54 protein-coding genes (2 of these 54 cut by a window edge) are annotated in these 56,558 nt (G+C 59.9%); 24 read left to right on the top strand and 30 right to left on the bottom strand.

Annotation, left to right across the window (positions count from 1 at the left end; translation table 11 throughout):
- The 3 genes in view from VM554_06375 to VM554_06365 are tightly spaced (at most 57 nt apart) and all read left to right on the top strand, a layout consistent with a single transcriptional unit that may run on beyond the window.
- Positions 1-543 carry the 3' portion of a hypothetical protein gene (locus tag VM554_06375; protein HVJ07990.1) on the top strand. It extends 42 nt beyond the left edge of the window, so only the last 543 of its 585 coding nucleotides appear in the window; its start codon lies off the left edge, out of view; the stop codon is at positions 541-543.
- Between the two features lie 17 nt (positions 544-560).
- A complete protein-coding gene (locus tag VM554_06370; protein ID HVJ07989.1) occupies positions 561-1,745 on the top strand; it encodes an acetyl-CoA C-acyltransferase in 1,185 nt (394 codons plus the stop codon).
- A gap of 57 nt (positions 1,746-1,802) precedes the next feature.
- On the top strand, positions 1,803-3,602 hold the full coding sequence (locus VM554_06365) for an acyl-CoA dehydrogenase family protein (GenBank protein HVJ07988.1): 1,800 nt from the start codon (positions 1,803-1,805) through the stop codon (positions 3,600-3,602).
- Between the two features lie 58 nt (positions 3,603-3,660).
- Here the strand turns inward: VM554_06365 and VM554_06360 are convergent, their stop codons facing one another.
- Complete coding sequence (locus tag VM554_06360; GenBank protein ID HVJ07987.1) at positions 3,661-4,758, bottom strand: BON domain-containing protein; 1,098 nt, start codon at positions 4,756-4,758, stop codon at positions 3,661-3,663.
- A 364-nt stretch (positions 4,759-5,122) separates the two neighbouring features.
- Here VM554_06360 and VM554_06355 point away from each other — a divergent pair, with 364 nt between their 5' ends.
- Positions 5,123-5,518, top strand: coding sequence for a YtxH domain-containing protein (locus VM554_06355; protein ID HVJ07986.1), 396 nt, complete (start codon positions 5,123-5,125; stop codon positions 5,516-5,518).
- Between the two features lie 75 nt (positions 5,519-5,593).
- Positions 5,594-6,097, top strand: coding sequence for a hypothetical protein (locus VM554_06350; GenBank protein HVJ07985.1), 504 nt, complete (start codon positions 5,594-5,596; stop codon positions 6,095-6,097).
- Positions 6,098-6,126: 29 nt separating this feature from the next.
- Here the strand turns inward: VM554_06350 and mnmA are convergent, their stop codons facing one another.
- Entirely contained in the window at positions 6,127-7,251 is a 1,125-nt protein-coding gene (gene mnmA / locus VM554_06345) for a tRNA 2-thiouridine(34) synthase MnmA (protein ID HVJ07984.1), read from the bottom strand.
- Complete coding sequence (locus VM554_06340) at positions 7,248-8,459, bottom strand: cysteine desulfurase family protein (GenBank protein HVJ07983.1); 1,212 nt, start codon at positions 8,457-8,459, stop codon at positions 7,248-7,250. Before VM554_06340 ends, mnmA begins: the two co-directional genes overlap by 4 nt.
- Before the next feature lie 137 nt (positions 8,460-8,596).
- Here VM554_06340 and VM554_06335 point away from each other — a divergent pair, with 137 nt between their 5' ends.
- Positions 8,597-9,166: a DinB family protein gene (locus VM554_06335; GenBank protein ID HVJ07982.1), complete on the top strand. Its 570-nt coding sequence runs from the start codon at positions 8,597-8,599 to the stop codon at positions 9,164-9,166.
- Between the two features lie 272 nt (positions 9,167-9,438).
- Here the strand turns inward: VM554_06335 and VM554_06330 are convergent, their stop codons facing one another.
- On the bottom strand, positions 9,439-10,575 hold the full coding sequence (locus VM554_06330; protein ID HVJ07981.1) for a citrate synthase: 1,137 nt from the start codon (positions 10,573-10,575) through the stop codon (positions 9,439-9,441).
- Between the two features lie 216 nt (positions 10,576-10,791).
- A complete protein-coding gene (gene thiO, locus VM554_06325; GenBank protein HVJ07980.1) occupies positions 10,792-11,880 on the bottom strand; it encodes a glycine oxidase ThiO in 1,089 nt (362 codons plus the stop codon).
- 147 nt (positions 11,881-12,027) lie between these two features.
- On the opposite strand from thiO, the gene VM554_06320 reads away from it, so the two are divergent.
- The gene (locus VM554_06320) at positions 12,028-12,843 is read left to right on the top strand and encodes a hypothetical protein (protein HVJ07979.1); all 816 of its coding nucleotides are present in this window, start codon (positions 12,028-12,030) and stop codon (positions 12,841-12,843) included.
- A gap of 85 nt (positions 12,844-12,928) precedes the next feature.
- On the opposite strand, the gene VM554_06315 is transcribed toward VM554_06320, so the two are convergent.
- The 4 genes from VM554_06315 to VM554_06300 all read right to left on the bottom strand — a co-directional run bounded on the left by VM554_06315 (position 12,929) and on the right by VM554_06300 (position 16,587).
- The gene (locus tag VM554_06315) at positions 12,929-13,534 is read right to left on the bottom strand and encodes a hypothetical protein (GenBank protein ID HVJ07978.1); all 606 of its coding nucleotides are present in this window, start codon (positions 13,532-13,534) and stop codon (positions 12,929-12,931) included.
- A gap of 67 nt (positions 13,535-13,601) precedes the next feature.
- Complete coding sequence (gene polX / locus VM554_06310; GenBank protein ID HVJ07977.1) at positions 13,602-15,329, bottom strand: DNA polymerase/3'-5' exonuclease PolX; 1,728 nt, start codon at positions 15,327-15,329, stop codon at positions 13,602-13,604.
- Between the two features lie 238 nt (positions 15,330-15,567).
- Positions 15,568-15,786 (bottom strand): cold shock domain-containing protein, encoded by a 219-nt coding sequence (locus VM554_06305; GenBank protein HVJ07976.1) that lies wholly within the window; start codon positions 15,784-15,786, stop codon positions 15,568-15,570.
- A 171-nt stretch (positions 15,787-15,957) separates the two neighbouring features.
- Positions 15,958-16,587, bottom strand: a complete 630-nt coding sequence (locus VM554_06300; protein ID HVJ07975.1) for an NUDIX hydrolase — start codon at positions 16,585-16,587, stop codon at positions 15,958-15,960.
- Positions 16,588-16,701: 114 nt separating this feature from the next.
- Between VM554_06300 and VM554_06295 the strand changes: the two genes are divergently transcribed.
- The 4 genes from VM554_06295 (at position 16,702) to VM554_06280 (ending at position 20,087) form a co-directional block, all read left to right on the top strand.
- Positions 16,702-17,559: a Rossmann-like and DUF2520 domain-containing protein gene (locus tag VM554_06295; GenBank protein HVJ07974.1), complete on the top strand. Its 858-nt coding sequence runs from the start codon at positions 16,702-16,704 to the stop codon at positions 17,557-17,559.
- Positions 17,560-17,659: 100 nt separating this feature from the next.
- Complete coding sequence (gene bshC / locus VM554_06290; GenBank protein ID HVJ07973.1) at positions 17,660-19,273, top strand: bacillithiol biosynthesis cysteine-adding enzyme BshC; 1,614 nt, start codon at positions 17,660-17,662, stop codon at positions 19,271-19,273.
- 63 nt (positions 19,274-19,336) lie between these two features.
- A complete protein-coding gene (locus VM554_06285) occupies positions 19,337-19,648 on the top strand; it encodes a hypothetical protein (GenBank protein ID HVJ07972.1) in 312 nt (103 codons plus the stop codon).
- 130 nt (positions 19,649-19,778) lie between these two features.
- Entirely contained in the window at positions 19,779-20,087 is a 309-nt protein-coding gene (locus tag VM554_06280) for a hypothetical protein (GenBank protein ID HVJ07971.1), read from the top strand.
- 76 nt (positions 20,088-20,163) lie between these two features.
- On the opposite strand, the gene VM554_06275 is transcribed toward VM554_06280, so the two are convergent.
- From VM554_06275 to VM554_06260, 4 genes are read right to left on the bottom strand one after another with little or no spacing between them, the layout of a single operon-like run.
- Positions 20,164-20,496: a metal-sulfur cluster assembly factor gene (locus tag VM554_06275; protein ID HVJ07970.1), complete on the bottom strand. Its 333-nt coding sequence runs from the start codon at positions 20,494-20,496 to the stop codon at positions 20,164-20,166.
- Between the two features lie 35 nt (positions 20,497-20,531).
- A complete protein-coding gene (locus VM554_06270; GenBank protein HVJ07969.1) occupies positions 20,532-21,440 on the bottom strand; it encodes a farnesyl diphosphate synthase in 909 nt (302 codons plus the stop codon).
- A 41-nt stretch (positions 21,441-21,481) separates the two neighbouring features.
- Positions 21,482-23,320 (bottom strand): 6-pyruvoyl-tetrahydropterin synthase-related protein, encoded by a 1,839-nt coding sequence (locus VM554_06265; protein ID HVJ07968.1) that lies wholly within the window; start codon positions 23,318-23,320, stop codon positions 21,482-21,484.
- The gene (locus VM554_06260; GenBank protein HVJ07967.1) at positions 23,320-25,719 is read right to left on the bottom strand and encodes a penicillin acylase family protein; all 2,400 of its coding nucleotides are present in this window, start codon (positions 25,717-25,719) and stop codon (positions 23,320-23,322) included. Before VM554_06260 ends, VM554_06265 begins: the two co-directional genes overlap by 1 nt.
- Positions 25,720-25,920: 201 nt before the next feature.
- Here VM554_06260 and VM554_06255 point away from each other — a divergent pair, with 201 nt between their 5' ends.
- Positions 25,921-26,928 (top strand): DHH family phosphoesterase, encoded by a 1,008-nt coding sequence (locus VM554_06255; protein HVJ07966.1) that lies wholly within the window; start codon positions 25,921-25,923, stop codon positions 26,926-26,928.
- Between the two features lie 133 nt (positions 26,929-27,061).
- On the opposite strand, the gene VM554_06250 is transcribed toward VM554_06255, so the two are convergent.
- The 5 genes from VM554_06250 to VM554_06230 form a co-directional block, all read right to left on the bottom strand.
- Complete coding sequence (locus VM554_06250; protein ID HVJ07965.1) at positions 27,062-27,853, bottom strand: enoyl-CoA hydratase-related protein; 792 nt, start codon at positions 27,851-27,853, stop codon at positions 27,062-27,064.
- Positions 27,854-27,934: 81 nt separating this feature from the next.
- Entirely contained in the window at positions 27,935-28,807 is an 873-nt protein-coding gene (locus VM554_06245) for a hypothetical protein (GenBank protein HVJ07964.1), read from the bottom strand.
- On the bottom strand, positions 28,804-29,664 hold the full coding sequence (locus VM554_06240) for a hypothetical protein (protein HVJ07963.1): 861 nt from the start codon (positions 29,662-29,664) through the stop codon (positions 28,804-28,806). Before VM554_06240 ends, VM554_06245 begins: the two co-directional genes overlap by 4 nt.
- Before the next feature lie 90 nt (positions 29,665-29,754).
- Positions 29,755-30,210, bottom strand: a complete 456-nt coding sequence (locus VM554_06235) for a hypothetical protein (protein HVJ07962.1) — start codon at positions 30,208-30,210, stop codon at positions 29,755-29,757.
- Between the two features lie 7 nt (positions 30,211-30,217).
- On the bottom strand, positions 30,218-31,957 hold the full coding sequence (locus VM554_06230) for an acyl-CoA carboxylase subunit beta (protein ID HVJ07961.1): 1,740 nt from the start codon (positions 31,955-31,957) through the stop codon (positions 30,218-30,220).
- Between the two features lie 98 nt (positions 31,958-32,055).
- Between VM554_06230 and VM554_06225 the strand changes: the two genes are divergently transcribed.
- Positions 32,056-32,289 carry a hypothetical protein gene (locus VM554_06225; GenBank protein HVJ07960.1) on the top strand — a complete coding sequence of 78 codons (234 nt, stop codon included), beginning with the start codon at positions 32,056-32,058 and terminating at the stop codon, positions 32,287-32,289.
- Positions 32,290-32,295: 6 nt separating this feature from the next.
- Here VM554_06225 and VM554_06220 read toward each other — a convergent pair whose 3' ends face one another.
- Complete coding sequence (locus VM554_06220; GenBank protein HVJ07959.1) at positions 32,296-33,576, bottom strand: glycosyltransferase family 87 protein; 1,281 nt, start codon at positions 33,574-33,576, stop codon at positions 32,296-32,298.
- Positions 33,577-34,019: 443 nt separating this feature from the next.
- On the opposite strand from VM554_06220, the gene VM554_06215 reads away from it, so the two are divergent.
- Entirely contained in the window at positions 34,020-34,397 is a 378-nt protein-coding gene (locus tag VM554_06215) for a helix-turn-helix transcriptional regulator (protein HVJ07958.1), read from the top strand.
- Between the two features lie 207 nt (positions 34,398-34,604).
- On the top strand, positions 34,605-35,396 hold the full coding sequence (locus VM554_06210) for an isoprenyl transferase (protein HVJ07957.1): 792 nt from the start codon (positions 34,605-34,607) through the stop codon (positions 35,394-35,396).
- Positions 35,397-35,398: 2 nt separating this feature from the next.
- Here the strand turns inward: VM554_06210 and VM554_06205 are convergent, their stop codons facing one another.
- Positions 35,399-36,355, bottom strand: coding sequence for a hypothetical protein (locus tag VM554_06205; GenBank protein ID HVJ07956.1), 957 nt, complete (start codon positions 36,353-36,355; stop codon positions 35,399-35,401).
- Positions 36,356-36,479: 124 nt separating this feature from the next.
- Here VM554_06205 and VM554_06200 point away from each other — a divergent pair, with 124 nt between their 5' ends.
- The 3 genes from VM554_06200 to rseP are packed head-to-tail and all read left to right on the top strand — an operon-like array spanning position 36,480 to position 39,905.
- Positions 36,480-37,304 carry a phosphatidate cytidylyltransferase gene (locus VM554_06200; GenBank protein ID HVJ07955.1) on the top strand — a complete coding sequence of 275 codons (825 nt, stop codon included), beginning with the start codon at positions 36,480-36,482 and terminating at the stop codon, positions 37,302-37,304.
- Positions 37,304-38,506: a 1-deoxy-D-xylulose-5-phosphate reductoisomerase gene (locus tag VM554_06195; protein HVJ07954.1), complete on the top strand. Its 1,203-nt coding sequence runs from the start codon at positions 37,304-37,306 to the stop codon at positions 38,504-38,506. Before VM554_06200 ends, VM554_06195 begins: the two co-directional genes overlap by 1 nt.
- A gap of 37 nt (positions 38,507-38,543) precedes the next feature.
- Complete coding sequence (gene rseP, locus VM554_06190; protein ID HVJ07953.1) at positions 38,544-39,905, top strand: RIP metalloprotease RseP; 1,362 nt, start codon at positions 38,544-38,546, stop codon at positions 39,903-39,905.
- Positions 39,906-40,166: 261 nt separating this feature from the next.
- Here the strand turns inward: rseP and VM554_06185 are convergent, their stop codons facing one another.
- Positions 40,167-40,598, bottom strand: a complete 432-nt coding sequence (locus tag VM554_06185) for a DUF2752 domain-containing protein (GenBank protein ID HVJ07952.1) — start codon at positions 40,596-40,598, stop codon at positions 40,167-40,169.
- A 157-nt stretch (positions 40,599-40,755) separates the two neighbouring features.
- On the opposite strand from VM554_06185, the gene VM554_06180 reads away from it, so the two are divergent.
- The gene (locus VM554_06180) at positions 40,756-41,181 is read left to right on the top strand and encodes a thioesterase family protein (protein HVJ07951.1); all 426 of its coding nucleotides are present in this window, start codon (positions 40,756-40,758) and stop codon (positions 41,179-41,181) included.
- A 71-nt stretch (positions 41,182-41,252) separates the two neighbouring features.
- Here the strand turns inward: VM554_06180 and VM554_06175 are convergent, their stop codons facing one another.
- From VM554_06175 to metG, 5 genes are all read right to left on the bottom strand, one after another.
- A complete protein-coding gene (locus VM554_06175) occupies positions 41,253-41,675 on the bottom strand; it encodes a cobalamin B12-binding domain-containing protein (GenBank protein ID HVJ07950.1) in 423 nt (140 codons plus the stop codon).
- An 89-nt stretch (positions 41,676-41,764) separates the two neighbouring features.
- Positions 41,765-42,754, bottom strand: a complete 990-nt coding sequence (locus tag VM554_06170) for a polyprenyl synthetase family protein (GenBank protein ID HVJ07949.1) — start codon at positions 42,752-42,754, stop codon at positions 41,765-41,767.
- An 88-nt stretch (positions 42,755-42,842) separates the two neighbouring features.
- On the bottom strand, positions 42,843-43,343 hold the full coding sequence (locus tag VM554_06165) for a YajQ family cyclic di-GMP-binding protein (GenBank protein HVJ07948.1): 501 nt from the start codon (positions 43,341-43,343) through the stop codon (positions 42,843-42,845).
- A 63-nt stretch (positions 43,344-43,406) separates the two neighbouring features.
- Entirely contained in the window at positions 43,407-44,231 is an 825-nt protein-coding gene (locus tag VM554_06160) for a TatD family hydrolase (protein ID HVJ07947.1), read from the bottom strand.
- A gap of 22 nt (positions 44,232-44,253) precedes the next feature.
- Complete coding sequence (metG, locus tag VM554_06155; GenBank protein HVJ07946.1) at positions 44,254-46,419, bottom strand: methionine--tRNA ligase; 2,166 nt, start codon at positions 46,417-46,419, stop codon at positions 44,254-44,256.
- Positions 46,420-46,597: 178 nt separating this feature from the next.
- Here metG and argS point away from each other — a divergent pair, with 178 nt between their 5' ends.
- Complete coding sequence (gene argS, locus VM554_06150; protein HVJ07945.1) at positions 46,598-48,622, top strand: arginine--tRNA ligase; 2,025 nt, start codon at positions 46,598-46,600, stop codon at positions 48,620-48,622.
- Positions 48,623-48,744: 122 nt separating this feature from the next.
- Here the strand turns inward: argS and VM554_06145 are convergent, their stop codons facing one another.
- Positions 48,745-50,256, bottom strand: a complete 1,512-nt coding sequence (locus tag VM554_06145) for a leucyl aminopeptidase (protein ID HVJ07944.1) — start codon at positions 50,254-50,256, stop codon at positions 48,745-48,747.
- 22 nt (positions 50,257-50,278) lie between these two features.
- Positions 50,279-50,815, bottom strand: coding sequence for an SsrA-binding protein SmpB (gene smpB, locus VM554_06140; protein ID HVJ07943.1), 537 nt, complete (start codon positions 50,813-50,815; stop codon positions 50,279-50,281).
- Positions 50,816-51,048: 233 nt separating this feature from the next.
- Here smpB and VM554_06135 point away from each other — a divergent pair, with 233 nt between their 5' ends.
- From VM554_06135 to VM554_06120, 4 genes are read left to right on the top strand one after another with little or no spacing between them, the layout of a single operon-like run.
- Positions 51,049-53,430, top strand: a complete 2,382-nt coding sequence (locus VM554_06135) for a cohesin domain-containing protein (protein ID HVJ07942.1) — start codon at positions 51,049-51,051, stop codon at positions 53,428-53,430.
- A gap of 19 nt (positions 53,431-53,449) precedes the next feature.
- The gene (locus tag VM554_06130) at positions 53,450-53,905 is read left to right on the top strand and encodes a type II secretion system protein (GenBank protein HVJ07941.1); all 456 of its coding nucleotides are present in this window, start codon (positions 53,450-53,452) and stop codon (positions 53,903-53,905) included.
- Positions 53,899-54,378, top strand: coding sequence for a prepilin-type N-terminal cleavage/methylation domain-containing protein (locus VM554_06125; GenBank protein HVJ07940.1), 480 nt, complete (start codon positions 53,899-53,901; stop codon positions 54,376-54,378). Before VM554_06130 ends, VM554_06125 begins: the two co-directional genes overlap by 7 nt.
- A gap of 17 nt (positions 54,379-54,395) precedes the next feature.
- On the top strand, positions 54,396-55,190 hold the full coding sequence (locus tag VM554_06120; protein ID HVJ07939.1) for a hypothetical protein: 795 nt from the start codon (positions 54,396-54,398) through the stop codon (positions 55,188-55,190).
- Between the two features lie 24 nt (positions 55,191-55,214).
- Here the strand turns inward: VM554_06120 and yihA are convergent, their stop codons facing one another.
- Together yihA and lon are read right to left on the bottom strand one after the other, a co-directional pair.
- On the bottom strand, positions 55,215-55,820 hold the full coding sequence (gene yihA, locus VM554_06115) for a ribosome biogenesis GTP-binding protein YihA/YsxC (GenBank protein HVJ07938.1): 606 nt from the start codon (positions 55,818-55,820) through the stop codon (positions 55,215-55,217).
- A 132-nt stretch (positions 55,821-55,952) separates the two neighbouring features.
- Positions 55,953-56,558: the 3' portion of an endopeptidase La gene (gene lon / locus VM554_06110; protein HVJ07937.1), read on the bottom strand. The gene runs 1,812 nt beyond the window's last position; the window shows 606 of its 2,418 coding nt (coding positions 1,813-2,418); its start codon lies off the right edge, out of view; it ends in the stop codon at positions 55,953-55,955.

The following is a 56,558-nucleotide window of genomic DNA, read 5'->3' as shown; positions in this document are numbered from 1 at the left end:
GTCCAGGGGATATCCGCCTGCGCCCAGGCAATGGAACAGGTAGAGGCAGGGCAGTTTGATTTCGCAGGCAAGACGCTGCCGTACAAGATTCGGCGGCTGCCGCTGTCGGCATTTCCTGAACTGCCCGCGCCGGTCCGTTATGCACTGGAAGAACGCCACTGCCTGGTGCCGCAAACCTTCCAGGCGCACCGTCCCGAGAATGTCATTCATGGGGACTTCTGGCAGCGGGGAAGTCTCGATTGGGCGGTTCTCTGTTCGCATGGAGGCACGAGTTCGCTGCTGGTTTTTCGCGGCAATGCGCTTGGACTGCCCATCGAACTTGAGAACGCGAAGGACGTGGATCGGCTGCAGGTAAGTTTGAAGGGAACACTGGGCTTTGCATGGGGACTGGATGTAGCCGAGCCGCAGCTTGTGCAGCGCGTGGCAGGCAGCCAGTCCGCTTCCTACGACCACGATGGAATCCAAGTCTCCATCGTCGATCGATACCTGGAGATTCGTTACAACCAGAACGGCACGTGGCTCCAGATTGAGGGAGCGGAGTAATACAAGGAGCAAGAGACATGGCAGATGCGGTAATTGTCAGCACCGTTCGCACCGCGGTTGGGCGCTCCGGCAAGGGAGCACTTGCTACGACGCGGCCGGACGATCTGGGAGCGGTTGCGATCCGTGGCGCGCTGGAGAATATCCCGCAGCTTGATGCGAAAGAGTTGGATGACGTGATTCTTGGCTGCGCCATGCCGGAGGCCGAGCAGGGAATGAACGTGGCCCGCATCGCGAGCCTGCGTGCAGGGCTGCCGGTCGATGTTTCTTCGATGACGGTGAATCGCTTCTGCGCGTCGGGCCTGCAATCGATTGCGATCGCCGCAGAGAGAATTCGCGGTGGCGGGGCGACGGTGATTCTTGCAGGCGGAACCGAGTCGATGAGCATGGTGCCGATGGGGGGCAACAAGATCAGCGCCAACCCCTGGCTGGTGGAGAACTACCCCGATTCGTATCTCAGCATGGGCCTGACCGCGGAGCGAGTGGCGCAGAAATATCACATCACCCGCGATCAGGCAGATGAATTTTCCCTAGGCAGTCACCGCAAGGCGCTCGACGCCATCCAATCTGGACGCTTTGCACAGGAGATTGTGCCTGTAACGGTGACAAATATCTCGCCAACCCAAAAGGCAACCAAGCCGGAGACGAAACAGACGGTCTTTCGCACCGATGAGGGCCCCCGCGCAGACACTTCAATGGAAGCCCTGGCAAAGTTGAAGCCCGCATTCCACGCCAATGGAGTGGTAACGGCGGGCAATTCCTCGCAGACCTCCGATGGAGCCGCTGCCTCCGTAGTGATGTCTGCGGATCGGGCGAAGCAGTTGGGGCTGCGGCCCATAGCTCGTTTTGTAGCCTTCGCAACCTGCGGCTGCCTGCCGGAGGAGATGGGGTTGGGGCCGGTTCATGCTGTTCCCAAGGCGCTGAAGCTCGCAGGGTTAACGCTCAACGATATCGACCTGATCGAATTGAACGAAGCCTTCGCCACCCAGGCTCTGGCTGTGACGCAACAACTGGGCGCCGATCCTGCGAAGGTCAACGTAAATGGAGGAGCAATCGCTCTGGGCCATCCTTTGGGCTGCACCGGAGCGAAGCTTACCGCAACCTTGCTGCACGAGATGAAGCGGCGTGGCTCGCACTATGGCATGGTGACCATGTGTGTGGGCGGAGGCATGGGCGCTGCCGGAATTTTTGAGAATCTGAGCTGAGCCGGCATTCGGCGCAGCTCCAACCAGGGTTAAGAATCGGAAGTTAGGAGCGGATCTATGGCCACCGTTGCATCTCCCATCGCCAAGCCCGTAGCAGGCGGAAGTTTCCTGATCGAAAACCGCACAGCAGAGGAGGTCTTTACTCCTGAAGACTTCAGCGAAGAGCAGCGCCAGATCGCCGATACCGCTGCACAGTTTGCGGTGAGCGAGGTGCTGCCGGCATCCGATCAGATCGAAGCCAAGAACTTCGAGGTCACCCGCAGCATCCTGAAAAAAGCAGGGGATCTCGGCCTGATGGCGGTCGATATACCGGAGGAGTATGGCGGCCTGGCAATGGATAAGACCACGTCCGCAATTGTTGCCGACCGTCTCTCTGTCTATGCGAGCTTTTCGGTTGCCTTCAGCGCACATGTTGGCATTGGAACGCTCCCGATTGTCTGGTACGGCACGGAGGATCAGAAGAAGAAGTATCTGCCGAAGCTGGCGACCGGCGAATGGATTGGAGCCTATGCGCTGTCCGAGGCGACCTCGGGCTCGGATGCAATGAATATCCGCACGCGCGCCGAACTCTCGGCGGATGGCAAACACTACATCCTGAACGGCGAGAAGATGTGGATCACGAATGCAGGATTTGCCGATGTGTTTACCGTCTTCGCCAAGATCGATGGAGAGAAGTTCTCCGCCTTCCTCATCGAGCGCGGAACGCCGGGGCTTTCGATTGGCGCGGAAGAGCACAAGCTGGGGATTCGAGGATCGTCTACCTGCCCGCTGATTCTTTCCGACTGCAAGGTGCCGGTGGAGAATCTTCTCGGCGAGGCAGGGAAGGGCCAATATATCGCGTTTAACATCCTGAACATTGGACGCTTCAAGCTGGCCGCAGCATGCCTGGGAGGGGCGCGCGGCTCTCTCGGCAACAGCATCCGCTATGCGAAGGAGCGCATGGCCTTTGGCAAGCCTATCGCGGAGTTTGGGATGGTGCAGGAGAAGATTGCTGCCTGCGCTATTGGGATCTTTGCCGGCGAAAGCATGGCATATCGCACGGTGGGCATGATCGATCAGGCGCTGGCGACCCTTGCCGCAGATGCCGCGCACTCCTCGCGCGAGATTCAGAAGCGCGTCGAAGAGTACGCCGTGGAGTGTTCCATCCTGAAGGTGTATGGGTCGGAGATGCTCGACATGGTCACGGATCACATGGTGCAGATTTACGCCGGTTACGGTTACGTGGAGGAGTATCCGGCGGAGCGCGCCTACCGCGACTCGCGCATCAACCGCATCTTCGAAGGCACCAACGAGATCAATCGCCTCATCATTACCGGCTGGCTGATGAAGCGCGCCATGACCGGCCAGCTTGCGCTCATGCCTGCAATCTCCAGGCTGATGGAAGAGGTGATGGCGCCGCCTTCGTTTGAAGATGCCGGGGAATCCAGCGACCCGCTCGCCGGCGAAGTTGCTCTGCTGGCCAGCGCAAAAAAAATAGCTCTCTTTGCCGCCGGCGCGGCTTCGCAGAAGTACATGGCTGCGTTAGTGGATCAGCAGGAGGTGATGGGGGAGCTTGCCGACATTCTGATTCAGGTCTATTCGCTGGAGTCGGCACTGCTGCGTGCGCAAAAGTTGCACCAGTCCGGTTCCACTTCCGCGGCTATCGCTCAGGCTATAACCAGGGTCCATGCGGAGAACTGCTTCTCGGTGATCGAGAACGCCGCCCGCCGCGTGCTGGCGGCTGTCGCAGAGGGAGATATGCTGCGGACGCAACTGGCCATCTTCCGGCGCCTGTCGAAGCATACGCCGGTGAACACCATTGAAGTCAGCCGTTCCGTGGCAAGAGCGATGATCGAGGCAGGGCGCTACTCGATCTAGTGTGTACAGAAACACGATGGGGGAGGCCTCGTGCCTCCCCCATCGTGTTTCGCAGCTTCTAGCGCTGCTGCAGCGTTGGATCGGGTTGGGATGTATCGCCACTGTCATAGGACTTGACCTGCTGTCCACCTGGGGTGGTTGTCGTCGTCACCGAGATGGGGTTCTGAAGGCGGAAGTTCACCATGCTTTCGGAGGGCAGCTTTACCTGCTCTCCTCGGGTGATGGTGTTGGCTCCGGCGCCCACGCCGCCGCCAGTCGCCGCGCCGATAGCCGCACCCTTGCCGCCACCTGCCAGCGCGCCAATCAGGGCACCGATGGCCGCTCCACCGCCCACTTTCTCAGCCGTGTTCTTGCCGCGTCCCTTGCCCTGCTGGGTGTAGGGGTCGGTGACGAGGTGGAAGGTTTGTCCGTTGGCGGTGATCTGCGTCAGTTCGAGGGTCAGCACGGAGTTGCCGGTGTAGTGAGTCGCGTCCTTCGCCTCGATTACGCGTCCCAGCACGCTTGCGCCGCGAGGGATCGCAGTTACGCCGTCAGCGATCAGGTCCCCGGCCAGAGAGGCGTGGAATACCGAGTTTGGCTGTGTTTTGCCGGTCTCCAGGGCCTCGGTCAGACGCACCGGTATGGTTGTGCCCGAGGGTACCGTAACGGTCCGCGTGACTGGCTTGGGAGGCGCAGGCGGGTTCACAACTTTGACTGGCTCCGGTGTCCGTTGGGCAGCGGTGTGCACGGGCGCTGGTGGTTCCGCTGCTGGTGCCGGCGCATAGGCGCGTGTACGCTCCCTGCGAGGTGCTGGCTCCTGCATCGCCGGAGCTTCCGACCGCGCCGGCCGCACCGTCAGGTTGTTGATGACCGTCTTGACTCCGTCTACGGAAGCTGCGTCGTTCGCAGCAAGGGAACGAGACGCTTCGTCGGTTACCGTGCCGCTCAGCGTGGCCCTGCCGTTATCCACAGCCACCTGGATAGGTTGGCCACTCAACGCGGATTCCGTGTTCAATCTGCTCGTTATATTCGAGGACATCTGCTGATCCGTCGGTGCCGCGGTCGTCGCCGTGGCGGCTTGGTCCGCCGCCTGTTTCTTGCACCCTGAAGCTGCTACAAGCAAGGACGCTGCCAGCATGATTTGCAGCAATTGTGCGAGTTTTCCTGAAGTGCGCATCGAATTATTTCTCCTGAAACCGCTGTTTGTGGAACAACAGATTTGCATCAAAATTAAACCGGTGGACTGAGGCTCGGCCTCCGCCGCTCCTAGTGTAAGACGCTTTGAGGGGGAGTGGGGATAGGCGTTTCCATCCGAAAACCCTTGCTTATTCTCCAATACAGTGATTCCATAGGCGACTTAAAGGTATGGAAGACAGTATGATGAGGCCACGCAATAGGTTCCGGTTCCTTTGCTGCCTCTTTTCATGGCAGCATATCTACTAACCGAGGCATCTACATCAGTTGTGCAGATTTGCCTGGAAACCTGTATTTGGCACTATCCGGGTGTTTTACCGTCGCTTAGGGCGACTAGGAGAATCAATATGTCAGAGGAAACTCAAAGCAGTGGTTTTAGCTGGTTTCTTGCAGGTCTTGGCCTGGGAGCCTTGATTGGGGTTCTTTATGCTCCGAAATCCGGGAAAGAGACCCGCGACGATATCGCGGCTCAGGCTCGGGAAAAATCGGAGTATCTGAAGCAGCGCTCCAAAGAGGCTGCCGAACAGGCCTCCGCTCTTGCCGAGCGTGCCAAGGCCCAGGCTGGTCAGTACGTCGATCGCGGCAAGGAGTATGTCGAGCGTGGGCGTGCCCAGTGGGAAGAGTTTGTCGACAAAAGCAAAGGGTTCGTCGGGGAGCAGACTGACAGAGTCGCCGCAGCCGTAGATGCCGGCAAGGAAGCATACAATCGCTCGGCAACGCCCTCTTCCCCAACGCAAAGCTAAACCGGCTGGAATTTCAGTCTTTCTATATAAGCACGATGCCAATCGAGGGGCCAGAACTACATGCACGAATGGACAATGCAAGACACTCTCATCGCGATCACAGCAATCACCTCGATTGGCATCTTCATTCAGGCCTGTGTCCTGATCGGTATATTCCTGGGTACACGGAAAGCAATAGCTGAGGTAACCCGGCTTCTGGATGAGCTGAAGGAGCACATCCTGCCGGCACTGGCGACCACCCGGCATCTCCTTGAGGATGTCTCTCCAAAGATCAAAGTAATGGCGACCAACTTCACAGAGGTGAGCCACACGGTACGCCATCAGACCGAACACGTGAACGCCGCCGTCGATGAGATGGTGGACCGCACTCGCCATCAGGCTGAGCGAATGGACAACATGGTCTCAGGAACGCTGGACGGCCTTCACCATGCGACGGTCAGCCTGCAGGAAGGGATTGCCATCCCGGTCCGCAAGGTGCAGGGGCTGTTTCAGGGCTTCCGCGCAGGTCTTGAGACTCTTCTGCAACGGGATCACGCTCCTGGCGATCACTCCAAAAACGGCGGAAACCCGGTTCTATAGCCGCTACCCTGCAAAAGGGGTGCGTTGAGTCATACGATCCAGCCACCGCCGACGACTTCATCTTCGGAATAGAAGACCGCGGCCTGGCCTGGGGTGACCGCACGCGCAGGCTCGTCGAACGTGGCGGTGACTTCATCCGCAGCGGTCTGGCGGATGGTGGCCCACGCCGGCTCAAACCGATGGCGAATCTTGATCTGCACCCGCATCTCGCCAGCTAATTCGGGGATCGCAATCCAGTTCAATTGCCGGGCGCGCAGCGTCTTGGTGGCCAGATCTGCTTCCGGCCCAACCGTGACACGATGCGAGGTGTTATCGATCTGCAGAACGTAGAGTGGCGAGGGGGAAGAGACACCCAGCCCCTTACGCTGCCCGACGGTGAAGTGGTGAATGCCTTCGTGACGGCCCAGGACCTCGCCAGCCGCAGATACCAGTTCCCCTGTGGAGTCCGGAACGACCTCTCCCTGCTCTTCGAGGTAGGCTTCCATGAAGCGCTTATAGTCGCCGCCGGGAATGAAGCAAATCTCCTGCGAATCCGGCTTCGAGGCCAGAGCGAGTCCGGCCTGGTGAGCGATCTCGCGAACTCGCGGCTTGGTGTAATTGCCGAGCGGGAAAAGCGTACGGGAGAGTTGCTCCTGGGTAAGTCCAAAGAGAAAGTAAGTCTGGTCCTTTGAGGTATCCGCGGGCCGCTTCAGGATCCAGCGTCCACGCTCGGCGTCAAACTCGTTGCGGGCATAGTGGCCGGTAGCGATCCGGTCCGCGCCAATCTGCCGCGCGGTGAGCAGCAGTTGATCGAACTTCAAATGGTTGTTGCAGAGCGAGCAGGGAATTGGCGTGCGTCCGGCGAGGTATTCGCGGACGAAAGGCTGCACCACATCGCGCTCGAAGCGCTCCTCCTGATTCACGACGTAGTATGGAATGCCCAGCTCCTCAGCCACGTGGCGGGCGTCGTATACGTCATCAATCGAGCAGCAACGGCCCTGCACCTGCTCCGGCATGCCCTCCTTGCCGGCAAGCCGCCGCTGATTCCAGAGCTGCAGAGTCAGGCCGATCAGGTTGTAGCCCTCCGCCTTCAGCATCGCTGCCACTGTCGAGGAATCCACACCTCCGGACATGGCTACGGCGATGGTCTGCGGATTCACGCTGCCCTCGGTCATGGAAGTCTCCGCTCCTCATAACTATTCATTGCAAATGCAGTCTTCGTGGCCGCGGACTTCTTCGCATACACAGGCGAGAGTTCTCTCAGGCGCGCAACCGCCTGCGGCACCAGCGATGCGGCGAAATCTACATCTTCCTCGGTGGTCGTCTTCATCAGGCTGAAGCGCACACTGGCGCGGGCACGTTCCTCTGAGAGTCCCATGGCCAGCAATACATGCGACGGCTCAGTAGCGCCCGACTGGCACGCCGAGCCGCCCGAAACCGCCAAACCCTTCAGGTCGAGCGCGATGACCAGCGCCTCCGCCTCTACGTGGTCGAACCAGAGGTTTGTCGTGTTGGCCACTCGCGGAGATTCGCCGCCGTTGATCCCGGCCTCGTCGATGCTCCCGAGAATCTGCGTCTCCAGGCGGTCGCGGAGCGCGGCCATCTTCAGGGGCACTCCCGCCTCCAGCCCAGCCATGGCAAGCTCGGCGGCCTTGCCCAGCCCGACGATGCCTGCGACGTTCTCGGTTCCCGCGCGGCGATGACGCTCGTGGAGGCCGCCGAAAAAGAGCGGCTCAATCTGCGTTCCCCGGCGAACGTACAGGACGCCCGTTCCTTGCGGCGCATGCATCTTGTGGCCTGAGATCGTCAGCAGATCGCAGCCGATCGACTTGACATCCAAAGGCAGCTTGGCCGCAGCCTGCACTGCGTCGGTATGGAAGTAAACATCTGCTTCCTGGGCAATCTGGCCGATCTCCGCAACGGGCTGGAGCACTCCGGTCTCATTGTTGGCCGTCATCACGCTGATCAGTTTTGTCTGCGGGCGAAGGGCGCGGCGCACATCCTCCGGATCGACGAGGCCGGAGCTGGACACCGGAAGAAATGTGACCTCGATCCCCCGATCGCGCAGGTGCTCGGCCGCATGCAGCACTGCGTGGTGCTCGATCGAGCTGGTAATCAGGTGATCTCCCGGCTGCAGCATGCCGAAGAGCGCCAGGTTGTCTCCCTCAGTACCGCCGCTCGTAAAAACGATCTCCGCCGGACGGCAGTCCAGCATCGTGGCAACCGTTTCTCGTGCGTGGTCGACCGCCGCGCGCGCACGCTGTCCGTGGAAATGGATCGACGATGCGTTGCCAAACTGCTCGTCGAACCAGGGACGCATCGCCGCCATCACCTCCGGCAGCAGAGGCGTGGTGGCGTTCGCGTCCATGTATACGCGGTGCATGCTGCGATTCCCCTGTTTCTATTCTACGGTGTGCCGGGCTGGAGCGCCTTCATCCCATCACAAGCTGAGCCCTGCATGCAGGTCGAGGATCTGGTAGGCTTTTCGTCGCAATGGATACGCCCTTCTGGAGGTGTTCTGTGAAGATCCCCTACCGTTTCCCGGCATTTGCCTTTTGTTGCCTGCTGCTTGCGCCCACGGCTGCGCTGTGTCAGGCCAAGCCTGAGATGCCCCCCGTCGGCACCAAAGTTTCGCCCTCTCAGGCTTACGGTAAGTTGCTTAGCGGATTTGAGAATGTGGTGGTTAGCGCTGCCGAAGCTATGCCGGAGGAGAAATACAACTTCGCTCCCACGCAGGGCGAGTTCAAGGGCGTCCGCACCTTCGCGCAGCAGGTAAAGCATATCGCCGAGGCGAACTATCATTACTGGGGATCCTTCTCCGGATCGTCAGAGGATGGGTCGTCGATCGAGAAGCTGACAACGAAGGCAGACATAGTGAAGGCGCTCAAGGATTCCTTCGTCGTCGCCCAGAAGGCGGTGGACACGATGACTCCGGAGAACGCCTTTGAGATGACCCCGAAAGGCACCCGCGCCGGGATGACCTCGTTCGGAATCGCTCACTTTATGGACCACTACGGTCAGATGGTGGAGTACATGCGGATGAATGGCATTGTGCCACCGGCAAGTCGCAGCCGCATGGAAGGGAAGTAGCAGGCGGCTCCCTCGCCGGATCCGCAGCGGGAGTTGGCGAGGAGCGGCTCCCGCTGAAGGACCAAGCGTCACCGCCTCATCCTGAGATCATGCTTGCGTCCAGAGCGAAGCGATTGTCATGCAGCAAAGCGCCTGTCAACCAGAGCGAAGGCTTGTCATCCAGAACGAAGCGACTGTCATGCGCGAAGCGATTGTCATGCAGCAAAGCGCTTGTCATCCTGAGCGAAGCGAAGGACCTGCTTCTCCCCCGCCACGGCATCCGCGCCTGCGAGTTAAGGCCTTTGATCCATCGGAACATAAGGCGCAGGATAGACTGGCCCGATGTACTCGGCACGCGGGCGAATCAGGCGATTGTCGTCCTGCTGCTCGATGACGTGAGCTGTCCAACCCGCAATCCGGCTCATCGCGAAGATGGGTGTGAAGAGATCGAGATCGATGCCCAGGGTGGTGTAGGTGGATGCGGAATAAAAGTCGACGTTGGCGTTGAGCTTCTTTTCCTTAAGGATGAACTCTTCGATCTTGCGCGACATCTCAAACCACTTGGAATTGCCGGAGGCGCGCCCGAGGCTCTCGGACATCTGTCGCAGATGGGTCGCGCGCGGATCTTCCGTGTGGTAGACGCGATGGCCAAAGCCCATGACCTTCTTCTTTTCGGCTAGGAGTTTTTTCACATACTCCACCGGATCCTCACCCTCCTTATCGATAAGGAAGAGGAGCCGCATCACGGCCTCATTCGCGCCACCGTGCAGCGGGCCCTTCAGGGCGCCGAGGGCTCCAGTGATCGCCGAATGAATGTCGGAGAGGGTCGCTGCAATCACACGCGCTGCGAAGGTAGAGGCATTCAATTCGTGATCTGCATGCAGAATCAGAGCAATATCGAGAGCGCGGGTTGCCGTCTCCGAGGGCTTCTTGCCGTTCAGCATCCATAGAAAATTGGCTGCGTGCGAAAGGGATGGGTCCGCTGGAATGATGGGCAGATTCTTACGCATTCGATCGTAGATAGCGACGATCATGGCGATCTGCGCTGTCAGATGGAAGCTCTTGCGAATGTTGGAGTTGTGGTCGTTTATCTTTTCATCTTCGTCGTAAAAGCTGAGGGCCGAGACGGCCGTGCGCAGCACTTCCATCGGGGTCGCATTGTGCGGAAAGGCGCGCAGCATGCTGATGATCCCAGGATCCAGCACGCGAGCGTTTGTCAGCTCTTTTGTGAACTCGGCCAATTCTTCGCGATTCGGCAGCCTGCCGTTCCACAGGAGATAGGCGGTCTCTTCAAATGTCGATTTTTCCGCAAGTTCATGGATATTTATGCCGCGGTAGGCAAGGACGCCCGCCTCTCCATCGATAAAACAAATTCCTGAGCTGGCTGCGACGATTCCTTCAAGACCCTTTACCGCGACCGAGGTGGACATAACTTCTCACTCTCCCTTGCAACTGACTTCGTTGATTAAAAAAACTTGTATTAAAAATGCCTGGCCGGAATGGGGGGAAGACAAAGAATCCCGATCCTGCATGTCGGCTGCCGTTAGATATTCTTGATTTATAGCGCAGCAATTCGACATTTGTCACTTTCGAGATTTGGCGGGCGTCTGCAGACAGGTCCGAAACGGGGCGTGCGTCACAGAAAATCAGCCTTTAGCCGCCGCGAATCTAGCCGGGGTGAAGCTTTGGACGGGGACTTCGGGAGGCTCCCCGGTCAGGAGCTGGCGCATAACCCTGGCTGTGGCGGGCGCCAGAAGAATCCCGTTCCGGAAGTGGCCCGTTGCCATCCACAGGCGGTCTTCTCCGCAGTTACCCAGCAGTGGTAGCCCATCGCCCGATCCTGGCCGAAGTCCTACCCAGGTATCCACCACCCTTGCCGCGGTCAGCGGCGGCCAGAGAGCGCAAGCTTCGTCGACCAGTGTCTGAACCACGTCGCTATCGACGGCCTTATCGAACCCGGCGCGTTCGAGCGTAGCGCCGATCACGATGCGCCCATCTCCGCGAGGGACGAGGTAGGTCTCTGGCGTGCGCACCACGTTGCGGAGACTGTCTGGATCCGGCATCTGCACCGTGACCAACTGGCCTTTGCGGGGCTCGATGCCGAGGCGATCCGGCGCAAAATCTCCCGTTGCGCCCGGTAGCCCGCCGGACCACGCTCCGCAGCAGTTCAGAAAATGTCCTGCATCGATCATCCCCTGGGTCGTTTCCACCGCAACGCGTTGTCCGCTGGCTTTGACGGAGAGGACCGTCGTCTCTTCCTGCAATTCCGCGCCGGCTGCGGCCACCGCGCGAGGCAGCGCCCGGCAGAGGTCGCGTGGGTCCAGACTGTCCTCGTCCAGAAGCAGGAACTGGCGGCCTTCGCTGTTCAGCCCGGGAACGGTGTCCCTGGCCTGTGCCGCATCGACCAGGCAGGGCGTTCCCGCGGCAAAGTGCTCTCCTGCGCGGGTGCCCTGAAGGGCTCTTCGCGTGCGCAGCGGGATGCTCTGTCCGGAAAGAGCTTGCACGCGCTCAAGAAATGCCGGGTAGAGCCGGATGCTCAATTCGGAGAGTGCTTCGAGAATCGGCGGATTCTCCGGATCGTGAGACGCAAGCATGCCCGCGGCAGCCCAGGACGCTTCGTTCATCGGGCGTCCCCGTTCGACAACAACGACGCGAAGGCCCTCGGCAACCAACTCCAATGCGGTCGAGAGTCCGATGATCCCGCCGCCGGCTATGACGATGTCTGCTCTTTTCACACTTCTATTCTAGGGGCTGGGGGCAGAATGAACTATCGTAAGGGGTTCCCCTGCGTCAAAAGGAAATCGGGAAACGTGAAATGGGAACGCCAGTCGAGGAGTTCCCTTCAACTTGTGTAGTTACCCTTGTACGGAAGAAAGGCCAATATGGACGACTTGTTGGAAACACCGGAACGGAATTACTCCTCACTCTTTATCGGTGGCCTGGTGCTGGCCATCGTAGCGTCGATTGGTGGATTGATATGGAGCTTCACCCTGTCCTCGCGTCTTGCAAAGTCTGAGGTGGCTCTCGCTGCCGCGACGCAGGAGAATGAGAAGCTGGCAAGCGCGCTGAAGGAGACGAACGCACGGCTGAGAGTCACCTCTGAAACCCTGGGCCAATCCGTCGGAATGACGCAGAAGCAGCTTGAGGCGAAGGCCACCGATCTGATGCGCCGCCAGCAGGCCGACGCTTCCCGCCTGGAGAAGCAACAGAGCGAGACTCAGAAACAGATTGGCGCAGTCTCCGGCGAAGTGGCAGGAGTCAAGACCGAGGTTGGCGGTGTGAAGACCGACGTTGCCAAGACGCAGAGCGACCTGGTGGCCACGCAAACGCAGTTGCAAAGCATGAAGGGCGATCTGGGAATCCAGAGCGGCCTGATCGCGCACAATCACGACGAACTCGAGATCCTGAAGCACAAGGGTGATCGCAACTACTACGAATTCACGCTGAATAAGGGCAGCAGGCCGATTCCGGTGGGGCTTGTGAGCCTGGAGCTGAAAAAGGCGGATACCAAGAGGAATCGCTTCACGCTGAATGTGATCTCAGATGACAAGAGGATTGAGAAGAAGGACAAGGGATTGAACGAGCCGGTGCAGTTTTATACAGGCAAGGATCCCATGCTTTACGAACTCGTGGTGAACAATATCAATAAGAACCAGGTTGTCGGCTACATCTCCGCTCCCAAGAGCGCCGGGAAATAACCGAAGAGCAAAGAAGCAGGAGACAGAACAGCCGGCCTCATCGAGGCCGGCTGTATTTTTGCCGTGAGTTGCCGGGGTGAGGCCGTTACTGCGGTGCCCTCAGCGCCAAAGTCTTCTGATGAAGGAAGATTACGTCGATATCGAGGGATTTCTTCTGCTCATACTGCTCGCGCGTCAGCGGGAAGGGAAAGAGCATCAGCCCCTCCACCGTTTGTCCCGGTTCGACTGTAATTTCGCGCACGATGGGAGTGCCCTTCAGCGGTGCCAGCTCCGGATAGGCGATAAAGGCCCGTTCAAAATCGGTCTTACTGACCGCCAGGCTTGTCCGCTCCAGGTCGTTGGGCAGATCCAGCACCGCCTCCATTTCATGAAGGAATAGCGGCCCCTTGGACTGGTTGTGGAAGCGCACCTGGGCCATGACCAGAACCTCATCGAAGGTCTCGCTCTGGCCCGGCATTCCAGCGGCGGCAGGAAGGTTTGATTCTTTATGAACCGGGATCGTAGTAACACGGATCACTTCACCGGTTGCCACCGGAGGCTTCTCGCCAAGGTAGACGTAGGCGGCAATGGCTGCGACCACGATCACGAGAGCTACCAGGACGACCTTGAGGGCATGGGAGCCGGGATCGGAGGACCGGCCCAGATCATCCGGGTCGTGCACGCTTGAGAGAGAGTTCAATGTGGCGCTCACAGTGGGGAAATTGTATCCCGAGTTGCGCAGCCTCGACGATAGGGAACACTCTTTTTCTCTCGATATTTCACGGACGAGGCCGCAGCGCAGCAAGAAAATTGCTGGCATCCCGGGTATTCAGCACATCTTCTTTCGTCAGCCAGGCTCGCCGCAGCTGCAGCAATCCATAGTGCATTTTCTCCATGTGGCTGATGTGGTGGGAATCGGTATTGACGACGATTGGGACGCCCAGCTCTTTCGCCAGTCTCATGTCGCGGTCACACAGGTCCAGGCGGTCGGGATAGGCGTTGTGCTCCATGGCGACGCCGAGTTCCGCCGCCCGTCGCAGCACTCTTGGCAAATCCAGCTTGTATGGCTCGCGGCGCAGCAGGAGCCTGCCTGTCGGATGCCCAAGGATTCGCAGATATGGGTTCTCCATCGCCCGCAGCATGCGCTCGGTCATCTGTTCTTCCGGCTGATTAAAGAGGGAGTGGACGCTGCCAATGACCACATCCATCTGTGCCAGAACCTCATCGGACAAATCGAGTTCGCCCTCGGCCAGGATATCGACTTCGATGCCGGGAAAGATGCGGATGCGGCCCTCCATCTCGCGATCCACTTCCTGGATCTTCGCGATATGCTCCAGCGCGCGTTGGTCGTCGAGCCCGTTGGTCATCGCCAGATTCTTGGTGTGATCCGTGATCGCGATGTATTCGTAGCCGCGTGCCAGCGCCGCCTCTGCCATAGCTCGGATGGTGTTGCGGCCGTCGCTCGCTACGGTGTGCATATGCACATCGCCGCGAATGTCGGTGAGTTCGATGAGCGTGGGAAGCCGGTGCTCCGCGGCAGCTTCCAGTTCGCCGTTGTTTTCGCGCAGTTCTGGTGGAATCCAATCCAGGCCGAGCGATGCGTAGATCTCCTGCTCCGTCGCGCCGGCCACCACCGATCCATCGTCGAGCCGGGCCAGGGCGTACTCGCTCAACGTGTAGCCGTGCTTCAACGCGCGTTGCCGCACGGCTACGTTGTGAGCCTTCGATCCGGTGAAGTATTGCAGCGCCGCTCCAAACGAGGCACGGGGCAGCAGGCGGACGTCCACCTGCAACCCGCTGCGGAGGCGGAAGCTGACCTTGTTTTCTCCCTTGGCAAGGATGTCGGCGATAGGCGGATACGCTGCCGTGTATTCCACTGCGGCACTCACGCAGTTCTCTTCGCAGCCAGGGCCGGTGGCCAGCAGATCCACATCTCCAATCGTTTCCCGGCCACGCCGCAGCGAGCCCGCAGGAGTGACGCTATCGATCCCGGGAAAGCCCATCAGGTATCCGGCAACTTGCTGTGCTACGAGTTCCGCTTCATCGATATGGAAGCGGCCGCTGTTTCTGCGATATTCGGAGATGCCTTTTTTCAGCTTCTCGGCCTGCTTCTTGCCGAAGCGCGGCAGCGCCTCGACCTTGCCCGCATCGATGGCCGCCTCCAGCGCGTCGATATCCGCGACCTCAAGCGCCTCCCACAACAGGCTCACCGTCTTGGGGCCCATGCCCGGAAGGCGAAGAAGTTCGAGCATCGTCGGTTTGTATTTGGTCAGCAGTTCTTCGCGCAGCGGCAGCGTGCCGGTACGCTCGATGGCCAGCAGATTTGCCGCCATGCCTTTGCCGATCCCGGGAATTTGCTGGAGCTTTTTGGCATCGTCCACGATGGCGCTTATTTGCAGGGTGGTGGACTCCACTGCCTCGGCAGCGTTGCGATACGAGCGAATGCGAAAGGAATCCCCTCCGCCGATTTCCAGAAGATCCGCTGTTTCGGCCAGCAATCTGGCCATGCCCTGATTGTCCATTGGCTACCGTAACCCCCGGCGGTCATTATCGCGCGGCCGGACGCGGCATTGAAAATGCGCAGACAAAAACCCGGCATTCGCTGACAGCATATGCCGGGTTTCGGTGGATGCAGTTATTTCCCGCGAGGATTCGGGTCCGCGCTCTCAGGCCCACACCTTCCCTGCACGCGCAGGATGGATGTGTGCCAGGCGTGTGTGCTTTAGTACTGTTTACCTGAATGTGTCAGGCTACTTCGCGCAAGCGAGTGACCGCATCAGCCTGCGGACCCTTCTGTCCTTCAATGATGTCGAATTCGACCTCATCGCCTTCCTTCAGGCTCTTGTACCCATCGAGCTGGATGGCGCTATAGTGAACGAAAACGTCAGGGCCGTCCTCGCGTCCTATAAAACCGTATCCCTTCGCATTGTTGAACCACTTCACCTTGCCTTTGTAATTTGCCACAAGCCGCGTACCTTCCTTAACGCAGATCGAGGCTGGGGGAAACCCAACCTGCTTATCACTAACAGACGCGATGAGTGACCAAATGGTTATCCCTTAAAAACCAAACGAGCAGGGTCTGAAGCTTGCCTCAGACCCTGCTCGTGAATTGCGTATCGCACAACGCCTGCTATGTCAGGCCTTTGCGCCGCGTTTTGGAAGTAGACCTTTTTTTCTCGCATACAACATGACAGCGATCAGAGTCTTTCCATCCTCGATCTGTCCGTCGTCGATGAGCGACAGCACCTCCGACAGCGGCACAAGCTTGACCTCGATGTGTTCATCTTCTTCCGGCTCAGCAATGCCTGCGGAAAGTCCTTCGGCGAGAAATACCTGCATCCACTCCCCGAGAAAGCCCGGGCTGGCGAAGTAGCGCACCAGCTTGGTCCAGCGTTTCGCGCGATATCCGGTCTCTTCGATCAGCTCCCGCTTTGCAGCCGCCAGCGGCTTTTCGCCTTCATCCATCTTGCCTGCGGGCAGTTCCCACAGGAATTGTCTAGCTGCGTGGCGATACTGTCTCTCCATGATGATCAGCGGATCGCGCTTGCTTCGCGAGTCATCCACGGCGAGCATCACCACCGATCCGTTGTGGCGGATCACGTCGCGGCGCGAGACAGTTCCGCCCGGTTCGCGGACCATATCGGTATGCACGTTGAAGAGTGGTCCGGAGTAGCTCAACACCGAAGAGACCACTTCGATATTCCTGGCTGGTTTTTTGGTCAACGAAACAGGCTTCTCTGTCTTGGCTGCTTTTTTCTTTGCCATGTACCCTCGTCCTTCCGAGTTTCTCATTTACGTTACCATTCGATCTGGACCCCAATGATGAAATCACCACGTACGTCGCGCCGCGCCGGAACTGTCTCAAAAGAGAAATCGAGCTTGCCTCGCATCACGGTGATCGGGCTGGGGAATTGGGGAACCTCCCTCGTCTCCGCGCTCTTGTCTGCGGGCTTCCCCATTGGAGAAGTCGTGGTGAGGCGCCTGCCTGAGCGGGCGTCCAGAGGATTACACCTGACCACGATCGACGAGGCGACTCTCGATGCGCCGATCCTCTGGATATGCGTGCCCGATGGCGCAATCGCAGAGGTGTGTGAAGCGCTGGTGGCGCGACGGTGGGAGCTGGGGCAAACGCTTGAGAATCAGATCGTCCTCCACTCCAGCGGGGTGAGAACCATCGAGGTGCTTGCGGCGGCTTCCGAGGCCGGAGCGCAGACCGCTGCGGTGCACCCCTTGATGACCTTTCCGACGCGGAAGCCCGTCACCCTAGTGGGAGCGCCGTTTGCAGTGGAGTCCTCTTCCGCACTGCGGCGGAGGCTGTTCCTGCTGGTGCGGCGCTTGCATGGCGAGCCTTTTCGCATCGATTCTTCCGATAAGATTCTGTATCACGCGGCGGCCACGCTGGCTTCGCCGCTGTTGCTCAGCAGCCTGGTGGCCGCGCAGAGCGCCGCCATGCTCGCAGGGTTAAGCGCGAACCAGGCAACGCGGCTTCTCGCTCCGATTGCCGCTTCCACGGTGCAGAACTTTATCTCGAGTGGAGCGAGGGAGAGCTTCAGCGGGCCGATCGCCCGGGGCGATATTGCCACGATACAACTGCATCTTCAGGCACTCGCCGCGCATCCGATTCTTGCTGATGTTTATCGATCGCTGGCGATCCATGCGCTCGAGTCTCTGCCAGTCCGCAAGCGGGAAGAGATGTGGCGCGTGCTGACAGTGGGTGCAGATGCCAGTACGCTTTAACCACAGGCTTTGTCATGAGAGACTTAGGGTAGATGGACCGTGATTGCGCGATGCATACGTGCGCAGGTTTGAAGTGGGAAGTAACGAACAGGGAGAGAGTTTGGCTTTGCAAACTGAGTGTTATCCCATCTCGATTCTGCCGCACCCGAGCCATATCTTTCGGGAGTATTGCGAGCGCACGGAGCCGCTGTCACCTTTCTTTCCCGCCAGCCCGCGGTCCCATTCCTGGATGCGCGCGTCCTCGACAATCAGCTCCGCTGCACGGGCGTCCCTCGCGGATCTGCTGACGTCGCAGAATACGCATCCGCAGAATACGCATCCTAAGGCACTTGCGAATATCGAGCGCATCCGGCAGGGCGCCAGTGTTGTCGTCACCGGACAACAGGTTGGTCTCTTCGGTGGTCCGCTCTACACCCTGCTGAAAGCTGCAACGGCAATCCGCAAGGCGCAGGACGCCACCGCCGCCGGGTTGCCGCACGTACCTGTCTTCTGGCTGGCCACCGAGGATCACGATTTCGCCGAGGTAAACCACGTCACGCTGCCCTCCCGCCGCTCGCTGGAGACGCTTACCTACCAGGGTGCGCATGTGGCGAATGCTCCGGTTGGCGGAATTCTTTTTGGCGAACAGATTCGCTCGCTCGTGGATCAGGCGGAAGCCCTGCTTGGCTACGGGCCGGTGGTGGATCAGCTCCGCACAAGCTACCAGCCCGGACGCAGCTTTGCACAGGCCTTTGGCGAATGGATCGCGGCGGTTTTTGCGCATCAGGGACTGGTAGTGATGGATGCCTCTCTGCGTCCCTATCACGCGCTGGGCGAGCGGGTGCTTCGACATGCGATTGAACATCCTGTCGAGCTGCGCGATGCATTGATGGAGCGCGACCGCCTCCTCACTGCATCGGGATATCACTCCCAAGTCCTGGTCACTGCGCAATCGAGTCTTCTGTTCTTGATCGATGGCACCACCGGAGCCCGTCAGGCGCTGAAGACCTTGAGCGACGGCCAATGGCAGGCTGGCCGGCAGAATTATTCGTCGCAAGACCTGCTCGCCATCCTCGACAGTGAGCCTGAGCGTCTCAGCCCCAATGCACTGCTCCGCCCGGTTTTTCAGGACGCCATTCTGCCCACATCCGCGTACATCGGTGGGCCGGCGGAGATTGCCTACTTCGCGCAATCCCAGGTTCTTTATGAGCGGATCCTTGGCCACACCACGCAGATTCTGCCACGGCTTTCCGCGACGCTGGTTGAGCCGCAGATTGCCGAGGTCCTGCGCCGTCACGATCTTTCGCTCGACGACATTCTGCAATCCACCGCCGACGATATCGCGCAGAGGCTTGGCGCACGGTCCATGTCCGTGGAAGGGAAGCGCAAGCTGGCCTCCGCGGGAAATGCGCTCGATGCGGAGCTGACCTCCCTGACGCAATACATGAGCGCCCTCGATGCGGGACTGGGCCGATCCGCGGAGGTCGCGGCATCGAAAATGCGTTACCAGATGAACCGGCTTCGAAGGCTGGCCGCAAACTACCAATTGCAAAAGGAAGCAAGCCTGGCACGTCACGCGGAGGCATTGATTCTCGCCCTCTTTCCGGATCGCCATCCGCAGGAGCGGTTGATTGGCGCGCCTTATTTCCCCGCTCGCTATGGCGAGAGCCTGATGGATCTGCTGGTTCAGGAGGCGGGGCAGGAGTGTCCCGGGCACAAGGTAATTTTTCTTTAGAGCCGCTTTCCACGCATCCTCTGGCCGATCGTCTCCCGGGTGTCCTACAATACCCGAGGAGCCATGCCAAGCCAATCAACCAATACGTTCGATGTAACCTGCCCGGATTGCGGAGCGGTACTCAAGATCGATCCCGTGACTCGCGCCGTGGTGACGCATACACCTGCGCCGCGCAAACGCATGTTCGAGGACTTCGAGACGGCCGCGCGCGCCATGCGGGAGCAGGACGAGCGCAAGGAGAGCATCTTCCGCCAGGCGGTCGACGCGGAGAAGAACAAGGGCGACCTGATGGCGAAGAAATTTGCCGAGGCACTCAAGAAAGCAAAGGAAACCCCAGATGGGGAGAAGCCTCTGCGCGACTTCGACCTCGACTAGCCGCATCCCGACGAACCGCATCCTAGTTAGAATCAGCAATGATTTCGGCGCGCGCCATGGCGCGACAGTCCAAGTAGAAAGTTCAATCCCGTAGAAAAGAGGGTCGAGAATCCCCATGAGTCTTTCCACGATGCCAAAGCAAATCGAAGCCCGTCTCCCCAGGTCGGCAAAGGAGTTCCCCTGGACACGAACCGTTGCCGTCGGATCTTTAATCGCGGGCGTCTGTTTGTTGCTGGGGGGTAAGCGTAAAGCGGGTGTTGGCCTCGCCGCCGCAGGCACCATAATCGCTCTGGCAGAAGAGCCGGAAGTGATCAAAGAGTGGTGGGAAGGTATCCCGGGCTACGTAAAGACGGGCCAGAACCTGCTGCAGAAGATTGAAGGATTTGTGGAGCAACTGGCAGAGCAGGGCGAGTCGGTTCGCCGCATGGTTCGCAGATAAAAGTTCTCGAACGAAGAGGGAAGCGGCTGCTGTGGAGGAGGAGGGTTACGCCCTTTCTCCGCGCAGCCCGCGAGTGCTACTCGAAGCCCAGTGCTTTCCGGCCCTCTGGCGTAATTCGCTCCGGGCCCCAGGCTGGCTGCCAGACCAGGTTTACCTTGGCCTGGCTGATTTCCGGGATGCCGGCAAGACGATTGCGAATCTGCTCAACCATCATCGAGTGGGCGGGGCAATGCGGCGTTGTCAGAGTCATCTCAACGGCGACATGCTGGCGCGGAAAGGCGGGAGTTGAGTCGGCATCCGGCTGCAGCGTGACGCCATAGACCAGGCCAAGATCGACAATGTTCACCGGCACCTCGGGATCGTAGCAATCCTTCAACGCTGTAAGTACATCCTGCTCAGTCAATGCCATCCATCGCTCCATTGCCTCCCGGAACTGTACCCGGGTCAGTGCGTCCGCTCTACCAGATACCGTGCGACCGCTTTCAACCCGTCGGCGCGCTCGCCGTAAGGGGTCAATTCCTGAAAGGCTTCCGTAATCAGACTCTCCGCATCCTGCCGCGATTTTTCGATTCCGTAGACTGCGGGCCACGTCATCTTCTCGCTAGCCAGATCCTTGCCCGCGGTCTTGCCCAACTGCTCTGAATCCTGTGTCATGTCGAGCACGTCATCGGCTATCTGGAAGGCGAGGCCGGCCTTGCGTCCAAACTCCTGCAACCGCCGCACATCGTCTGCGCTGCCCCCGGCATAGATAGCGCCTGTCGCCATGCTGACGCGAATCAGCGCGCCTGTCTTTGCACGATGGATGGCATCGACCATCTCTGCCGTCGGCTTGTGGTGTTCGCCTTCGAGATCCAGCACCTGGCCGCCGATCATGCCTTCTACCGTGCCGGTTGCCTGCGCAACCTGACGCACAATCTCGATGGCTGCCGGGGCCGGGCACTTCAGGCCGGCGAGAACCTCATAGGCCTGTGTTTGCAGCGCGTCTCCGGCAAGAATCGCAATCGCTTCTCCAAACACGACATGGCAGGTAGGCTTGCCGCGCCGCAGATCGTCGTTGTCGAGTGCAGGCAGGTCGTCGTGGATGAGCGAATAGGTATGCAGCATCTCCAGCGCAGAACCGAGATCTTCAATGCCCTCGGGCAAACTGCCGTGGCCGGCGACGGTCATCGCCGCCTGCATGCATAGAATCGGCCGCAGCCGCTTGCCGCCGGCGAAGACGCTGTGGCGCATGGCCCGGTGGATGGAGGATGGAGCCTGCTCAGCCGGAGGCATCAACCTCTCCAGCGCGCGGTCTGTGAGTTCCGCGCCAGATTCGAGTATTTCCCTGACGTTGGCGTGCATTTCTTCAATCATACCTGAGGCGGCCCGGCCATTTCTTCCTCTTCCTGGCCGCGCTATTCTTCGTTTGCTGCCGAACTATCCATGTCGTCCAACCGTTCGGCCATGGCGATGGGAATCAGCAAGAGCAAAGCCAAAAAAGTGACCGCTTTGCCCCATGTCTCGTCGGGGGTGGATTGCCAAAGCACCTCGATTCGTGAGGCCCCGGCAGGCAGCGGCACCACCAGCAGCCCGTCTCTGCGCCGAGGACGGGCGGTTTGCGAACTGGCGTTGACGAGAACCCTCCAACCGGGATAATCCATAAGCCGCAACACGGCGAATCCTGGAGTTTTCATCGTGACGCGGATGAGCTTGTGCTGCGACTGCCAGCGATCCACCTGGATCTTGCCGTCGAGATGCGGAGCCTGCGGTGTATAGACAGGGTTGCTCTCGACTTCGCTCTCCTCAACTTTGCTATCTAGGACTTCGGCGTCGGGAGAGGCGAGCAGGCGCAGCCGAGGCAGGTTCTTCTGGATGGCGGAGTTGTCCGCGTTCCTGGGCGTGTACTCGTCCGTGCCTTCGACTCCCGCTCCAGAGCGGAAGGTCGCGATCTGGTGCGCCAGTGTATCGTCCTCATCCTCCGGTTGGTAGAAGGCCGTCATCTCCGCCGCGACAAGGATCGCGAGACACGCTACCGCCGCCAGCCTGACCCAGAAAGCAGAGGAGCGGCGCGCAAGGAGGGTCCATACCGCAAGGCCCGAGACAAACGCCATCACCGCGCTTTGCAACAGAAGCCAGCGCCAGGGGAACTGCAGGAACCGGATCTCAGGCGCGAAACGCCAGATGGGTTCGCTCCACGGCAGCAGGAGGAAGAATATTGCGGCGCTAATCAGCAGCGATCCAATCAGCCACCGGCGCAGGTCAGGGGCAAGAGCGGCCCGGTTCCTTCTGCGCCAAAGGATGGCGAGCGCAATCAGGGTAGCTGCCATCAGCGTAACGGCAAGGATCGATGCTGTTCGCAACACGGCTACATGAAAGGCCTCACCGGCCCGGGCGAAGAGGAAGCTGTCCTCAACCCGCATGTCCGGACCGATGGCTCGCGCAATTTCCACCCATCGGCGCTCATATGCCGCGGGGATGAGATAGAAGGAAGCGATCCCCATACCAAGGCCGCCGCCCAACCCAAGCCGGAGCAGCGTCCACGGCTCCCGTTCTGCAATCGCAAGGGCCACTGCCACGCCTGCCAGCGTATAACAGGCCATCACGGCGGCGGGAGCATTCGTAAGCCAGACGGCGGCAACCACGAGAGCCAGCGGAACCATGCAGCCACGACGGCAGCCACGGCGGCAACCGCGACGCGAGCCAGGATTGGAGCCACGACGGCGCAGCGCGTAGAGCAGGATCAGAGGCATCCACACACCGGCCAGCAACTCGCCATAGGCCGAGCGCTCATAGGCGTTGAAGAGCGCATAGGGGTTGACCGCATAGATGCAGGCTGCCACTGTTGCCGCGCTGCGCGGCATCCAGTCGCGGGCCAGGCAGTAGAGGCTGATCCCGGAGAGAAAAAGGGAGACGAAGACGAAGAGGATGGGCGCCGCTGCCCAGTTCGTCAGTGTCCCCAGCAGAGCACCCAGCATCCATGAGGCGGGGGGGTAGAAGAGAAATCGCGGCTCTCCCGCGCCATAGTTTGCGCCTGCCAGCCAGTGCGGGTAGACAACGCCCTCATGCCACTGCTTCGCTGTCTCCATCCACGAGAGCAGGTGGAAGTCGAAGTCGTGACCGAAGGAGTTTCCCCGCACCACTAATGGGAGAACAGCAGCGAGAGCACACAGAAAGATCCAGCCGATCCCAGGCAGATCCTGCCGCCGCAGGCCCGCGTTCCGTTCGCCGCGGATAAGCTCTGGAGTCGCGAGCATTATGGAACCAGCCGCAGCGTATGCCGGGTCGCGGCCTGCACCGCCGCATCGGAAGAGGGAAGCGCGAAGGTTGTGCCGCCATACCAGGCGCTCCAATGATCGCGATAGTACGGGCTGAGAGGATCGCCCGACTCTCCCATGACGATATTTTCCGTCGATGCATCCGGGTCGCTCCAGTCCATGGTGAAGCGTTGCGACGGCCCAAAGGTGCGGCCTACCTGCTTCACCGTGGTGTAGCCTCCGCTCTGCGGCTGCGCTCCCGTTCCCGTCCACTTCTTAACCCATGGGATCATGCTGTAGATGGGGTGTTCCAGATCGATGACATGCTGCGAGCCATATTGCCAATGGGCCAGATCTCGTGGGGCATGCGTCTCCTCCAGACCCTTGCTCACGGCCGCGGTCAGCAGGTCGTCCCAATCCTTGTAGCCCTTGGGAAGCCACTGCGGCGGAGCATGCATGACGATCTCCTCCTGTGCGAAGGAACTCTCAGGCCATTCGTAGATGTTCCACTCCGGTCCCAGCTTCGGCTCGAGGATCAATGGCCAGAATGCAGCGCGCGCAGCGGTCACGATGGCGGCTGGGGACGAGTCAACGCCCATCATGCCATCCCAGGATCGCAGCAGGTCTGCCGCCTGCTTCAGGCGATCGTCGGCCTTTGTCGCATGATCGATCGCGTAGGCGAAGCGCTGCGCCATCTCCTGATCGACTTCGGAATAGACATCCGTCTGCAGCGTAATCATATCTTCACGCTTCAGACCGTTCTTACCGGCCAGCCACTTCCAAATGCGCTCATTGCGATAAGGAGCGGCCCAGCTCAGTGTCAGCGGGTATGCGTAGCCATCGGGAGTGATACGGGAGTTTGCCGTTGCCAGCAGGCCGAGCGCAGGATCGAAGGTGCTTGGAAGCGCTTCAAACGGAACATAGCCCGCCCATTCGTGCTGCGCGTCGTCAATGGGAACTCCGCTGAGTCCATTCGGCCGGATCGGAATTCTGCCAACCGCCTGATAGCCGATATGGCCCTCCGCGTCTGCGTACACCAGGTTCAGCGTCGGGCCCCACCACCGCGATGCAGCATCACGAAACTCCGTCCAGTCCTTCGCGGAGTCCATATCAAAGAGGGGGAAGCCTGTGGAGGTGGAGTCGTAGGCAACCCAGCGCAGAGCAAGCGCGCGCTGCTCATGCGCCAGCATCGGGCTCAGGATTGGCCCATGGTTCGTGAGGCGCACATCGAGCGTCTGCGTGCGGCCGCCACGCACCGCGATCCGTTCCTGATGGTGCTCCAGCGGATGCCATCCATCCGGCGCCTGGTATTGGTCTTGATTGTTAAGCGTTTCTACGTAGATATCCTGCGTGTCGCCGTAGAGGGCGGTTATTCCCCATGCGTAGTGATCATTGTGGCCGGCGACGATGAACGGCACTCCTGGGAGGGCAACTCCCTCGGCATGAAAATCTCCCGATCGCAAATCCGCCTCATACCAGATGTTCGGAATGCCGAGATCGAGATGCATATCGTTCGCAAGCAGAGGCTTGCCGCTTGCGGTGTGCGCGCCTGAGATCGCCCACTCGTTCGATCCCGGCTGGCACGCCCGGCAACTCTGCCTGCCCAACGCCTCGCGCAGGTGCAGCAGATCCTCTACCGCCGCCTGCGACTCGTCGAGGGGAACATTGGGGATTTCCTGCTGTGGCTGCGTCAGATCCGGCTCGGATGTGATGGGCGGATGATCGCGCCAGGAGCCGGTAGGATACAGGTCCTTGACGAGATCGGAGGGCAGCTTTGCCGCGATCCGCTCGCGGCTCAACTTCTCATAAAAGTGTTCGTCGAGTGTCTGCACCATGCTCAGGCCGATCACGATGGAGTCCGCCGTGCGCCAGGGGCGGGGCTTGTAAGAAAGCAGACGGAACTCAGCCGGCAGATGTTGCGCATGCGTGTCGATGTAGGCATTGACGCCGCGGGCATAAGCCTCAAAATACTGGCGGTCGCGCTCGGGCATCGCCGCGGAGATGCGCTCCGCGGTGGCGCGCATCTGCAGCAGGCGCTGGACTCTGTCGTGCTCCAGCGTGCGGCTGCCCAGGATTTCCGAGAGCTCTCCAGCCGCGTTTCGCCGCTCCATGTCCATCTGCCACAGGCGGTCCTGCGCCGTTACGTAGCCTTGAGCCTCAACAAGATCCTCCAGGCTGGCAGCGTTGAGATGCGGAACTCCGTGCACGTCGCGGCGGACGGTTACAGCGGCCTGCAGACCGGCCAGATGCTCTTCGCCATCGAGCAGTGGAAGCGAATCGCGCATGGCGTGTTTCAACCACACAGCGGCGCCCGGCAAGGCAATTACAGCCAGCACCGCGAGCAGGAGCAACAAGCCGACAAAGAATTTCAACCAGGGCCGGAGCCGTTCTTCGTTCATCGTCCTCATTGGCACAGAGCATCAATCCAGAAAGCGGAATCATGCCCATTGTCTCATTGTGCACCGCGAGTTGTGGTCCGCGAGAAGGCTGGCGATGGATGCGGCCATCCGCTTCCCCGCTTGACTTCCCGCTCACTCCCAGCAATGCTAGTTGTTTCGTGTTCCAGAGTTTTGTGGACTGTTTAAAGGGAGCGTTACGCAGTGAAGGTTCGCGTCTTGTATCACGACAAGTGCTTTGATGGAGCCTGTTCGGCTTCCCTCTTCACCCGTTTTCATCGCGAGTGCATTCGTTCCGGCGATGAATATGAATATCACGGCCTGGTCCACCGCGCCGGGGCCTTGTTTCAGGAGGGTGACTTCGCGGGCGAGGAGAACGCCATTGTCGACTTCAAGTATTCGCCATCGCCAAGAATCACCTGGTGGTTCGATCATCATTTGAGCGCTTTTTTGACGCCTGCCGATCACGAGCACTTCCTCCAGGGCCAGCGCGACGGCTCCTATGCCATGCGCCATTTCTACGACCCCGACTACACCTCGTGCACAAATTTTCTGGCGGATGTCGCGAAAAAGTATTTTGGATTCGATACCCGGCCGATGGCGGAGATGCTCAAATGGGCGGACATCGTGGACGGCGCGCTCTATGAGAGTCCCCAGGCTGCCGTTGAAATGCGCGAGCCCGCGATGAAGCTGACGCTCATCATCGAGTCCGCCGAAGATCCGGCCTTCATTCCGCGGCTGATCCCCCTGCTTACCTCGATGCCGCTCGCGGAAATCCTGGAGCAGCCATTCGTGAGCCCGCTGTTGCCGCCGCTGCTGGAGCGCCACCAGGAAGCGCTGGCGCTCATCCGCGAACGCGCCGAGTGCAAGGACGGAACGATTTATTTCGACATCACCGATCACCCGCTGGAGGGTTTCAACAAGTTCATCCCCTACTACCTGTTTCCGGATGCTGTGTATTCCATCGGCTTGTCGAAGTCGAGCTTCCGAACCAAGGTCGCTGTCGGCTCCAATCCGTGGACCAGGGTTGATCCCACGACCATGGTGAACCTGGCCTCGGTGTGCGAGCGCTACGGCGGCGGAGGACATGCACGGGTAGGGGCGATCAGTTTTCCTCCCGATAAGTCGGAGCTTGCCCGTGAAGCTGCCGCGGAGATTGTTGCCGGGTTGCGTGCTCACAACCCTCAGCACGTCATGCTGTCTTCTCGTTGAGCTGGGGGCTTCTCCTCACTTCTCTTTGCGATGAGTCTTGAGAAGATGAGTCTGGAGAAGAGGGAAAGCCGCGTGCCCGCTCGGCTCCTTCAGGCCAGCATCAACACGTCGGGCCAGCATCAGTCCATGGCAGCTACTTGCATTGGCTGGGCCACACCGGTGTGCGCTTCTCCAGGAACGCCCGCACGCCTTCCTTAAAGTCTTCGGTGGCGCGCAGCTTTGAGTTCCATTCAATCGCTTCTTCGATCTCGCGGTCCAGGGTTTCTTTCGCATGCTGGCTCAAGAGCCGTTTGATTGCGATCATCGATTCCGGACTATTTCGTAACAATACGTGTGCCAATTTCTCTGCCTCCCGGATCAGGTCCTGGTCCGGCACGATGCGGGTTACCAGTCCAAGCTCCATCGCCTCGGGAGCCTTCATGATGCGGCCGCTGATCAGCAGTTCGCGGGTGCGCTTCTCTCCCACCTGCCGCTTCAGGAAGGAGGATACGATGGCGGGGATGAAGCCGATACGGACTTCGGTATAGCCAAACTTTGCCTCGGGAACGGACAGCGTGAAGTCGCAAACGGTCGCAATTCCCATGCCTCCCGCTATCGCCGCGCCATTGACTGCAGCGATGGTCGGCTTGGGGAAATCGTAGAGGGTACGCAGCACCTTGGCTACGCGCTCGGAATCCCTGCGATGCTCTTCCGGAGTCTTGGCGGTCATTGCTTCGAGATGCTCCAGATCCAGCCCCGCGCAGAAGGCGGATCCGGCGCCGGTCAGGATCACGACGCCGCATCGGCATACCGCCGCGGCCTCGAGCGCCTCTGTCAACTCTCGAATGACTTCCTCATCCAGCGCATTCCGCTTCTCCGGACGGTTCAAAGTAATGGTTTGTATGCCGCCGTCCTGCCGCGTTTGGATGTAGCGATGGTGTTCCATAGCTCTGCCTTAGCCCCCGCAAGTCTGAAGAATACACATCTTAAACCACCGTCTGGAGCGCTGGGCAGTTCCCCGCGGCAGCTACTGTTTTGGCAGGCCAAACTGCTCCTCGATGGCGTGTGTGGCCCGAATCAACGCGTCGAGGGGCTGCAGCTCCGGCAGCACCGCGCCGAGTCTTCTCAGTTCGTCCACCGCCACTTCGGTTGCCAGATTTCCGACCAGCGCATCCTGCGCAAAGGGACATCCACCCATGCCGCCTATCGCCATATCCATCCGTCGGCAGCCAGCGTTATAGGCTGCGGCAACCTTGGCTGCAACCTCCTGGGGACGAGCGTGCAGGTGCACTCCAATCTCCACGTCGCCGTATTCGCGCAGCACTGGTTTGAGCAGGTCTTCCACCTCTTGCGGAGAGGCGAGGCCCACCGTGTCCGAGAGTGAAATCTGCCGGATTCCCATGTCGGTCAGCAGATCGCAGGCAGCGAGCACTTCCTCGATGTCCCACGGATCTCCATATGGGTTGCCGAAGGCCATGGAGACGTAGGCGACCACGTCCAGCCCCGCCTGAAACGCAGCCTGGCCTACCGCTTCAAGCTGGTCAAGCGCTTCTTCGGGAGATTGCTTCTGATTTCGCCGCAGAAACTCCGGCGAGATGGAGTAAGGGAAGCCGAGTGTCTGCACGCGGCCCGTATGGATGGCGCGTTCCGCACCCTTCTCGTTTACCACGATGCCCAGGATCTCCACCTCCGGCGGCGCGTCGAGATATTCGAGCACCTGCTCGGAGTCCGCCATCTGCGGCACCGCCGCGGGAGAGACAAACGATACCGCATCGATATGGCGGAAGCCCGCGCCGATCAGCATGCGGAGATACTCCGCCTTTACCTCCGCGGGCATCGTCTTCGGCAGACCCTGCCACGCATCGCGAGGACACTCGATGATCTTCATTTCCTGTTTCAATGCCGATACTCCATCCGCTCCACGGAAACCTCGTGGCTCTCTTCCGATGCAATCACCAGGTAATATTCATCGTGGCTGGAGTGGTCATCCCCGCGCCAGTCTGAGTAGAGCAGCCGCAGTCCGATCACCGTTTCCTTGCAGGGCATCCGCTCATAGCGCTCCATAAACGTGCGGCCGCGAAACACCAGCGCAATCATCTCTTCCGTGATGGGAAAGGAGCGAAGCTCATTTGGCGGGATGACGAAACCCACCACCGGCCGGGTAATCGAGATACTCTCTTCGTCGCGGACCCATAGCCTGTAGCTGGAGATGCGCATCGAGCGCTCGCCGTCGTTCCACACATCGACGGCGTAGAAAGGCCAGTTCATGGAGTCATAGTAGTAGCTGCCGTGGGAGGACTCTTTGCGGTAGCGCGTGGCCATGTCCTTGCGGTAGGTCACTGTCTTGTCGCGTACCTTGGCTGCCGGATCCAGGGCCTGCCTTACGATCCAGAATCGCGGCTTTACCGTTATGCGCATCTGCCATTGCTCGCGCTGCAACTGGGTCGCCGCCTCGGCCGCCGCCAGCGAGCGCCGGGTCAGGTGCAAATAGACCAGCGTCACCGCGGCGGTGATGATTGCGGCGAAGAAGGTAAGCAGGCTTCCCATTGCCTCTGCGTGCGCATCCCCGTGCCGCCGCCACTCGTAGAGATATACGGCTGTCAGCGCCAGAAAAAAGACCATGAGCAGGGCCAGGGCGCCGAGAAAGCGCATCCTCACCTCAGTCAATACCAGGTGCTTCCATATCCGTTTCCCGGGCATCGCTTCTGCCTCTCCTTCGTCCTTTCCCTGGTCCTCTCCCTGGCCGCTTTCTTCCATTCGTTTCGTTGCTACTCCGCGCCTGTCACCACAACGGAACACGATACACCGCACGCGCTGAAGTTGCCGAAGAGCTTCTCTTCCAGAGGCTTACTTCGCCAGGCTTGCCAGCACCCAGAGCGCTCCCACGCCCGCCAGGTGCAACCCTGCAATCACCAGCAGCGCAAATCCAATACTCTTCCAGCGCTGCAACAGCATCGCCAGCAGGCCATACAGAGGGAACTGCAGGTACATCATCGCCTGCGATGCCGTGTCGGCGAGCGAATCGCGCAAGCCCAGGGCGTGCTCTGCCGGAAGCAGCGCGAAGGGGTACAGCATCCGCAATGCGGTGGGGCCGGTAAGGGCAAGAATGCCAGCGGCGCGAACCGCGAACGGCGTCACTAGAATGCCGAGAATCAGCGGCCACCAGGCCAGCCATCCGGCGGAATTTTTCTTCTTTCTGGATCTCTTCTTCGGTGCGGGACTCATGACTTCCAGAATATCCGGCGGGTCGGCGGCTCGAAGATAGCAAAGCAGTGTCCCATCCCGAACAAAGCAGATTTGCATCTTTCTCTCATGTCTGGATGATGCCCACGTTGAACTTTGCAACCTCGGGGTTGAGCGCCGCGGCTTCGAGCGCCAGCATCAGCGCCTCGCGCGTCTTTGCAGGATCGATGACAGCATCTACCCATAGCCGCGCGGCGGCGTAGCGGCAGTCGGTCTGTTCTTCGTAGGTAGCATTGATGGATTCGAAGAGCTGCTTCTTTTCCGCCTCGGTCAGGTGCTTGCCGCCGCGCTCCAGCTGCTTGATCCTCACCTCGACCAGGGTGTTTGCCGCGGAAGCTCCGCTCATCACCGCGTAACGCGCCGTCGGCCACGCGAAGAGGAAGCGCGGATCGTATGCCTTGCCGCACATGGCATAGTTTCCCGCGCCGAAGGAGCCGCCGAGGATGACCGTTATCTTCGGCACCGTGGAGTTGGCTACGGCGGAGACCATCTTGGCCCCGGCACGGATGATGCCGCTCCACTCCGCGTCGCGCCCCACCATAAAGCCGTTGACATCGTGGAGAAAAATCAGCGGAATCAGGTTCTGATTGCAGTCCATGATGAAGCGCGCCGCCTTCTCCGCGCTCTCCGCGTAGATGACACCGCCAAACTCGACGCGCTTCTCGCCAGTATGCGCAATCTGCGGCTGGTGCTGCTTCTGGTTGGCCACAATGCCGACCGAGTAGCCGCCGATGCGTGCGTATCCGCAGAGAACCGTTCGGCCATAGTCGGGCTTGTACTCGTCAAACTTCGAGCGATCGACCAGCCGTGCGATCACCTCATGCATGTCATAGGAATTCTGCCTGGCAGGATCAGGATCGAGCAGCGCATACAGCCCTTCGGCGGAGTACTTCGGCGCGTCGCGCGCGGGGTCATAGCTGCGGTGGTCAAAGGGAGCAGGCTGGCCATGTCCAAGCCGGGCTACCAGCGACCGCAGGCGGGCGAGGCAGAGATGGTCGTTCGGCTCCTTGAAGTCCACAGTGCCGGAGATCTCCGCATGCATCGCGGCTCCCCCCAGCTCTTCCGCAGAGTATTTCTGGCCGATTGCTGCCTGCACCAGTGCAGGTCCGGCGAGGAAGAGTCCGCTGCCTTCCGTCATCAGCACGTGATCGGTCATCACGGGGAGGTACGCGCCCCCGGCCACGCACATGCCCATGATGGCGGTCATCTGCGGGATCCCCATGGCGCTCATCACCGCATTGTTGCGGAAGATGCGTCCGAAGTCGTCCTGGTCGGGGAAGACATCCTCCTGCAAGGGCAGGAAAACCCCTGCGGAATCAACCAGGTAGAGCGTCGGAATCCGGTTCTCCATCGCGATGGTCTGGGCGCGAATCACCTTTTTGGCCGTCATGGGGAAGAAGGCTCCCGCCTTGACCGTGGCATCGTTGGCGATCACCATGACCAGGCGTCCGGCAACGCGCCCCAGCCCGGTTATGACCCCGGCGGCGGCCGCTCCACCCCACTCCTCGTACATGCCGAAAGCCGCAAAAAGGCTGAGTTCGAAGAACTCCGTGCCGGGATCCAGCAGCAAAGCCAGGCGCTCGCGAGCGGTCAGCCGATTTTTACTATGCTGGCTGGCGATAGCTTTCTCGCCACCCCCCTCGCGAATTTTTGCTTCCTGCTGGCGAATTGCGCCCAGGAGGGCTAGCATTCCGCTGGCGTTTGAGCGCGCACGGGGGCTGGCTGCGTCTAATCCAGAAGGTAGCGTGTTTTCGAGCGTCGCCGGCGCAGAGGGAGATGGCGGATTGGGAGGTGTCTTATCAGTCATTGTCGATACGCCTCAAAACCCGTCAGCATAGCACTGACTGGTCATTGCATGCCTCATTTCCGGCTTTTAATGTCCTTTGTGGCTCGTGGAGGTAGTACTTGCAAATCAATGAAGTAAGGAATCTGCAGAATAAGACGGTCATGTTGCAGTTAACCGACGGCGAAATGGCCATTGTGAAGGTCAACTCGGTAGATCTGGAGTACGAAGACATCATGGTCGATGTGCTGGAAACCAACTTGCCCGGAGCGTTTCCGCAGACCCGTCCAGATAATTGCTTCACGATACGGGCGGCCGACATTCTTTCGGCGAGCGAAATCCTTCGAGTCATCTAGTAGTTGCTATGCGGATGCGGGCGCTTCCTCCTGCATCCGCACAGCAAACAAAGCGGTAAGGTAGACGCACGTCAGGAGCAGGAGAAGCAGCACCTGTTGCCGCAACAACAGCGTGTAGAGCCAGGGACTATCCAGCACAGGCTGCCACCGCGGATGGGAAAGAAACTGGAATTGCAGGATCCGCTGCAGCGGTGACAGAACAAGAAAAAGCGCCGCCGCCGCAACTCCTCCCAGACGGCGGTTGCGATTCCAGAGGACTACCGTTGCCGGAATAGCCAGCATCAGCACACCCAGATCCGTGGCAGTGTGGTAGATCGCCAGAATGGTGATGCAGAGGATGGCTGCGAGCGCAACCAGATGTGCGTCGAAGCTTCTTCCCGCGCGGCGCAGCCCGAGCAGCCACAGCGAGAAAAGAATCAGCGAGGCTGTGTAACTAAGCCTGTTATACGTGGCCTGATCCGGCGTAAAGATGCTGAAGACCGCCTGCAGATCTGCCTGGGGCACCCAGTCCAGATGTGGGCGTGGATCGGCGGGCCTTCCCGGCAGTGCCGCGGATACGATGTTTGTCTTGAGATCGCCAACCCAGTGCGCGCTGATCGGGCGGCTATACAGAATCGCACCTCCGAGAAGCAGCATTCCCATCGCTCCTGCCAGGGCCGTGATGGCATATCTGCGTTGCACTCCGCGCACCGCCAAATAGAGCACCACCAGAAGCCCAATATGCGGCTTGACTGCGAGGCTGAGGATCAGGCAAAGGGCGGCGAATCCGGAAAGGCGTTTTCGGAGCAACAGGACCGTGCCTATCGCCAACAGGGCGATTGCCAGAGTGGCCGGCTGGCCCATGAAGATGAGCTTGTTGCTGCGGATGAGCAGCCAGGAGCAAAGCACCACTGCGAGCAGCCTGTGCGGCGGTGGGCATAATTGCAGAATCGTGCCTGCCGCCGTAACATACAGCGCTCCAATCAGCAGGAACCAGCAGACTCGGGCGGTTGTGTACTTCAGCGCGCCCAGCGGAGCGAGAACCAGCAGCGCCGATGGAGGGTAAACGGGAAGCGAGCTGTCCCAGCCATACAGATCGCTATCCGGAACCCCTTGCTGCTTGTAGAGCGCATCCAGTTGATCGGTGTCGTATGGATTACAGCCCACGACCAGGCAGCGCGCGCCCGCATAGACCGGGATGAAGTCGACTGGAGACCGCAGTCCGTAGAGTCCACGCAGAAAGAAGCACAGGGTGGCGAAGACGAAGAGCAGAACCATGGCTTGCGCGCGGAATCGTTGTTTGTCCATGGCTTCGCGAGGGACGCGCCGGCTCCGTTCCCGGCATGGGGATGCCGCGATTCTCACTATAGCGCCAACTTCATGCAAACAAAGTGCCGCGGTATTGCGTTGCGATATCTATCCCGGTTTTTCCCGGAGTTGTCCCGTTTTTTTCGGGATTTTTATGCTCGAATCACAGTTTCCACTTGACAAGAAAGGTACCTTGCCTCGACAGTAAACAGGGATGGCGATTCCCCGGCATACAATGCTGGCAATCGCCCGAGCGTCCGCTCTGGCGCTCCGTACAACTTATGGCAACTACCTTAGCTAGTGTCGAGGCACGCGAGGTTTTACGTTGCGATCATTGCAGTCTGGTGCAGTTCAGAACAGCGAACTCGCTTTGCCGGCGCTGCCACAAACCACTTGAATTAGAAGAACCGCAACCCAAAGCACCACAACTGGTCGTTCCCAGCATGGAAGCGCCAGAACCGGATGGCAGCCCCCAGGTCGCGCGTGCCGTGCGTGATATTCGCCGGGGTCGCAACCTGAGCCAGCGTCAATTGGCGGGGAGGATGCAGGTTCCTCGCACGTACATTTCGAAGATCGAGAATGGTAAGGCATGCCCGACGTTGTCGTCGCTGCAGCGCCTGGCAGATGCTCTCGAGGTCAATATCTGCGATCTGCTGCGGGATAGCCGGAGCCATCGTCAGGAAGAAACCCAATCGATCTTCGCCGATCCATTTCTGGCAGAGCTGGCGTCTTATGCATGCCAATTGGATGCGATGCAGCGTTCGATCTTCCTGAACCAGGTTCGGGAGATGGCGACAGGCCGGAACCGCCGTACCGCATAATCGCCGCGAGGTGCTCCATCCTTTGCCTGCGCAGGGGATGGTGATGCTGTCGTGGCGCTGTGGTGACAATGCCTGAGCGATGGCTCCGGTGCTGCCGTTGTTGACTGCGCGGTAAATCCCGTTCCGTTTGCGGTGACTAACTGCGTGTGCTACGGTCGAAGTTGAAGAGGAAGTCTCTTGCTATCCCCTCGCCCCAACGTGGAACTTTTGACGCCTGAAGAACGGGCCATATTTGCCCGCCTCAATCCGGATCGCCTGCCCCGGCACGTGGCCATCATCATGGATGGCAATGGCCGCTGGGCGGGGAAGAGGAGCCTGAAGCGGTTTCTTGGCCATCAACAGGGGGCCGAAGCCGTGCAGTATGTGGTAGAGACTGCCGCTCGCGTCAAAATCCCCTGGCTGACGCTCTACGCTTTTTCTCTGGAAAATAATCTACGGCGCCCCAAGACCGAGGTGAATTTCCTCATGCGGCTGCTGCGCAGCTACCTCGATAGCAATGTGCGCCGCATGGCAGACAACAACATCCGGCTGCGCTACATCGGGCGAACCCATGAGCTGCCGCCAGAGGTGCAGGAAAAGATGCGCTGGGCGGAGGAGACGACCGCCAGCAACACTGGCACCGTGCTGACTCTCGCGCTGAACTACGGCGGTCGATCGGAGATCGTGGATGCCTTTCGCGGCCTCTACGCGGAGATGAAGCAAAAGCATATCCGCCCGGAGCACATTACCGAGGAGGATCTGCATCGCCATCTCTACACGGCGAATATGCCGGATCCCGATCTGCTCATCCGGACATCCGGTGAAATGCGGGTGTCGAATTTCCTGCTGTGGCAGATCGCTTACACCGAGATCTATGTCACGGACCGGCTATGGCCGGACTTTCGCGGAGTCCACCTGCTGGAGGCCGTCGAAGATTTCCAGCGCCGGGAGCGCCGCTACGGCGGATTGAGCGAATCCGGCGACATGGCCGAAGTTCCTGCCAACGCGATTGCCCCGTGAGGCTACCGGGGTAGCCTTTCCGGATTGGCCGGCTCGTCGACGGGGACGAAGGTCGGAGCGATGAGCTTGATTCCGTGGGTCTCCATCTTAAGCTTGAGCTGTACCAGCCCATTCATAGGCTTCGCCCGGGACTTGAATTCCAGCTCATACTGGTTGTTGAGGATTTTGGAAAGCTCGGTCAGCATCGGAGTGAGAGACACCGGATTCCCCATCCCCGGATAGAGGGATTTGCCCCCTGTCTCCTGCGACATCTGCACCAGGTAGTTTTGCCCGGCTGAGGTCACGACGGGGTTGGCATCCAGCCGGCCCGCTCCCCGGTAGTAAATAGTGAACACCGGAATGGCAGCTCGCTGGGCATCGTGGATTGCCTTGGTGACGTAGGGATTCTCCGGGTTGAACTCCAGATCCGAGTAGCGATCGACGCCATCGCTGATCATCAGGATCTCCCGCCGCCCGGCTGTCTTCTCGCTCGGCCTCTGCTGCGCCGCTGGCCATTGCTGCGCCACTGCGGAGAGAGTGAAGTAGGGGCTGCCTCCGCCCCGAATGCTCTGGGGCAGCCGGAGCGCCCTCGCCGCCAGGGCATGGTCCGCGGTAAAGTTCTGGGCCATCTCTGCGCGGCCGTTCTGCATGTATCCGATGCCGACCTCGGCAGTCTTCGGAAGCGCCATGACGAAGGTCCGGATATCGGCAAGCTGGTTTGCCAGGCCGCTGGCGGAGGAGTCATCGATAAGAATCAGCAGTTGCAGGGAGTCGCGGTCTCCGGTAAACGGCTGCCAGACCGTGATCGGGACGCGTTTGCCCGCTTCAAATGCGAGGATATTCTCCCGCAGCACAGCGTCTGAATTTCCCGCCTTCTGTTCGACGGTCACGATCGTGTGCCCGGTTTGCGCGCTGGCGCAGGTGGTTACGGCGATGGCACAGCAAACCAGCAATTGTTTCCAAATCGTAGAGTACGGCATTCCTTGGCGTTCTCCCTTGTTTAGCCCTGGTGGGGCCAGCGGATTGATAACAGTAGCCATAGCGGCCGACAAAAACTACAAAGGCGAGGCAGGAAGGCTGTGCTGAGTGTATCCTTTTCAAGAAATGAAGCGAATCCTTACCGCGGCCATCCTGATTCCACTGGTGTTACTGGCGATATTCAAAGGTCCCTTCTGGCTGATGCCGGTGGGGGCGGGTCTGGTCGCGGAGTTGGCCGGCTGGGAGTTCATAGGACTTACCAATGCCAGCGGCGCCCGTGCGCCTCGCATCCTGGTACTCGTCGCCATGGCGGTACTTTTGTTTGTCAGCTTTCGCCTGCCATACCAGGTTGCTCCCGTGCTCAGCGCGCTCAGCCTGTCAATTTTTGCCTATTGCGCCTTTCGCGGTCCGATGGAGAGCGTACTGGCAGATTCAGCCTCTTCCATCTTCTGCCTCGTGTATGTCGGGCTTTCGATGGCTACGATTCCGTGGCTGGCGGCGCAGGAGAATGGTCCCTCCCTGCTAACTTTCCTGCTATGTGTGGTTTGGTCTGGAGATATTGCTGCGCTCTATATTGGCCGTGCCTTTGGCCGCCGCAAGCTGGCGCCGCATATCAGCCCCAACAAGACCTGGGAGGGAACCTTCGCCTCCATAGGCGGCAGTGTACTGATTACATTGGTCTTAGTGTTAATCGCCAGCGTCCTGGAACGGCATGGCAGCAGTCTTCTGGCGTATCCGGGCTCTGTTTTCCGCTGGGTATTTCTCGCGGTGCTGCTCAATATCGCCGCGCAAATTGGCGATCTCGTGGAGTCTGCGCTGAAGCGGGGAGCGGGCGTCAAGGACTCAGGAACCCTGCTGCCGGGACATGGCGGGATGCTGGACCGGATTGATGCATTGCTGCTGGCAGCCCCCGTGCTGTGGTACGCTCAATTAGTACAGCAGCCTTTCTAGTGAACAGTCCTATCAAGCAAGTTGCGATTCTTGGCTCTACCGGTTCCATCGGCAGGAGCACCCTCTCCATCATAGAGTCCTATCCTGACCGGTTTGCGGTAGCCTCGCTTGCCGCCGGCCGCAACGTCGACACGGCTTTTGAACAGTGTGTCCGCTGGCGTCCCAGGGTTGTGTCGCTGGCCACGGAAGCTCTTGCCTCCGACCTGGCCGGAAGGCTCAAGGCCGCAGGTGTCTCTGGAATCGAGATTCTCCATGGCACCGAGGGAACCGTTCGCGTTGCGACTCTACCCGAAGTGGATTTCGTGGTATCTGCCATCGTGGGGGTCGCCGGACTGGAAGCGACCTATGCCGCGGTGCTTGCGGGCAAGCCGATTGGCCTGGCCAACAAGGAATGCATGGTAGCGGCGGGCGAGATCCTTACCCGCGCGGCCCGCGAAAACAAGGTGCCGCTGTTGCCGATTGATTCGGAGCACAACGCCATTCACCAATGCATGCGAGGCGGGGCGAAAGCAGAGGTCCGGCGCATCTGGCTTACAGCGTCCGGCGGTCCATTCCGCACTCTGCCTCTGAGTCAGTTCCGGCAAATTACCGTGGAGCAGGCACTGAAGCATCCGACCTGGGTGATGGGCCAGCGGATCACCATCGATTCCGCGACTATGCTCAACAAAGGGTTGGAGATCATTGAGGCTTGCCGCCTCTTCGATCTGCCGCCTTCGGCGGTAAAGGTCACGGTGCATCCGCAGTCGACGGTGCACTCGCTGGTGGAGTATGTGGACGGCAGTATTCTGGCCCAGATATCCGTTACAGATATGCGCCTGCCGATTCTTTACGCCCTCAGCTACCCGGAGCGCATCCAATCTGAGTTGACATTTGATATGGCAGCGCTGGGACATCTTGAGTTTGAGCCGCCGGATTTCGAACGTTTCCCCTGCCTGCGATTGGCGTATGAGGCTGCGGAGACAGGTGGTGCCCATTGCATTGCGCTGAATGCAGCAGATGAAGTCGCGGTTGCGGCATTCCTCGAAAGACGCATCCCCTTTATGGGCATTCCGCGTACAATTGAAGCAGTTCTCGAGGCGACGCCCGAGAGCCATCCGGCTTCGATTCAGGAAGTGCTTCGACTTGACCAGGAAGCTCGCGGCAAAGCTGCGAGTCTCCTCGCAGGAGCAGGGCGGGAATCCACTGTCGCCCGGCTCGGCTAAACCGGCTGCACTCGACGAAACAGGTTCACCCTAAACTATGCATTTCGCGCTTACCGCTACTCTTTCCATGCTCGTGGTTCTTGGCATCATGGTCCTCGTCCACGAGTTCGGCCATTTCGCTGTCGCCAAGTTGTGCGGCGTGCGGGTGGAAGTTTTTTCCATCGGTTTTGGCAGGCGTCTGCTGGGTTTCAAGCGCGGCGATACCGACTATCGCATCAGCCTTTTGCCTCTGGGCGGATACGTCAAGATGTCGGGCGAAAACCCCAACGAGGAGCACACCGGGGATGCGGGAGAGTTCACCTCTCACCCGCGCTGGCAAAGGATCCTGATCGGCGCTGCAGGGCCGGCTGCGAATTTCGTCCTGGCCTTCACGCTGATGACCGGCTTTTACATGATGCACGACGAGGTGCCGGTGTATCCGAGCCAGCCGGCCATCCCTGACTTTGTGCCGCAGAACACTCCGGCTGCGCGCGCCGGGATTCAGGCGGGCGATCGTATCGTTCGTTTTGACACCGTCGAAAATCCGACCTGGGAGCAGGTTCGCATCCGTTCCCTGATCAACGTCAACCAGACTGTCCCAGTGGTCCTCGAACGCAATGGCGCCCGCATCTCCACCGATCTGCGGATTGAAGACAAGAGTAAGGGCGAAGATTTTGACATGCCGGATCTAGGGCTCCTGCCGCGGGTGCAGGATACGCCGCTCGTGGTCAAGGCGATTGAGCCGAACATGCCTGCGCTGCAGGCGGGTTTGAAGCCAGGCGACACGATTCAGGCAGTCAACGGCATGGAGCTTCACTCCGTCTGGGCGGTGCTCGCATATCTGCAACAGGAATCCGGCAAGCCCGTGGACCTGAAGGTTGCGCGCAACGGTCAGACTCTGGACCTGAACCTCGTTCCGGCAAAGGCCGACGATGGTGCGGGCCACCGGATCTACCGCCTCGGATTCGAGCCGGTTCCTCCGCCGTTCAAGGTGCAGCAGATGTCCGTGGGTGCTGCGGTCCGGCAATCCATCACGTTTAATGCACACAACTCCGGCCTGATTCTCGAAGTGCTGAAGCGTATGTTCACGCGGCGCATCGCGATGGAGAACTTGAGTGGTCCTATCGGCATTGCGCGCCAGACCGGTCTGGCGGTCTCTATGCCGGGATGGCAGCCGATTATCGGGCTGATGGCGGTGATCAGCCTGAACCTGGGCATCTTTAACCTGCTGCCGATTCCGATTCTGGATGGCGGCCTGATACTTCTGCTCTTGATTGAAGGCACCATCCGCCGCGACATCAACCAGGAGTTCAAGGAGAGGATCTACCAGGTGGCATTCGTTGCCCTGGTGCTCTTCGCGGTGTTCGTCATGTTCAATGACTTCGCCAAGCTGCCCATCTTTGCAAAGCTAAGACCGTAGAACGCTGGATTTTCCTAAACGGCCCGTGCGGATTGCACGGGCCGTTCCTCTTTTAGGGCACTCTTTTTCCCAGCCTCCTGCGCTCAGGCCTGCCATCTGAATCCGCAATTCGGACACTGGCTGGGCTTCCTTCCGGCCAGGAGCGCCAGCAGTCCTACGGGGAACAGGCAAATCGACATAAGAACGGCCCATACAGGAAAACCGCTCACTTTGGTTGCTGCGCCGCACTTCGGACAGGAAAGTATCAAGGCTGTTTTCTCCTTACATCGCGTGATGCATCAGGGTAGAAATCCATGCTGTCATCAGGGCGGCAACGGCTATCCGCCCCAGCCAGCAGGAGGCACGGTCTACGAATGCAGAGGCACTGAGGTGAGCCATGGCGATGGGCCTGGCAATGAGTTGAAATGCGATGGTCGCGGCAATCGCCAGCCCGGCTGGATTTGCCATCATGCTCTCGCGGAAGCGGGAGGACATGGCCAGCAGCAGGGCATGGGTTACGCCGCAGCCGGGGCAGGGAATTCCGATCACCGCCTTCAGCAGGCAGAGATGCGGCAGCAGGTGCACAAGCGGCAGCAGCGCCAGCACCAGAAGGTTCGAAAGGAAGTAGCCCAAGTGCATCCGCAGCCTTGGGTCGGAGAGCCCACGGTCCCCAAGCCAGTGAAAGAGCCACGCCGGAAGCAGGTAGATTTCCATGACGAGAGAGGAACACCCGGTCGAGCCATGATGTCACAGATAGAGACGGACAGGGTAGTTCCAGATGCTCCCGGCGACGCGATTCGCGCCTTACACACTCGGTTCTCTGGGGAAATCCCGGGCAATGATTCCGGGCAATGGGTACACTGGAAGTATCATGCCCCTGCATCCTCCTTCGCTTTCCCATGTCCGGGTCCGCTATGCGGAAACCGACAAGATGGGTGTTGTTTACCATTCCAACTATTTTGTGTGGTTTGAGATTGGCCGCGTCGAGCTATTGCGCGGACTCGGTTTCGATTACAAGCAGATGGAGATCGAGGACGATTGCCATTTGCCCGTAGTGGAAGCCAGTTGCCGGTATCGGGCCTCAGCCCGCTACGATGACGAGCTTGTGATCGAGACGCGCGTGACGGGGATGCGCAGCTTTGTGCTGAAGTTCGGTTACCGGCTGCTGCGTGCGGCGGATTCGCAGCTACTCGCCGAAGGGGAGACGGTACACGTCGTCTGCGACCATACGATGGCGAAGCGTCCGCTGGCGGAGAAGTATCGTCAGGCGATCCGGCCGTTTCTTGAAGAGGCCTAAATAAATCGGCAAAGCGGCTTAAAAGTCGCCAGAGTGGCCAAAAAATCAAGCAGAGAGTGGCTTCAATAAAGTCAGGCGGCTACGCCTCGGGGCTTGACGTTTTCGCGGATAAAATTGACCGTCGTATCCAGCGGCGTTCCTGGCCCGAAGATGGCGGCTACGCCCTGGGATCGCAGGAATTCGATGTCCTGCTGGGGTATGGTGCCGCCAAGGACCACGAGGATGTCGCTCGCACCACGCTCTTTCAGAAGCGCCGTTACGCGCGGCACGATGACGTTGTGCGCCCCGGAAAGGATACTGAGGCCCACACAGTCCACGTCTTCCTGGATGGCGGCGTTGACGATCATTTCCGGTGTCTGGCGGAGTCCGGTGTAGATCACTTCCATCCCGGCATCGCGCAGGGCGCGGGCGATGACCTTGGCGCCGCGGTCATGTCCGTCCAGGCCGGGCTTTGCCACCAGCACGCGGATCGGGGTTTTGGAAGCTTCCGTCATACGGGTTACCGGCTAGCGGCTTTGCTCTGCCGCAGGCCACGCAAGGGTATCACGATTGAGGCTGTGGGGTGTTCCGGGTTGCGGAGTGATTACTTGTCGCGCGCAACGACGAAGTCGGGAACCCACATCAGTGCGCGTTTGAAGTCGGAGTCGGGCAGATCGCCCAGTGCCAGGCGGGCAGCATCGGCAAAGCGAAGCGCAGCCTGCATGGCATACTCCACTGATCCGTTGCGTATCAGGATCTCAAGCACCTGCGAGTGCTCGACGTGCTCGAAGCTGCGGTCGTCCAGCACCTGGCGGATGATCTTGCGTTCGTCTGCGGTGCCGTGCTCCAGGGTGTGGATTACGGCGAGGGTTGCCTTGCCTTCGCGCAGATCGCTGGCTACAGGCTTGCCGAGCACCTTCTCCGAGGCGGTGAGGTCGAGCACGTCGTCCACGATCTGGAAGGCGAGGCCAAGGTTGCGGCCATACTCGCCAAGCGCTGTTTCGACGGCATCGCTTGCTCCCGCAAGCACCGAGCCCAGCCGCATGGAGACGTGAAAGAGGCACGCCGTCTTTCGGTAGATCAGGTCGTAATACTCAGCTTCGGTAACGAGGCGGCCGAGCTTTTCAATCTGCAGCAGCTCGCCTTCCACCATCTGCTGCGTCAGGCTGATGAGCAGATCAAGAACCTTGAAGTTGTGCTCATCGAGGGCGATGCGAAAGGCCTGCATGTAGAGCCAGTCGCCAGCCAGGACGCACTTTTCGTTGCCCCAGGTGGTGTTGGCGGAGGGCCGTCCGCGGCGCTTATCCGCACCGTCGATGATGTCGTCGTGGACCAGGGTGGCAGTGTGCAGCATCTCGACCACAACGCCCAGCCGGATCATCCCGTTGCCGTTATAGCCTTGCGATTTGGCAGAGAGCAGCAGCAGCGAGGGACGGATGCGCTTGCCGCCGCCTGCGCGCAGGTAGTCGGCGATCTCCGTGATGGCTCCAACGTTGGAGACGGCGTCGGCGCCCAATTCGCGTTCAATCGCGCGCAGATCGTCGCGAAGCAGGTCGAAGACCTCTTTCGCCGTCGCTATCGCCAATGTACTCACTCAATCTCCCGCTGCGCCCGAACACTATCCCAGGCTCTTTCTGATTCGTGCAACACAAAATTTGATTCAAACTACCTTGCTGATGATCTCAGTTTGATCGGTAGTTGGTGAACTGCATATCAATGCCAAAATCATGTCCCTTGAGCAGTGCGATGGTCTCCTGCAAAGCATCGCGATCTTTGCCGCTGACGCGCAGAGAGTCTCCCTGGATCGAGGCCTGTACCTTTTTCTTCGAGTCCTTGATGAACTTGGCGATTTCCTTAGCCTTCTCGATGGCGATGCCCTGCTTCAGGGTAATCTTCTGGCGCACGCTCTGGCCGGCGGCCTGTTCCACTTTGCCATACTCCAGCGACTTGAGCGAGATGCCTCGCTTGACCAGCTTCTGCTGCAGGATTTCGACCACCGCCTTCAATTTGTAATCGTCAGCGGAGGCGAGTTGCAGGGCCTCGTCGCCTTCGATCGTGATCTCGGAGTGCGAGTCCTTCAGATCAAAGCGGGCGCGAATCTCCTTGATCGCCTGGTCCACCGCGTTTCTCACTTCCTGCACATCCACTTTACTCACAATATCAAAGGTATTCTCTGCGGCCATCGAGTTCTCTCTTATCCCTATTATCTGCGCAAAGTGCGCTGTCCTGTTATCGGCGACTTCGAACTATACCAAGCCAGGCGTCAGACCAAAAAAACGATGAAAATTTTCCGTGGTGCTGGACGCGACGGTTTCCAAATCTATTTCCTGCACTTCGGCGATCTTTGCTGCTACCTCACGCACCCAGGCCGGCTCGTTACGCTTGCCGCGATTGGGAACCGGTGCCAGAAAAGGCGCATCGGTCTCTACGAGCATACTGCCCAAAGGTACCTTTCGTGCAACATCGCGGATTGGTTGAGCTTTAGGAAAGGTTACATTACCGGCAAAGGAAAGCAGAAATCCATAGTCGAGCGCATGGCTGGCATGGTCCCAGTTTCCAGTAAAGCAGTGCAGGAGCCCGCCCAGTCCCGTTGCGGCCCATTGCTCGCTGATCATCGCGAGTGTGTCGTCCCATGCGTCGCTGCTGTTCTCGGAGGGCCTGCAGTGAATGATGATGGGGCGCTTCCTCGCCGCGGCAATCTCCATCTGGGTGGCGAAGACGCGCTTCTGCTGGTCGCGGGGGGAGTGGTCGTAGAAGTAGTCCAGTCCGATTTCTCCGCAGGCGATCACCTCTGGCTGCTGAAGAAGCTGATCGAGAGCCGATAAAGCATCCTCGTCCGCAAGGCTGGCTTCGTGGGGATGAATCCCCGCAGTGGCCAGGATGCGAGGCATCTCAGCGTGGCCGGCATACTGACGGCTTAGCTCAAGGGCACGATGCATGGTCGACGGCCCATCCCCGATTCCGATGGAGAGGATGGTGCGCACGCCTGTTTCCCAGGCACGGCGCAGCATCGCTTCGCGATCTTCCTCGTAGCGGCTGCTGTCAAGATGTGCGTGCGAATCTACCAGCACGTATTTCCCTTTCGCGTCCGGGCTACTTCAGCCGCGCACCGATCTCGACATCTTCCAGAAAACCGGCAAGGACAGGCTTGCCCTTCTCGCCCAGGGAAGCCGCGACGATCATGCCGTTCGACTCCAGGCCGCGCATCTTGCGGGGCAACAGGTTGGCGACGATGACCACCTTGCGCCCGACCAGGGAGGCGGGCTCGTAGGCCTCTGCGATGCCGGCAAGAATCTGCCGCTTCTCATAGCCGAGGTCCACTTCAAGGCGAAGCAGCTTGTCGGCCTTGGGGATGCGCTCCGCGACGAGGATCTGCGCCACGCGCAACTCTACTTTGGCGAAGTCGTCGATGGTGATCTTCGGTATCTCCGGGACGGCAGGGGTCGCCGCGGCGGGTTCCGCCGGTGCGCTCGCCTCGTCCGGTATACCGAGCAGAGCCTCGCCAATGGCGGCGGCGGCTGCGCTGGAGCTGGTGGATTCCGCCACAGCGACGGCTACGCCCTCCAGCCTGGAGACGAGCTTGGAGATGTGCGGCGCGGCCTCTTTGCCGGTCTCTGCCACCTGCGATGTCTCCGGCGTAGCTGCGGGCTTTGCGTTGTCAACGGGATTGCTGTTGTTGTTCTGTTCCAGATCCTGCATACGTTCGATCGCGTCCTTTTCCGCGCGGGGGAAGACAGGGGTTACTTCGCCAAGTTTTGTCCCGGGTTTCAGGCTGCCCCACTTCAGCGAGGTGAGTTCGCCGCTCTTCACTGCGTCCTGAATCTCGCCCAATCCAAGCTGCTGCCAGATGCGCGCCGTCGACTCCGGCAGGACCGGGTAGACGAGTGCCGTGATGATACGCAGCGACTCGGCGCAAGTTGCGAGAATTCCGGCGAGCCGTTCCCGGTTTGGCGGATCGTCGATTTTGGCGCCCAGCTTCCAGGGAGCCTGCTCCGTGATATAGCCATCCACGGTCCCTACGAAGGCCCACACCGCTTCCAGCGCGCGGGAGAAGTCCAGCGCCTCGAAACGGTCCTGAAAGACGGATTGTGCTGCCTCTGCTGCCTGCTGAATGCGGGGCTCCAGTTTGCCTGCAGGCAGAACGCCATCGAAGTACTTGCCAATCATGGTCAGAGTCCGGCTGACGAGGTTGCCATAGCCGTTCGCCAGATCGGAGTTGTACCGCTGCACCAGCGCGTCAAAGGAGAAGCTGCCATCCTGGCCGAAGACGACCTCGCGCATCAGGAAGTAGCGCAGCGCATCTGCACCCAGGACCTCAAGAATGGTCTCCGCGCGAACGATGTTGCCCCGCGACTTCGACATCTTGCTCTGCTCGAACAGGAGCCAGCCGTGGGCCACGATGCTCTTCGGCAGTTCCAGCCCGGCAGCCATCAGGAACGCTGGCCAGTAGACGCAATGGAAGCGGCTTATCTCCTTGCCGATCATGTGGATGTCGGCAGGCCAGTATTTCTGGAAGCGGGCGACGTCTTCCGGTGCATCGCTGCCATAACCGATGGCGGTGATGTAGTTGGCCAGGGCATCCATCCACACGTAAATCACGTGCTTCTCATCGCCCGGCACCGGAATGCCCCAGTTGAAGCTGGTGCGGCTGATGGAGAGATCCTTGAGCCCGCTGCGCACGAAGGACAGAACCTCATTGCGCCGTGCCTCGGGGCGAATAAAGTCGGGATGCTCCTCGTAGTACGCCAGCAGCCGCTGCTCAAAGGCGGAAAGCTTGAAGAAGTAGTTCTCCTCGCTCACCGTCTCCGTGATGCGTCCGCAGTCGGGGCAGGGGGAACCGGGAGGCGCGTCGACGTAAAGTTCGTCCGAGACGCAATACTGGCCGGTGTAGGTGCCCTTGTAGATGAACCCCTTGTCCTTGAGCGTGGAAAACAGCTTCTGGACGCCGCGGCGATGGCGTTCTTCGGTAGTGCGGATGTAATCGTCGTAGCTGAGGTGCATGCGGTCCCACAGCGAGCGGAACTGCGCGGAAACACCTGCGGCGAACTCGGCCGGCGTGCGGTTGGCGAGCTGGGCGGATCGCTCGATCTTCTGGCCGTGCTCGTCCGTTCCTGTCAGGAACCATGTGTCGTAGCCCTGCGCCCGCTTGCGGCGACAGATGGCATCGGAGACGACGGTGGTATACGTATGACCGAGATGGGGCCGCGCATTGACGTAGTAGATCGGCGTAGTGAGATAAAACTTGCCTGGATTGTGCATGAGCTTTTAGGAGGTACTTCGCGCGACGCGGATTTCTACTTCAATCTTAGGGGTAGGAAGGGGGAGCGTCAAACCGCTAGGGGAGGAAGCCCCGAGCCAAAAACCTGTTAAAATCGGCAACAAAATCAGCTATTTCCGCGCGACGACTTAGCCGCGCAGCCGGGGCGGGTGTTCCCAAGTGTATCTAAAGCAGCAGCAAATTCTTCTGGAGCGGCTTCGCTCCGTTCTAAAGAGCAAGTACGGCATAGAATTGGCGAACCTCGCCATCGAGCAGCCACCGGAGATTCGCTTTGGCGAGTATGCGCTGCCGGTGGCCTTTGAGCTCGCCAGGCGGCTGAAGAAGGCTCCGCGAAAGATCGCCGAAGAGCTGGTCGCAGAGTTGGCGCCGCTGCCGGGTTTTGCCTCGTTTGAGGTGGCGGGAGCAGGCTACATCAACGCTCACCTCGATCGCGCTGCGGCTGTATTGGCCTTCACCCGGGAGGGAACAACGGTTCCAGCCAGCGGCCCCCACGTGCTCGTCGAGCACACCAGCATCAATCCCAATAAAGCGGCACACGTCGGGCACCTGCGTAACGCGATCCTTGGCGACACGTTTGTGCGCCTGTTGCGTGCGGCCGGACAAAAAGTAGATGTGCAGAACTACATCGACAACACTGGAGTGCAGGTGGCCGATGTTGTCGTCGGATTGCAGCATCTGGAAAAGCTATCCTTTCACGAGGTGAAGGCGCTGCTGGCCCTGCTGCAAACGCGCGGCGAACGCATCGACTATTACTGCTGGGATCTCTATGCCCGCGTTTCCGCCTGGTATGACGAGGGCAGCGACGAGGAGAAGCAGCAGAAGAAGCAGATCCGGCTGGCCACCCTGCACCTTTTGGAAGAGGGCGGCAACGAGACCGCAGAAATCGCGGAGATCTTCTCCACGGCTGTGCTGCGGCGGCATCTGGAAACCATGCTCCGGCTGGATATCGAGTACGACTTTCTGCCGCGGGAGAGCGAGATTCTGCACCTGAAGTTCTGGGAACTGGCCTTTGAGCAGCTCAAGGCAAAGGGCGTGCTTTACCACGAGACGGAAGGCAAGAACAAGGGTTGCTGGGTGATGAAACGTGCGGGTAACCGCAGCGAGCCCACCGCGGATGCGGAAGAGAAGGGACTCGCCGGGAATGGCGACGCCGAAGCCGGACCCGATGAAGACGCCAAGGTGATCGTGCGCTCCAACGGCACCGTCACCTATGTAGGCAAGGACATTGCCTACCATCTGTGGAAGTTCGGGCTGCTGGGCCGCGACTTCGGGTATCTGCGCTTCTTCTCCTATGCCGACCGCGAGTGCTGGATCTCCGCCGAGCACGGTGAGGCGCAGCATCCGCATTTCGGCGGGGCTCAGGCGATCTACAACGTAATCGACAGCCGCCAGTCCGATCCCCAAAGCATTGTGATCGAAGCGCTGCGTGGGCTGGGCTATACAGCGGAGGCGGATCACTACACGCACTTCTCCTACGAGATGGTGGCGCTGACGCCGCGTTGTGCCACGGAACTGGGCTACCAGGTGGCAGAGGCGGACCGGAGCCGGCCATTCATCGAGGTCTCCGGGCGCAAGGGCTTTGGAGTCAAGGCAGATGATCTGATCGACAAGCTGGTGGAGGCCGCGAAGAGGGAAGTGGACAGCCGCCAGACCGAGCGCGAAGAAGATGAGCGCAACCAGATTGCGCAGGAGATTGCCGTCGGAGCCTTGCGCTATTTCATGCTGAAGTACACGCGCAATTCCGTGATCGCCTTTGACTTCAAGGATGCGTTGAGCTTCGAAGGTGAAACCGGGCCATATGTGCAGTATGCGGTCGTGCGCGCGCGCAACATCTTCCGCAAGGCCGGGACGACGCCCGAGGAGGTGTTGGCTGAGTTTAGTGCCGAGGGCGCGAACGCCTACCTGGCTGCCGAAGGTGCGGAAGACATCTGGTCGCTCTGGGTGAGGGCTGCCAAGCGAACCCTGCTGGTGGAGCAGTGCATTGCCACGGCCGAGCCCGCCTACCTGGCGAAGCACGCATTTCAACTGGCGCAGGAATTCAACAACTTCTACCACCGCCACCACATCCTGACGGAGGAGGACCCGGCCAGGAAGCAACTGCTGCTGGCCACCGCTGCGATTGCGCAGCGTGAATTGATTCAGGCGCTTGGCTGGATGGGCGTGACCGCTCCGGAAGTGATGTAGGCAGGCTGAACGCTGGAGCGGCGTGGCAATAAATATTTGCCAATGAATACGTGGCAATGAATCAAGGGCGTACCCAAATCGAGGTACGCCCTTGTTATTTAGCTGCTACTTAGTTTTTAGCTCTACTTGGCGTAGCTGCGAACCCATTCCACGATGCTGCGGACGGGGATTCCCGAGGGGCCCTTGGCAATCCAGGGCTTCTGCTCTTCCATCCATGCCACGCCCGCGATATCGAGATGGAGCCACGGCGTATCCTCGGCAAACTCCTTCAGGAACATGGCTGCGGTAATGGCTCCGCCCCACCGTCCTCCGGTGTTCAAAATGTCGCCGATATTGGAGCGAATCAAATCGCGGTACTCTTCTTCGACCGGGAGCCGCCAGAAACGCTCGCCTGAGACAGCCAGGGCATCGGTGAAGTGCTGGTAGGCCTCGTCGTCATTGGAGAAGACTCCGGCGTTGATGCTTGCCAGTGCAACGACGCATGCGCCGGTCAGGGTTGCAGCGTCGAGCAGGTGGGTGGCGCCAAGTTTCTTCGCGTAGGCCAGGCCGTCCGCCAGAACCATACGTCCCTCGGCATCGGTATTGATGACTTCAATTGCCTTGCCGGACATCGCGATCACGACATCGCCGGGCTTATATGCCTTGCCGGAGGGCATGTTCTCCGTGGCGCAGACAACGGCGACCACCTTGACCTTTGGCTTCAGCGCAGCGATGGCGCGCATGGCGCCGATCATGGAGGCTCCGCCGGCCATGTCGTACTTCATCTTCTCCATGCCATCGCCCGGCTTGAGGGAGATGCCGCCGGAGTCGAAGGTGATGCCCTTGCCGACGAGTCCGAGTACGGGTTCGGCGGGCGCGCCCTGAGGCTCGTAGGTCATGACGATCAAGGCTGGAGGCTCGTCCGAGCCCTGGGCGACGGCCCAGAAGGCTCCCATCTTCAGCTCGTGCAGTTTCTCCGTGCTGTATACCTCGCACTTCAGGCCGGCTTCCTTGCACATGGCGACGGCACGCTGGGCGAGGATTGTCGGCGTCATCCGGTTGCCGGGTTCGTTGACCATGCTGCGGGTAAAATTCTGCGACTCGCCAACAATGACGCCTTCGGCGTATCCGGCTGATGCCTGCGCCTGATCCGCTCCCTTGGGGGAAAGGATAGTGAGCGACTGAATGCTCTGGTCCTTGCGGTCGGACTTATAGACGTCCGGATCGAAGTCGCCGACAAAGGCTCCTTCTACAGCGGCGCGCGTTGTGGCCTGGGCGGGAAATGCGTCGCCAGCCGGGAGTGCGATCGCCAGCTCGCGGATGCCCCGTGGCTTGGCAAAGCGAACGGCCGTACCCGCGCCTTTGCGGAGATCGTTGACGGTGACCTTTGCCTGCTTGCCCAGGCCTACGATCAGCAGGCGGGCAGCCTTCAGGCCGGCGGGAGCGTGCAGTAGGACAGTCTCACAGCTTGCCGCTTTGAACTCGCCGCTGGCGAGAACAGCTTGTGCTGCTTTCAGCAGGGCCGCTTCCTCTGTAAGAAGGGCGGGTTCAGCCTTGGCATTGGGATCTTTCGAGGTCGATTGGTCGGCGGCGAATGCGACCAGAAGCTCTGTCGTGGTCGTGGCCGCTTCATTTTGCAGCAGTTCTGTCTTCATTTTTACCCCTGTGTTCGAATCTTTACCGGTCCATCTTGCCCTTGCTGCGGGCGATGGCGGCACGCGCTTCCTTGTCGGCTTCGCGGCGGCGTTCGGTTTCGCGCTTGTCCCAGTCCTGCTTGCCCTTGGCCAGGGCAAGTTCGCACTTCACCCTGCCGTGCTTGAAATAGAGCCGGGTGGGGATGAGCGTATGGCCTTTGGCCTGCGTCTTCATCAGTAGCTTACGTAGTTCCTCACGATGCAATAGCAGTTTGCGGGTTCGTGTGGCATCGTGATTGGAGATATTGCCGTGCGAATAGGGGCCGATGTGGACGTTCAGCAAAAAAGCCTCGCCGTTGTTGATGATGCCGTAGGCGTCCTTGAGATTGGCTTTGCCTTCACGGATGGACTTAACTTCGGTCCCGCGCAGGGCTACTCCCGCCTCAAATTTCTCCAGCAGGAAGTAGTTATGGCTTGCGGCACGATTGACGGCAGCGTCCCGGTTGCCGGCGGCAACCGGATCCCGTGGCTTGGTTTTCTGTGGAGATTGTTCCGTCGAATGGCTGGATTGGCGTGGCATACTGTCCGAACTTCCATGCTAGCACGCAGCGGCGGGAGCGGTTCGAATCAGCACATTCTGCATGGCCGCGATGTTATAATCGCCCCACATTGGGCAAGCAAATGGATCGCTTTGCCTGGCGCTCGGGTTTCACTTGGTATCCCATTTGCGTTAGAAGCAGAGTGCGCTGACTCGCCGGTTTTCCGGGGGAAACCAGTGCTCTCCCAGGATTTAGCCTGCCACTCTGGAGCTCGATGAACCACCGAATCCTTCATCAAATTCGTCTCCCCTTGCAGAAATGGGCCATGCTGGCGGCTGTGTGTTCGCTGACAACTGGCGCTGCAGTTTTCTATGCGCACGCCGAGTCTGCCGGTTCGCTCTATAAACAGGGCCAGCGGGCCGAGGCGCGGGAAGATATTCCAGCCGCGTATGAGTTCTTCTACAAGGCATACCAGCAGAACCCCAAGGACCTGCGCTACAAGACCTCCTATTACCGCCTCAGGCTGTCCGCTGCGGCCTATCACGTGCATCTGGGCGAGAAGCTGAGCGCACAGGGGGACGACCCGGGAGCGCTGACCGAGTTCATGCGCGCGCTCGAGATCGATCCCAGCGACGAAATTGCCAAGCAGGATATCGATGAGGTGCGGCGGCGCAGCGGCACGGCTGCGGCCTCCAGTGTGGGCGAGTCGTCGGTGCAGAAGAATGCCGGTGCAGCGCTGAGCGAAGTTGCGGGACCCGTGGAGCTCAAGCCGATCTCCAACGATCCCATCACCCTGCACATGTCGGAAGACAGCAAGATTGTTTACCAGACGGTGGGGAAAGCCTCGGGCGTGAATGTCCTGTTCGATCCGGAGTACAACTCAAAGCGAGTCCAGATCGACCTGACCAATGTCTCGCTCTTTGACGCGCTCCGGATTGTCGGAACGGTATCGGGAACTTTCTGGCGTCCGGTAACCGCGAATACCATTTTTGTGGCGCAAAATACCCGTGCCAAGCGCACTGAACTGGATGAGCAGGCGGTACAGACCTTCTACTTGTCGAACGCTGCCCAGGCAAACGATCTGAACGATATCCAGACCGCGCTGCGCAACGTGCTGGCGAATGCCAAACTGTATGGCGTGCCCAGCCAGAATGCGATCGTCATGCGCGCGACCCCGGACGAGCTGCTGCTGGCGCAGAAGCTCATCAGCGATCTTGATAAGGCAAGGCCGGAGGTTGTGGTCGATCTCGCCGTGCTGGAAGTGAGCCGCGACAAACTGCGCAACATCGGCATTGCTCTGCCTGGTACGGCGACCGTCGCCCTGCAGGGGAATACCTCCAATACCTCAAGCAACACGACGGGGACTGGCACGACCAGCACCTCCACCACCAGCAGCACCGGGAATCTCACGCTGAACACGCTGGCGAATCTGAATGCAAACAACTTTGCAGTGACGATTGGCCAGGCGACGGCAAACCTGCTGCTCTCCGACTCGAATACACGCATTCTGCAGAATCCGCGGATTCGCGCCACCGATAACCAGAAGGCAACGCTCAAGATCGGTTCGCGAATTCCGATCGCAACCGGATCGTTTTCGAATGGCGTTTCCTCGGGCATCGGCGTGAGCGCAGTGCAGACGCAATTTCAATACCTGGACGTCGGCGTAAACGTGGATATGACGCCGACTGTGCACTATGACCGCGACATCACGCTGAAACTTGCCATTGAGGTCTCCTCGCAGAACGGCAACGTCACGATCAGCGGCGTAACCGAGCCGATCATCAGCCAGCGCAAGATTGAGCAGGTCATTCGTCTGCGCGAGGGTGAAGCCAACATCGTGGGCGGCATCATCAGCAAACAGGACACGCGGAGCTCCAACGGTACTCCAGGGCTGGGAGAGGTTCCGCTGCTGAAGTATTTCTTCTCTTCGCAGAGCCACGAGGTTCAGAACGACGAGATCGTCTTCCTACTGATTCCGCATGTGGTTCGCGCGTCCCAGCTAAGTGCGATGAACCTGCAGAGTGTTGACAGCGGGACGGGTACATCGGTGGAGATACGCCGCATCCAGCCGTCGGAGATCCCCGCGGCACTGGCTCCGCCGGTGAATAAGCCCGCGCCAGCCCCTGCGAATGCGCCTGTGAACCAGTTGAATCAGGGGGAACCTGCAGGGACTCCCGCAGCGGCTGGGCAAAATGCAGTGCCTCCAAGTGCGGCGGCGCCTGCAAATCCGCCTCCAAACCCGAGTACCGTCAACTTGCAGGTGACTCCGGCGCAGAGCACGCAGAAGTTGAATGCGACTTTCCAGGTTGCGGTGAATCTCTCGGGCGGGCAGGATATCTACTCGGTGCCGATGCAGATTCAGTACGACGCAAACCGGCTGATCCTGACCAACGTGGATTCCGGCAATCTGCTGGGGCGTGATGGGCAGGCGGTAGCGCTGGTACATCGCGATGACGGAGCGGGTGGCCTGACCATCTCCGCTTCACGGCCGCCCGGTGTGGCTGGGGTGACCGGAGTGGGTTCAATCTGTGTGCTCACGTTCCAGGCAAAGGCGCCGGGCGATGCCACGATCGCCATCACCCGTCCGGGAGCGAAAAACAGCACCCAGCAGTCCATCCCCGCGGTCGGCTCGCAGGCCGTGGTGCATGTGCAGTAGGGAACTCAAGATGCAGCCGATGCAACAGAACGATCCTGAGTCCGGGCTATCGTTGGTAGAGCTGATTGTTACGGTTGCCATCCTCGCCGTGCTCGCAACCGCCGCTGTGCCCATTGCACGCTTCCGGGTGCAACGGGAGAAAGAGCGCGAGCTGCGCTATGACCTTTGGCAGATGCGGGACGCCATCGATCACTACAAGGATGCGGCGGATCGCGGCGGCTTCCAGACTAAAGTGGACAGCAACGGCTATCCTCCCGACCTGGATACGCTGGTGAATGGGGTGGATGTGCAGGGCAAGAAGGTGAAATTCCTGCGGCGCATCCCGGTGGACCCGATGACGGGCAAGACGGAGTGGGGGGAACGCTCCATGCAGGATGACCCCAAGAGCGAGTCATGGGGCGGGCAGAACGTGTTTGACGTGTACTCGAAGTCTACGGGTACAGCAATTGATGGAACGAAATACTCGGAATGGTGAGACGTTTGAGCAGCACTCACGACAATTCGCTCCGCAGGGCCCGCGGCAACATGCTGCGAAGCTGGAAGCGCATCCGCGCATCGGAGCGGGCCGCGGCGGGATTCACGCTGGTTGAGCTGATGATTGTCATGCTCATCATCGGGGTCCTGATGGCGATTGCCGTCCCGAATTACCTGTCGTCGCTGAAGGGCGCGAAAGAAGCGGTCCTCAAAGAAGATCTGCATGTGATGCGCCAGGCGATCGACGCCTACACGGTGGACAAAGAGAAGGCTCCGCAATCCCTCGACGACCTGGTGCAGGCGGGATATCTCAAATCGCTGCCGGTGGATCCGATGACACGCAGCAGCACTACGTGGGTGGCGGAGACGACCGACACGCTGCATACCCTGGACCAGACTGATCCCGGCATCGATGACGTGCACAGCGGCTCCCAGGAAGTGTCAAGCAACGGGGAACCCTACTCCAGCTGGTGAAACCGGCAGTCTCTCCCATGATTCCTTCGCTCGACGCGGCGCTGGTGTACGAACGTTATATCGCGCTGCATCGGCTCGCGGCGAAAAAGCTGAATGCAGCGACGGGCACATCTCTCGGCGGTCGCATGCTGCTCTACGGCGACGCAGACGAGTACGGTTCCGCGTGCGCGCTGGCGGCAAGCATCGCCGGAGCCGCCTCGCTGGGAATCACCGCGAATACGGAGCAGCTCAAGCTCGCAGTTCGTAACGGTGTCTGTGACTTTCTGGTGAATGCTCTCGACGAGGCTCTGCGGATTCTGAAAAACGAGATCCGCAAGAAGCAGCCTGTATCGGTATGCCTTGAGCAACCGCTGGATGAGACGATGCGGGAGATTGCGGCGCGCGGGGTCCAGCCAGACATCCTGGCACTGACCGCTCAGGATGTGGCGGGGAGCGGGGAGGAAACGGCTCTGCTGTTGCAGCGTGGGGCGGTGGAGTTGCCGGTATCGCCGGTGCAGGCAGCGCCGGGCCGGGAGGGAGTTCGCTGGAGTGTTGCAGAGCTTCCTGCGCTGTGGTTGCCAAAGGTCGATGCGGCTGCCGCCGATGTGCTGGGAGACGAATTGCGCTGCCGCTGGCTGCGGTTGGCTCCGCGCTACCTGGGGCGGCGTGCTCTCACGCAGCGGTACGTCGAGATGACGGATCGGGAGACTGAATCATTTCTAGCTGCGATTCGAGTGCTGCTCCGTGAAGGTAAGCTCGGGGAAGGCAGGATCGAGACTGCGGTGACGGTCGAATTTCACAGCGGCGAAGAGCGGCTCACTCTCGCACGCTAGATCAGGGCTGCAAGCCGCAGCCTTTCAGTCCGGCGAGGTCTCGCCGGCTGCATCCTCAATGGCCGACCATAGCTCCTTCATGCCCGCGCCAGTCTTGGCGGAGATCATCAGGATGGTTTCGACATCCAGGCCAGTCTTCAGTTCCTTGTAAGCCTTGGTTCGCTCATTGCCGGAGAGCTTGTCCGATTTGGTGGCGACAACAAGATATCTTCTTCCCGTCGATTGCAGGTAGCTGATCAGTTGCGCATCGCTTGGCTGCGGGGGGATATTGCTGTCGACCAGGCAGATGCACATGGTGAGTGGAGCACGGCCAGCGAGGTACGGCTCGATGAATTTGGGCCACTCTGCAGAGATCGACTTTGAGATTTTTGCGTATCCATAGCCGGGCAGATCAGCAAAGAGGAAGCGTGGAACCTGCTTTTGCGGCGTGCTGCAGAGGGCAAAGAAGTTGATGGCGCGCGTGCGCCCGGGAGTCGAGGAGACCTTCGCTTCCTTTGAGCCGAGGAGCGCGTTAATCAGGCTCGATTTGCCGACATTGGAACGGCCAAGAAAGGCGAACTCCGGAACGGAGGACGGCGGGAACTGCTCGGGAGACATCGCGGAAAGCAGAAAGCGTGGGAAGAGGCGCATGGGGACTGTTTCAGTATACGGGCTGCTATCGATCCAGGCACTCATCCGCATAGCTGCGTGGTGAATCAGGCCTGAGAAGGGAAAACCGGTATGCGGTGCAGGACAGGCCTGGCAACGCATACCGGTCTGTGGTTACTGGTGGGCGCGCGGCTCCGGCGAAGGCGGAGGAGGAACAGCGGCAAGAATCGCCGGCGCCTCCTCTTTCAGCTCGGGCAGCGGAGCCTCCAGAGCGATCTTCAGTACCTCGTCCATCTGATCGACGAAGTGCAGCTTCATCGCGCTCTTGAGATTCTCCGGCAGATCCGCCAGATCCTTTTCGTTCTCGCGCGGCAGAATCGCTTCAAAGATGCCGGCACGATGCGCCGCCAGCAGTTTCTCCTTCAAACCGCCGATGGGAAGGACCTTTCCTCGCAGGGTGATCTCGCCGGTCATGGCCAGATCGCGCCGCACAGCAATTTTGGTGAGGGCGCTGGCCAGGCCGGTGGCCAGGGTAATGCCGGCAGAGGGGCCATCCTTGGGGATGGCGCCTTCCGGCACGTGGATGTGGATGTCCACATTGCGATAGAAATCTTTGGGCAGGCCAAGATGCTGCGAGCGGCTGCGGATGTAGGAGAGCGCGGCTTGAGCCGACTCCTGCATGACATCGCCGAGTTGCCCGGTCAGAGTCAGCTTGCCCTTGCCATCGAGGACCTGCACTTCGGTGGAGAGAATGCTGCCCCCCATCTCTGTCCATGCCAG

Origin of the sequence: Acidisarcina sp. (assembly GCA_035539175.1) — a bacterium.
Classification (GTDB): Bacteria; Acidobacteriota; Terriglobia; order Terriglobales; family Acidobacteriaceae; genus JANXZS01.
The sequence above is the reverse complement of the archived record's forward strand: the minus strand, read 5'-3'. Positions and strand labels throughout refer to the sequence as shown.

What these genes read in the sequence shown, in the direction of transcription:
- VM554_06370 (HVJ07989.1), top strand. Translation starts at nt 561, where the DNA reads ATGGCAGATGCGGTAATTGTCAGCACCGTTCGCACCGCGGTTGGGCGC.
- VM554_06365 (HVJ07988.1), top strand. Translation starts at nt 1,803, where the DNA reads ATGGCCACCGTTGCATCTCCCATCGCCAAGCCCGTAGCAGGCGGAAGT.
- VM554_06360 (HVJ07987.1), bottom strand. Translation starts at nt 4,758, where the DNA reads ATGCGCACTTCAGGAAAACTCGCACAATTGCTGCAAATCATGCTGGCA.
- VM554_06355 (HVJ07986.1), top strand. Translation starts at nt 5,123, where the DNA reads ATGTCAGAGGAAACTCAAAGCAGTGGTTTTAGCTGGTTTCTTGCAGGT.
- VM554_06350 (HVJ07985.1), top strand. Translation starts at nt 5,594, where the DNA reads ATGCAAGACACTCTCATCGCGATCACAGCAATCACCTCGATTGGCATC.
- mnmA (HVJ07984.1), bottom strand. Translation starts at nt 7,251, where the DNA reads ATGACCGAGGGCAGCGTGAATCCGCAGACCATCGCCGTAGCCATGTCC.
- VM554_06340 (HVJ07983.1), bottom strand. Translation starts at nt 8,459, where the DNA reads ATGCACCGCGTATACATGGACGCGAACGCCACCACGCCTCTGCTGCCG.
- VM554_06330 (HVJ07981.1), bottom strand. Translation starts at nt 10,575, where the DNA reads ATGTCCACCTCGGTCGCGGTAAAGGGTCTTGAAGGAATCGTCGCAGCC.
- VM554_06320 (HVJ07979.1), top strand. Translation starts at nt 12,028, where the DNA reads ATGGACGACTTGTTGGAAACACCGGAACGGAATTACTCCTCACTCTTT.
- polX (HVJ07977.1), bottom strand. Translation starts at nt 15,329, where the DNA reads ATGGCCAGATTGCTGGCCGAAACAGCGGATCTTCTGGAAATCGGCGGA.
- VM554_06300 (HVJ07975.1), bottom strand. Translation starts at nt 16,587, where the DNA reads ATGGCAAAGAAAAAAGCAGCCAAGACAGAGAAGCCTGTTTCGTTGACC.
- VM554_06285 (HVJ07972.1), top strand. Translation starts at nt 19,337, where the DNA reads ATGCCAAGCCAATCAACCAATACGTTCGATGTAACCTGCCCGGATTGC.
- VM554_06280 (HVJ07971.1), top strand. Translation starts at nt 19,779, where the DNA reads ATGCCAAAGCAAATCGAAGCCCGTCTCCCCAGGTCGGCAAAGGAGTTC.
- VM554_06275 (HVJ07970.1), bottom strand. Translation starts at nt 20,496, where the DNA reads ATGGCATTGACTGAGCAGGATGTACTTACAGCGTTGAAGGATTGCTAC.
- VM554_06270 (HVJ07969.1), bottom strand. Translation starts at nt 21,440, where the DNA reads ATGATTGAAGAAATGCACGCCAACGTCAGGGAAATACTCGAATCTGGC.
- VM554_06265 (HVJ07968.1), bottom strand. Translation starts at nt 23,320, where the DNA reads ATGCTCGCGACTCCAGAGCTTATCCGCGGCGAACGGAACGCGGGCCTG.
- VM554_06260 (HVJ07967.1), bottom strand. Translation starts at nt 25,719, where the DNA reads ATGAACGAAGAACGGCTCCGGCCCTGGTTGAAATTCTTTGTCGGCTTG.
- VM554_06250 (HVJ07965.1), bottom strand. Translation starts at nt 27,853, where the DNA reads ATGGAACACCATCGCTACATCCAAACGCGGCAGGACGGCGGCATACAA.
- VM554_06240 (HVJ07963.1), bottom strand. Translation starts at nt 29,664, where the DNA reads ATGGAAGAAAGCGGCCAGGGAGAGGACCAGGGAAAGGACGAAGGAGAG.
- VM554_06235 (HVJ07962.1), bottom strand. Translation starts at nt 30,210, where the DNA reads ATGCAAATCTGCTTTGTTCGGGATGGGACACTGCTTTGCTATCTTCGA.
- VM554_06230 (HVJ07961.1), bottom strand. Translation starts at nt 31,957, where the DNA reads ATGACTGATAAGACACCTCCCAATCCGCCATCTCCCTCTGCGCCGGCG.
- VM554_06220 (HVJ07959.1), bottom strand. Translation starts at nt 33,576, where the DNA reads ATGGACAAACAACGATTCCGCGCGCAAGCCATGGTTCTGCTCTTCGTC.
- VM554_06215 (HVJ07958.1), top strand. Translation starts at nt 34,020, where the DNA reads ATGGAAGCGCCAGAACCGGATGGCAGCCCCCAGGTCGCGCGTGCCGTG.
- VM554_06205 (HVJ07956.1), bottom strand. Translation starts at nt 36,355, where the DNA reads ATGCCGTACTCTACGATTTGGAAACAATTGCTGGTTTGCTGTGCCATC.
- VM554_06200 (HVJ07955.1), top strand. Translation starts at nt 36,480, where the DNA reads ATGAAGCGAATCCTTACCGCGGCCATCCTGATTCCACTGGTGTTACTG.
- rseP (HVJ07953.1), top strand. Translation starts at nt 38,544, where the DNA reads ATGCATTTCGCGCTTACCGCTACTCTTTCCATGCTCGTGGTTCTTGGC.
- VM554_06185 (HVJ07952.1), bottom strand. Translation starts at nt 40,598, where the DNA reads ATGGAAATCTACCTGCTTCCGGCGTGGCTCTTTCACTGGCTTGGGGAC.
- VM554_06180 (HVJ07951.1), top strand. Translation starts at nt 40,756, where the DNA reads ATGCCCCTGCATCCTCCTTCGCTTTCCCATGTCCGGGTCCGCTATGCG.
- VM554_06175 (HVJ07950.1), bottom strand. Translation starts at nt 41,675, where the DNA reads ATGACGGAAGCTTCCAAAACCCCGATCCGCGTGCTGGTGGCAAAGCCC.
- VM554_06165 (HVJ07948.1), bottom strand. Translation starts at nt 43,343, where the DNA reads ATGGCCGCAGAGAATACCTTTGATATTGTGAGTAAAGTGGATGTGCAG.
- metG (HVJ07946.1), bottom strand. Translation starts at nt 46,419, where the DNA reads ATGCACAATCCAGGCAAGTTTTATCTCACTACGCCGATCTACTACGTC.
- VM554_06145 (HVJ07944.1), bottom strand. Translation starts at nt 50,256, where the DNA reads ATGAAGACAGAACTGCTGCAAAATGAAGCGGCCACGACCACGACAGAG.
- smpB (HVJ07943.1), bottom strand. Translation starts at nt 50,815, where the DNA reads ATGCCACGCCAATCCAGCCATTCGACGGAACAATCTCCACAGAAAACC.
- VM554_06135 (HVJ07942.1), top strand. Translation starts at nt 51,049, where the DNA reads ATGAACCACCGAATCCTTCATCAAATTCGTCTCCCCTTGCAGAAATGG.
- VM554_06130 (HVJ07941.1), top strand. Translation starts at nt 53,450, where the DNA reads ATGCAACAGAACGATCCTGAGTCCGGGCTATCGTTGGTAGAGCTGATT.
- VM554_06125 (HVJ07940.1), top strand. Translation starts at nt 53,899, where the DNA reads ATGGTGAGACGTTTGAGCAGCACTCACGACAATTCGCTCCGCAGGGCC.
- VM554_06120 (HVJ07939.1), top strand. Translation starts at nt 54,396, where the DNA reads ATGATTCCTTCGCTCGACGCGGCGCTGGTGTACGAACGTTATATCGCG.
- yihA (HVJ07938.1), bottom strand. Translation starts at nt 55,820, where the DNA reads ATGCGCCTCTTCCCACGCTTTCTGCTTTCCGCGATGTCTCCCGAGCAG.